Source organism: Albibacillus kandeliae, from assembly GCF_003116585.1.
Classification (GTDB): domain Bacteria; phylum Pseudomonadota; class Alphaproteobacteria; order Rhodobacterales; family Rhodobacteraceae; genus Albibacillus; species Albibacillus kandeliae.
This window is the reverse complement of the sequence record NZ_QEHM01000007.1, coordinates 111,535-166,964: the sequence shown is the minus strand read 5'-3', so window position 1 is coordinate 166,964 and position 55,430 is coordinate 111,535. Positions and strand designations below refer to the sequence as shown.

Sequence of the window (55,430 nt, the reverse complement as noted above, 5' to 3'; positions counted from 1 at the left end):
CCCGTCGGCATCGCGCACGTCGAGAACATGGGTGCCCGCCACCCCGCCAATGCGGCGGCTGGTCTCGGCAAGGCTGTCGGCGTTCAGATCGACAAGGTGAACCACCGCCCCTTCCGCCGCCAGCCGCTCGGCCACGGCACGGCCGATCCCGCTGCCCGCGCCCGTCACGATGGCGATCTTCTGGCTGACCGTTCCGCTTGTCATCTTCTTCGCATCTCCGGCAACTTCGACTTCTGTCAGTGTTGTTTCGTTCTTCATTTCGCTGAATACCCCCGGCGGGTTAGGCCGCCGGGACCTTACAGATCGAGCGTCAGCTCGGGCGTTTTCGAACGTGAGACGCAGGGCATCATCACGTCGCCCCGTGCCCGCTCTTCCTCGGTCAGCAGGTCGTCGCGGTGATCGGGCTCTCCCGCCAGAACACGGGTTTCGCAGGTGCCGCAGAAACCCTGCTCGCACGAACAGGGGGTATCCACGCCCGCCGCGCGCAGGGCTTCGAGGATCGACTGGCCGGGCGGCACATCGACATGGCCACCACTCCTGGCGAGGTTCACCCGAAAGGTCCCGTCGCCCGGCAGGGGCTTTGCTGCGGCCGAGAAACGTTCGAGGTGCAGATCGTCCGACCGGCCTGCCGCGCCGAACGCCGCTTCAAGCGCATCCAGCAGCCCCAGCGGTCCGCAGGCAAAAACCTTCGCCCCGTCTGATTGCTGAACCAGCCGCGCGACGTCGATCGGCCCGACGCCATCGTCGGTGCGGAGGTCGACCTGCTCGCCGCCATAGCCCGCCAGTTCGGCAGTGAAGGCCATGCTGGCGTGCCGCCGACCGCCATAAACCAGCCGCCAGTCCGCACCGGCCCGCTCGGCTGCGGCGATCATCGGCAGGATCGGCGTGATCCCGATACCCCCGGCGACGAAGACATATCGCGCGGAGGGCACCAGTTCGAAGGCGTTGCGCGGCGGGCTGATGGTCAGAACCTGACCGATCCGCAGGCCGTCGTGCACCTCGCGCGAGCCGCCCCGCCCCTGATCCTGTCGCAGCACGGCGACGCGATAGACCCCGTCCTGCGGGCCGTTGCACAGCGAATACTGGCGCACCGTACCCGAGGGCAGCACGAGGTCGATATGCGCGCCCGGCGTCCAGGGCACCAGCGCATGATCCACCGGCGCAAGGTCGATGGAAACCACGCCTTCCGCCTCGAGGCGCATTTGGAGGATGCGGGCAGTACACTGCCCGCTCTCCGTTCCCGCCCGGCGCGTATGATCGAACGCCACCGTCATCTCACGACCCGGCGGGCGCGAGGGTTCGCGTCACGAACTCGTTGAAGGCCCGGCGATAGTTCAGGGTGAACAGGTCGGCCGGCACCGAATGCTCTTCGTAACCGCCATCCCAGTCGACCTCGCGCGGCTCGAGCGCCCCGGCGATCGGCAAGTCCTCGCGATAGACGATCTCCTCCAGCCGCAGGCATTCCTCGAGGCTTTCGCCCTTGAAGCCCACCTCGTTGGCGACCCCCCAGAAGATCATCACGTGATCGTAGGCCATCGGCGAGGGGAACCCGACCACCACGCGCTTGCCCTTGTCAGGATAGTCGTAGGTGATCGTGGCGATTCCGGGCGCGGCACAGAAGTAATGCATGTCGCAATTCCCGTCGGTCGCCCAGTCGCCTGCACCAGCCAGAAGCGGGCGATCCATGGTGATCGTCAGCCCTTCACGCTTGACCTGCAGGGGCTCCACCACATGCGGCGTCGGCCCCATGCTGACCTCATGCACGAAGGGAAAATGCGCGACATCGCGGAAGTTCTCGATGGCGACCGCAACGCCGGTCACGGAATCAAGCGGCGTTCCCGCCATCCATTCAAATGTGACCCCGTCCCAGGCCGGCACCTCGTAGAAGTCGGGGCCCTCCCCTTCGAGAGCGGTCCAGACGTGGCCCCATTGCTCGATCACCGGATAGGTCTTCAGCTGCGCCTTCATCGGGCGCTTGGACTGATCCGGCATCGAGGGCACGTGCGATACGACGCCATCCTCCGCCGAGAATTGCCAGCCGTGATAGGGGCAGCCGATGGCCTCGCCGTGCACCTTGCCCTGGCACATGTCGCCGCCCCGATGCGGGCACCGGCGCGACTGCACCACGGCGCGTCCGCTCTCGGTCCGGTAGACGACCAGCCGCTCGCCCAGCAGGATCGCGGGCTGCGGTGTGGCAAGGTCGACCGACCGCGCGACCGGCCACCATGCGCGCCGCATCGCCGCCTCGGCGGCCTCTCGCTTGGGGCCACCGAACGCGGGCAGCGGGCTGGATGGTATCTGGCTCTGATCAAGCATCTTGGTCTCCGAATTGAACGTGCGGACCGGTGGCGACACCCGGGCCTTGGCTCAATCATGCGACCAAGTTTTACGAAGTCAATAGATCTGTTGCGTCATATATTACGCATTGCGTATTTTTGAGGCTAATAATCAGAGGAAACGCTGGTTCAGATTTCTTGCGTGAACCGTATCTTGTGAACACGCACCTCGGGCAGCATCTGGATGCGGCTCACCCCCTCCAGCGACGCGATCTTCTGGCGGATGGCCCACAGCTCTTCCTGATCCCGGCAGACAAGCTGCGCGCAGATGCCGGTTTCGGACAGGGTTTCAGAGAGATAGCTGATCTCGGACCAGCCCAGCAGTTCCTCGATCACCGCGTCGTGCCGCTGGGGCGAAACCTCAAGGAAGGCGAGACTCATCGCCCCGTGACCCAGCTTGGCCGGATCCGCAAAGGCGATGATCCGCAGAACCCCCTCGTCCTGAAGCCGCTTGAGCCGCGCGCGGATGGTGCCCTCGACGACGCCCAATTTGCGGGCAATCTCCCTCAGAGAGGCCCGTCCGTCAGCCTGAAGCTCCCGGATGATCTCCTGATCCACCTCATCGATTCGCACCATGATCCCGTTCTCCTTACGCATTGCGTATCAGGGGTAGTGCGAAAATGCCGGGAAGTCTCGTGCAAAGATGACGGACAACTGGATACCCGGCGGCGGCTCCGTGCACCCGCAGCCCCTCTGCACCTGCCCCCAAAAAACGACGCGCTGCCGGACCGGATCCGGCAGCGCGCTATTCTATTCTACCAGTCCGGCAGCTTACTCGCCCTTGGCGTCCTGAATGACCTTCAGATCAGCTTCGGAGCCGGGAATGCTCGACATCAGCGCAGGCCATGCCGCACGGGCCTTCTCGGCGAAGGGCGCGGCGTCCACTTCCTTCACGGTCACGCCAAAGCCCGCCATCGCATCGATCGATTTCTTGTAGCTGTCGTTGTAGGTGGCAAAGGCAGCCTCGGCAGCCTTGTCCGATGCGGCAGCCACGATCTCCTTCTGCGCGTCGGTCAGCGAGTTGTACTTCGCGCCCGACATCAACATCAGCGCCGGCATGTATTGCGCCTTGGTCAGGGTATAGTACTTCGACACCTCGACGAACTTGTCGGCAATCATCGTGTCGGGCGAGGCTTCGGCCGCGTCGACCACGCCGCTCTGCATGGCGAGGTAAAGCTCCGAGTAGGCCATCGGCGTCGGCTGGGCGCCGAGCGCCTTGTAGGTCTCGATGAAGGCGGGGCCCTGGATCACGCGGATCTTGAGGCCGTCCATGTCGTCCGGCGTCACGATCTCTTTCTGCGAGGTCAGCACGTTCCGCTCCAGCGCCGAGATGAAGGTCAGGCCCTTCAGCTTCTTTTCCGAGAGGTAGTCGAGGAAGTGGACGCCCGCCGGACCGCGCAGCACGTCTTCGGCCTGCGCAAGGTCGTCGAACAGGTAGGGCATCGCCAGCAGGCCCATCTGCGGCACCGTGTTTTCCACCGGCGCCGAGCCGGTCACCACCACGTCGAGCGCGCCGACCGTGGCCAGCTGGATCATCTTGACCTCGCCGCCCAGTTGCCCGCGCGGGAAAATCTGGACCTCGAACTCGCCGCTCTTTTCCAGTTCCTCGGCAAAGGTGGCGGCGGCCACGTGGTAGCTGCTGCCCTCGGTCAGCACGTGACCGATCTTGAGCTGGACCGGATCGGCCCAGAGGGCGCCGGCGGTCAGGGTCACCGACAGCGCGGCGAGAGAGAATGTCTTCAGCATGGGGATCCTTTCTTCAGTGGAATATCTGCGAAAGCGCAGGGACGTAGGTGATGAGGAAGACGTCGAAGATGAGCGTCGCGAGGAACAGCAGGAGCGGCCGGATGATCTGGTCGACCCGCAGCCCGGCGGTCTCGCAGGCCACGAACAGGTTCACGCCAACGGGCGGCGTCACCATGCCGGTGGCAAGGTTCGCGATCATGATCAGCCCGAAGTGAACCGGGTCGATGCCGTAGTTCTGCGCGACCGGCGCGAGGATCGGACCGATCACGATGATCGCCGCCAGCGTCTCCATGAACATGCCGGTCGCGAACAGCACGAGGTTCACGATCAGAAGGAACATCACCGGGTTGTCCGAGATGCTGGTGATCCAGTTGCCCACGGTCTGCGGCACCATGTTGATCGTCAGGAAGAACCCGAAGGCCGAGGCCGAGGCGACGATCAGCAGCAACCCCGCCGAGGTCAGCGCGCTGCGCCGGAAGGTCTCGATGATCTCGGCCATGCCCATCTGGCGGAACACGAGCGTGGAGATCAGGAACCCCGCCACGGTCGCGACCACGGCAGCCTCCGTCGGGGTGAAGCTGCCGGAGTAGATCCCGCCAAGAATGATGATCGGGATGACCATGGCGGGGACCGCGCGCTTGCTCGCGTACCAGAGGTTGCCGCGCCATTCGCCAAAGGTCAGGGTCTGGATCTCGTCGAACTTCTTGACCCGGGCGGTGACGATCACCACCGCCATCAGCGACAGGCCGATCAGGATGCCCGGTACGATCCCGGCGATGAACAGGTCCGAGGCCGAGATGCCCATCACCAGCGCGTAGACGATCATCGGCAGCGAGGGCGGGATGATCGCGCCCAGTTCGCCCGCCGCGGCCACCGTCGCTGCCGAGAAGTTCTTGGGGTAACGCTTCTTCACCATCGCGGGCACGGTGATCCCGCCGACCGCCGCCGTGGTGGCCGAGGAGGAGCCGGAGATCGTCGCGAAGAACATGCAGGTCAGGACCACCGCCGCCCCCAGCCCGCCCCGGAACCAGCCGACGATGGCATTGGCGAAATCGACCAGACGGTCCGAGATGCCCCCGGCCCGCATGATGTTCCCGGCCAGCACGTAGAAGGGCACCGCCATCAGGGAAAAGCTGTCGAGGCTCTCGAGCGAGGATTGCAGCGCTGCAATCGGCGGGATGCCCATCATCCACAGGCCGACGATGGAGAACAGCCCGAGGATCACGGCAATCGGCACCGCGCTCGCGAGCATGACGATAAGCGCCAGGATCGATGAGGTCATGGTCGGCTCCTATTCCATCACTTCCGAGGGGTGGGGCCGCTCGGGAAAACTCAGCCGGTCGACCATGAAGGCGAGGCCGTTCGCCACGGCCAGCACGGCACCAAGCGGCACGGCGGCGTAGACATAGGCCATCGGGATCCGCATCACCGGCGAGGTCTCGTTGAACCCGTCGTGGAACAGCTGCCAGCCGAGCCAGCCGGTCAGCCCGAAGAAGACCAGCGTCATCGCGATCGAGAAGGTTTCGAGCACCATCGATGGCTTGACCGGCAGGACATGCACGAGGAAGTCGACCGCGATCAGCCGCCCGTCCCGACAGAGCACCCCCGCCCCGAGGAACACCGACCAGGTAATGCAGTACCGGCACAGTTCCTCGGTCCAGGGGGCCGAGATGTTGAGCCCGAACCGGGTGAGCAGGAAGCGGATCGCGATCTGGATCGTGATCGACAGCGTCGCCACGAGCAGCAGTGCTCCGACAACAAACGTGATGCCCCCGTTGATCCGGGCCAGCAGTTTCATGATCGTCGTCTCCCTGTTCTTGGCGAATGGCTGGGGTCGGTCGAGGGCGCGCTCAGAGCAGCTGAAAGCCCTCCCAGAGCGGGTCGCGCTCGTCGACGATGATGGTGTTGTGCCCGGTCACCCGCGCCCAGCCGGCAACGCTCGGCCGGATGGCCGGCTGCCCGGCGACGGTCGCCGTGCCCTCGATACGGCCGTGGAACAGCGTGCCGATATAGCTCTCGTGGACAAAATCCTTGCCCACCTCCAGCTTGCCCCGCGCATGCAGCTGCGCCATCCGCGACGAGGTACCGGTGCCGCAGGGCGACCTGTCGATCCCACGCTCGCCAAAGAATACCGCATTGCGCGCAGTGGCTTCGGGATGCTTCGGCGCATCCGTCCACATCACGTGGCTGACCCCGTGAATGGCCGGGTCCTCCGGGTGCACCGGCTTGACCTTCTCCTGCACCAGCGCGCGGATCACCGGGCTCAGCGTGACGATCTGCGCCACGTCCATCCCATCGAGGCCCGCCCAGTTCTTCTGCGGCTCGATGATCACGTAGTAGTTGCCCCCGTAGGAGAGATCGACGGTCAGCTCGCCAAGGCCCGGCACGTCGATGGTGACGTCCTTGGCGTGGAGATAGGCGGGCACGTTGAACAGGCGCACGCTGTCGACGAAGCGACCATCACCGGACATGGTGTACTCGATCTCGATCCGGCCCGCCGGCACTTCGGCGGCAAGCCGCCCCGGCACCTTCGGGGTCACGAGACCATGTTCGATCGCTGCGGTGATGGTGCCGATGGTGCCATGCCCGCACATCGGCAGGCAGCCCGAAACCTCGATGAAGATCCAGCCGAGGTCGCAGTCCTCGCGCTGGGTCGGATAGAGGATCGCGCCCGACATGGCATCATGCCCGCGCGGCTCGAACATCAGCGATTTGCGGACCCAGTCATGCTCGGCCAGAAACTCGGCCCGTTTGTCGGCCATGGTCTTGCCACGCAGCTGCGGGGCACCGCCGACGACAAGCCGGACCGGGTTTCCGCAGGTGTGGGCGTCGATGCAGAAGAAGGAGTGCGAGGTCATGGGGGTACCTTGAATTTCCGAAGGGATCATCGTGAGAAGCGCGAAATCGCGTAGGGGGTCAGGTCGACATCCGGCGCGCGTCCTGTCACCAGGTCGGCCAGCAGGGTTGCCGTGGTCGCCGCAAGCGTCAGCCCCACATGGCCGTGGCCGAAGGCATAATAGACATCGCCGCGCCGGGCCGAGGCGCCCATGACGGGCAGGGAATCCGGCGTGGCCGGGCGGTGCCCCATCCAGTCGGTGCCATCCGTGGTCTCGAGACCGGGGAAGTAGCGCCGGGCCAGTTCGGCCAGCGCCGCGCTGCGCCGGTAGTCGGGCTTGCCCGTCAGGCCTCTGAACTCCGCCGCGCCGCCGATCCGCAGGCCAACCGACATCGGCGTCGCCACGAAATGGCGCTCGGCAAAGATGATCTCGCGGGTCAGGCCGATATCCGCGCCGGGAATAGTGCGGTTGTATCCCCGCTCGCTGTCGAGCACGACGCGGTCCCCGACCGACCGGGCAAGCTGCCCCGACCATGCCCCGGCAGCCACGATCACCTCGGACCCGAACGGAACCTTCCGCCCGTCGGCCAGCAGGACAGCCTTGCCGCTGATCGCGGTCGCTTCGCCGGTCACGACATCGACACCCTGCTCCACCACCTGGGCGCGCAGGCGGCGGACCACCTCGGCCGGATCGTCCATGTGCATCCATTGCGGGGTCATCACCCCCGCGACAACCCGTGGCCCCAGCGCGGGCTCCAGCGCGCGGGCTTCCTCAGCGCTCAGTTCCTGCATCTCGATGCCAAGCGCGCGCCGCTCGTTGCGCGAGGTCTCGTCCGCCCGAAACGCCTGAAGGGTTTCGTAGACCCAGAGCGCGCCGCGCTCGTGCAGTTGCGACCGCAGGCCGAGGCTCTCGATCAGCGGCAGCGAGTCCGCCCGCGCCCGTGACAGCAGCGCCGACAGCGCACGGCTGATGCGCGCCCGTTCGCCCGGGCGCATCGTCTTTGCCATGCCCGCCATGAACGGAACCATCGAGGGCAGGTGCCCCACCCCGACCCGGACCGGGCCCAGCGGGTCGAGCAGCCAGCGCGGCAGGTTCCGCAGCAGGTTGGTCATTTCCAGCGGCAGCACCTCGGTGACCCCGAAGCCGCCCGCGTTCCCGCAGGAGGCATTGAACCCCTCGGGGTCGCGCTCGATCATCGTCACCGACTTGCCCCTGAGGCGCAGATCGCGCGCCAGTGCCAGCCCGATCGCGCCCCCGCCGATGACCACCGTCTCTGCTGTCATTGCATTCCCAGTTCAAATGCGGTTCTCACCGCCGTATCGCCCGACCTCGCCAACACAGAATCCCTGGACAGGACAGCGGTTGGCAGGCCGACTCGATGATTAACGTTTACAGAAAACACTGCAAGCGTTGAAAATCACCTCCCTACCTACTTCCTCCGAGCCTTCACCGGAAACTCAGCCAGGACGGCGAGCGACATCTCGATCAAAATGCTGAAATTAAATGATAAAGTGAAATTCTTCGCTATAATTCGGCACAAAACCGTCGCTCCGCTATCCAGACCCGGATGCCTAAAATTTATGCATATCCGCCTGAAATCCTCAAAATCAGCCTCGGATCAGAATACATCTTGCGCAAGAAAACGTTTTCTGTTCCGAGTAGAGGCATACCGAAATCGAGGACGGAGGCCCCCATGCGGCTATCTCGGATGATCAACGTGGTCAGCGCGCACGCCGAAGGCGAAGCCAATGACGTCATCACCGGCGGCGTGCTGGATGTGCCCGGAACCTCGATGTTCGAAAAGATGACCTGGCTACAGACCAAGGGCGATGACCTGCGCCAGCTTCTGCTGAACGAACCGCGCGGAAAGTCCAACCTCTGCATGAACCTGATCCTGCCCTCGTCGCGGCCCGAGGCGGACTTCGGTTACGTGATCATGGAGTCGGACTTCTACGTCCCGATGTCGGGCACCAATACCATCTGCACGGTCACCGCCGCGCTCGAAACCGGCATGGTGGCGATGCAGGAGCCGGTGACCCGCCTCACTCTGGAAGCCCCCGCCGGGCTGATCTCGGTCGAGGCGCGTTGCAACAACGGCAGCTGCGAGAGCGTCACCTTCGACAACGTCCCCTCCTTCGTCTTCGCGCTCGACGCCAAGGTCGATGTGCCCGGCTTGGGCGAAATCACCGTGGATGTGGCCTACGGCGGCATGATCTACGTGCTGGTCGACGCCGCCGCGCTCGGCTTCGACATCGTCCCGGACGAGGCCCGCGCCCTTGTCGAGCTTGGCGAACGCATCAAGGCCGCCGCTGCCGAACAGATCCCGGCGATCCACCCGGTCAATCCCGAGATCCACACCATCAACCAGACCCTCTTTGCCGGCCCGATCGAGCGGATCGAGGGCGGCCTGACCTCCCGCAATGCGGTCATCGTCTCGCCCGGCCGGATAGACCGCTCGCCCTGCGGCACGGGAACCTCGGCCCGCATGGCCGTGCTCCACGCCCGGGGCGAACTGGCCGAAGGCGAGCGCCTGCTGCACCGCTCGATCATCGACACCGAGTTCACCGGCCACGTCGCAGGCATCACCACCGAGGGCGGCACCCCCGCCATTCTCCCCCGCATCACCGGCCGCGCCTGGGTCACCGGTTATCACCAGCACGTCCTCGACCCGACGGACCCTTTCCCGCGTGGCTTCCGCCTCGGGGACATGTGGTGACCGGCGCGCAACCCGATACGACCGAACGGAGCAGATCCATGCTGAAGAACAGCCTCCCGGGCCACGCGCCCGCCCCCGCAGAAAACCTGGGCCAGGTCATGGTGCTCGGCCCGAACGAGGGCAAGACATTCTGGCAACCGACCCCCGCGAACGGCCAGATCTCGGTCAAGATCGCACCGGCCTTCGTCGACCTGCAGACGCCCTTCAGCCTCGGCACCCAGACCGTCGCGCCCAACAGCTACGTGCGTGAACACTCGCACCCCGAACATGACGAGGTGATTCACGTCATCTCGGGGCATGGCCGCGCCGTGGTCGAAGGGCAGGAATACGAGATGCTGCCCGACACCACGATCTTTGTCGGTCGCAACCGCCGCCACATGTTCATCAACACCCAGCAGGACACGGATCTGCACTGGGTCTGGTTCATCCAGCCCAACGGGCTCGAGGACTTCTTCGAACAGGTGGGCCGCCCCGTCGAGATCGGCCAACCCGACCCGACCCCCTTCCCGCGCCCCGATGACGTTCTGGAGATCGAGCGCCGCACCGCATTTGCGCCGCAACCCGCAGACCAGCGCAGCCCGGACTGAGACCATGCCTCACGTTACCGCGACCGACGGCTGCCGCATCTACTATGAAGTAATCAGCGAGGGCCTGCCCTGCGTCCTCATCCCCGGCCTTGGCGGCGAGAGCGGGTTCTGGCGCCCCCTCCTGCCCTATCTGGCGGATACGCACAGCGTCATCCTGATCGACCATCGCGGCGCAGGTCAGAGCGACCGCCCCGAGAGCGGTTATTCGATCCCCCGGATTGCCGATGACACCTTTGCCGTGATCGACGCGCTCGGCCTCGACACCGTCCACCTCGTCGGCCATTCGACCGGCGGCATCGTCACCCAGACGATGGCGTTGAACGCACCGGAGCGGATTGCCAGCACCGTCCTCTCGGGCACATGGGCCCGCATCGACCTGCGCTTCCGCCGCATGTTCGAATCCCGCATCGCGCTCCTCCAGCATGCGGGCGGCGCGGCCTACCAGAAGCTGACACAGGCCCTTGGTTACGACGCCGAATGGATGGAATCGCGCGCTGAGGCACTCGATGCCGAGGTCTTGGCGGCAGAGGCCAAGCTGGCCGATCCGGCGATCCAGCTGGCCCGCCTCAACATGTTGCTCGAGCATGACGTCTACGACCGGCTGCCGGATTTCGCCTGCCCTGCACTGGTGCTCGGCGCGATGGACGATGCGCTGATCCCCTTCCACGGCTCCGAACAGCTCGCCGAACGGATCCCCAACGCGCGCCTCGCGCAGCTGAGCGGCGGGCACTTCTTTCCCAAAAGCTATCCGGCCCCCTATGCCGAGGCCGTTCTGGCATTTCACCGGGAGATCGCCGGGTGAACCTGCCGACCATCGCATCCATCGGCTTCGGAGCAATGGCCCGCGCCCTGCAGGACGGGCTGGCGCGGAATTCCGACTCGCTCCGCCTGTCCGGCGCTCTGGTCCGGTCGGCAACCAATCAGGAGGCGACAACAAACTTCACCCTCTGGCAGAGCGCGCAGGAGCTGATCGCGGCAAAGCCTGACCTCGTCGTGGAATGCGCCGGTCACTCCGCCGTCCGCGAGGTGGTGCCCAAACTGCTGGAGGCCGGGATCGACGTGATCATCGCCTCTGTTGGCGCACTGGCCGACAGCCAGACGCGCGACCGCATCGACAGGGCCGCGCAGACCGGAAAGGCCCGCGCCACCGTGGTCTCGGGCGCCATCGGTGGCCTCGACGTGCTGCGCGCCGCCGCCCTCGCCGGCCTCGATGAGGTCACCTACGTCGGCCGCAAGCCACCTCCCGCGTGGAAAGGCACCCCGGCCGAGCACCTGCTGGACCTCGATGCGTTGCGGGAGCCCACCGAGTTCTTCAATGGCGACGCCGCAAGCGCCGCGGCCGAGTACCCGAAGAATGCCAACGTGACCGCCGCCGTCGCACTGGCCGGGCTGGGGTTCGACCGCACCCGCGTTCGCCTTGTCGCCGACCCGCACCAGCAGACCAATTCCCATGAACTGGAGGCCATTGGCGCCTTTGGCCGGTTCAGGATCATTCTCGACAACAACCCCTTGCCGGAAAACCCCAAGACCTCCTGGCTTGCCGCTCTCAGCGCCGAGCAGGCCGTCTTCCGGCACTTTACAAACCTGGAGCTCTGATATGGACATGCAACTCAACGACAAGGTCGTGATCGTCACCGGCGCCGCCGCCGGGATCGGCGAAGCGACTGCCCGGCTTTTCGCCGAAGAAGGGGCCAAGGTCGTCGTTGCCGACAACAACGGCGAGGCCGCGCGCGCCGTGGCCGAGTCGATTGGCTCCAACGCCGTGTCGATCGAAATCGACGTGGCCAAGGCCGAAGACTGCAAGCGCCTGATCGACTTCACCGTCGCCGAGTTTGGCGGCGTCGACGTGCTGGTGAACAACGCCGGTCGCGGCATGCTCGGCACTGTCGAGACCACGGCCGAAGACGACTGGAACGGCATCATGGACGTCAACGTGAACGGCGTCTTCCTCTGCACCAAGTACGCCGTACCGGAAATCCGCAAGCGCGGTGGCGGCGCGATCGTCAACACTGCGTCGAATATCGCAATGGCCGTCGCGATCAGAGACCGCGCCGCCTATGTCGCCTCCAAGGGCGCCGTGGCCGCCATGACCCGCTCGATGGCACTCGACTTCTCAGTCGACAATATCCGCGTGAACTCGGTCGCGCCCGGCGTGATCTGGTCGAACTACTACGACAAGATCCTGACCGAGGTGCCCGACCCGGAGGCTTTCAAGGAAGGGCTGCGCGCACGCTCCCCCTCGCACACCTGGGGCGAACCCGAGGACATCGCCTTTGCAATCGTCTGGCTCGCTTCGCCCCGCGCCCGTTACGCCAACGGCACCATGCTGACCGTCGACGGCGGCTCCTCGATCTGGTGACCCCGATGATTCTCGAAGAACGCGACTATCGTCTCCGTCCCGGCAAGCTCGGCGCCTTTACCGAGGCTTATGAGCGGCTCGGCCTTCCCGTGCAGCGGCGTCATCTCGGCGAACCGGTCGGCTTTTTCAGCACCGATATCGGCGAGTTGAACCACGTCGTCGCGATGTGGCGCTATGCCGATTACGCCGAGCGCAGCGAACGCCGGGCGAACATGCTGAACGATCCCGAGTGGGCGGATTACCTTGCCGCCATCGACGGCCTGATCGATGTCCAGAACATCCGGATCCTGACCCCGACCTCTTACTCCCCGTTGCGCTGATCCCCCCTGATCACCGCACGAGCACCTGCCGCGCCGGACACCCGGCGCGGCTTTTTCTTTGTTATCATGAGTATCGTTTTCTAGCCCAGATGCCAGATACAGCATCCTGGAGTTCCGAATCCGTTCGGACCGCATGAACAGGTTATTTCAACGGAAAATCGCATAACTTGGCACTTTATGATTAAAAAATAGGCGAAAATCGCTCTCTTTCTCCGATCAGATCGCGCGATCAACGCAAATCCACGACTTTCCCGCCACGAACGTTGACACGTCATTCTGATCAACGTTTACATAAAGTGCTGCTCAGTCCCCCCGCCACGAATGGCCAGGGCAACCATCGGCAGACCCACCGTTCACCAACAGGGAAATGACAATGAACAACCTTCTCTCTTCGTCCGCGGCCCGGCTGCGCGACGCGGCACTGGTGGCCGCCCTCGTCGCCTCCGGAGTGCTGGCCGGCGCCGGTCAGGCCAAGGCAGACAAGCTTGACGACATTCTCTCCAGCGGCACCCTCCGCTGCGGCGTGATGCTGGACTACCCGCCGCTGGGCTACCGCGATTCCAATGGCGACCCGCAGGGCTTCGACGTCGAGACCTGCAAGGACATCGCCACCGCGATGGGTGTCGAGCTCGAGATCATCGAAACCCCCGCACCCCAGCGGATCCCGTCGCTGATCGCGGGCACCACCGACATTGCCGTCGCGGGCACCACCGCCACGCTGGAACGCGCCAAGACCGTCACCTTCACCCGCCCCTACAACATGGGCCGGATGTTCGTCGCCTATAAGCAGGACTCGGGTGAGATGACCCAGTTCGAGGATCTGAAGGGCAAGACCGTCGCCGTGGTCCGTGGCACCATCAACGAAACCGCCTACCTTGCCGAATGCGCCAAGTGGGACGAAGGCTGCGACAACCTTTCGCTCGCGACCAACGCCGACGCGGTCACCGCGCTGCGCCAGGGCCGCGCAGATGCCTACATCGAAACCGACGCCTACATGTCCGCCTTCATCGGCTCGCCGGTCGCCGAGGGCATCGCCCTGTGCTGCGCCGTTCCCGGCAACACCGACTGGAACGCGATGGCCGTGGTGCGCGGCGAGTACGGCCTGCGCGACTGGCTGAACTACTTCATCTTCTGGCAGATCGACAGCGGCCGCTACGCGGAACTCTACACCAAGTTCTTCAACGCCCCCGCGCCGACCCTGGCCCAGTAAGACCCGGGGCAGAGCGGAATGGGATACACCTTTCAATTCGGCGTCGTCCTGGACGCTCTGCCCGACCTGCTCTCGGGTGCGGCGGTCAGCCTCTCGCTCGCCGTCGCCTCGATGGTCGTCGGGATGCTGCTCGCCGCGCCTCTGGCAGTTGCCGCGGCGGGCCGGAACCTCGCGGCCAAGACCCCTGCGCGCGCCTGGATCGAACTGGCGCGCAACACCCCCTGCCTCGCGCAGATCTACGCCATGTACTACGGGCTCGGCGCGGTCGGCATCTTCATGCCCGCCTGGGCCGCCGTTTTCCTCGCCATCAGTTTCAACAACGCGGGCTACCTCGCCGAGATCTTCCGCGGCGGTCTGAACGGCATCAACGCCAACCAGTTCAAGGCCAGCCGCTCGCTGGGCCTGACCCCCGCGATGGCGTACCGCTACGTGGTCTTCCCGCAGGTGTTCCGCAACACCTACAACTCGGTGTCCAACCAGTTCATCTGGTCGATGCTGAACACCTCCCTCGGGGCACTCATCGGTCTCTATGACCTCAGTGGCGTCGCGATGGACTACCAGATGCGCACCTTCAAGACCTTCGAGTTCTTCCTCGCCATCGCCGTCGCCTACATCGTGCTGGCCAAGCTGATCATGTTCGGCATGCGGTTCCTCAAGCCCGGAGGCGCAAACGCATGAACGATATGTTCTCAACCGGCATCACGCCGCGCGACTACTGGATGATGGCCTACGGCGCGTGGAAGACGATCCAGATGACCCTCGCCGCGGGGCTGCTGGCAACGCTCCTCGGCATCGTCCTCGGTCTGCTCAAGATGTCGCGCTTTGCCGTCGTGCGTCTCGCCGTCGATACTCTGGTTGACGTGCTGCGCTGCATCCCCCTGCTGGTACAGGTCACGCTGATCTTCTCGGGCTTCGCGGTCCTCGGGGCCCCGATCTCGGCCTTCACCGCGGGAACCATCGCCCTGACCCTCTTCGCGGGCAGCTACACCGCCGAGGTGGTTCGCGATGCCATCCTCGCAGTGCCCGCCCCGCTGCGCCGCGCCGCCCGCAGCCTCGGCATGACCGCGCGCCAGGAATACGCCTACGTCGTCCTGCCCCTGGGCGTGCGTCAGGCCTTCCCCTCCTGGCTCGGCCTCATGCTCGGCATCGTCAAGGACACTTCGGTCGTCGCCGTGATCGGTTACGCCGAACTGCTCAAGGCGACGCAGACCATCATCACCCGCACGCAGGATCCCCTGCCCCTCCTGACGCTGGCCGCGTGCTTCTACTTCGTCATCTGTTTCCCGCTGTCGATGGTGGGGGGCTATTTCGAACGCTCCCTCAAGAAAAGGTCCTGAGCGATGATCAGCATCCAGAACGTTCACAAGAGCTTCGGCCAGCTCGAGGTCCTCAAGGGGATCGACCTGACGATCGAGCGCGGCGAGGTGGTCACGATGATCGGCCCGTCCGGCTCGGGCAAGTCGACCCTACTGCAATGCATCAACGGCCTCGAAACCATCAACTCGGGCGAAATCCACGTCGACGGCACCAGCGTCTTCGCGCCCGACACCGACCTCAACAAGCTGCGCCAGAAGCTCGGGATCGTGTTCCAGAGCTACAACGCCTTCCCGCACATGACGGTCCAGCGCAACGTGACCCTCGCCCTGCGCAAGGTGCTGCGCCTGCCCCGTGCCGAGGCGGACGAGATCGCCCGGCGGCAGCTTGACCGGGTCGGCCTGCTGGCCAAGGCCGACGTCTATCCCGGCGCCCTGTCCGGGGGTCAGCAACAGCGCCTCGGCATCGCCCGCGCGCTCGCGATGTCGCCGAATTACATGCTGTTCGACGAGGTCACCTCGGCGCTCGACCCGCAGCTGGTCGGCGAGGTGCTGGCCACCATGCGCGATCTGTCGTCCGAAGGGATGACAATGATCGCCGTGACCCACGAGATGAAGTTCGCCCGTGAGGTCGCCGATCGCGTCGTCTTCTTCGACAAGGGCGTGATCGCTGAATCCGGCAACCCCGAAGAGGTTTTCCTGTCACCAAAGAGCCCCCGCCTGAAGGAGTTTCTGAGCCACAGCCAGTTTTGAGGCCCGGTCAGGAGACTTCCGTGGAGAAAACGTTGATCAAGGCCATGCGATGGCACATAAGCGTATGGTGCGTCAGGGGGGACCGGCATGGACAAGCCTAGGAAGACACAGAAGAAAGAGACCGTGCCGAACGGTCGCCCGACGATCCTTGACCTGGCCCGGCATGCCGGTGTCTCGATCGCGACCGTGTCACGTGCCCTGAACACGCCCGACGTGGTCAGCGATGACATGCGCCGCAAGGTCGAGGCCAGCGTGGCCGAACTCGGCTACGTGACCAGCTCGGTCGGCAAGGCGCTGCGCAAACAACGGACCCGGGTGATCGGCACGCTGCTGCCGCAGCTCGACAACCCGCTGTTCTCGGTCTTCGCCGCTGGCGTGCACAGCGCGCTGAGCGAGGCAGGTTACGTCGGCTTCATCCAGCCCGTCGGCTGGGACAACCGTCAACTCAGCAAGCACGCCCGCACCATGATCGCCAACGGTGCAGAGGGGATCATCGTCTTTGGCCGGATCGACGACCCGGACCTGTTCAGGCTGCAGAAGGCGCAGAAGTTCCCGCTGATTAGCGCCTATTCCTACCACGAGGGCAGCGATGTGCCCTGTGTCGGGATCGACAACTACTCGGCCACCAAGCTCCTCGTGAACTTGCTGCTGCAGCTGGGTCACAAGCGCATCGCCATGCTCTCGGCCAACATGATCGCCAACGACCGGCAGCAGTCACGGATCGACGCCTACCGCGACGTGATGGCCGAACATGGCCTGCCCGTGTTCCTCGAAGACATCGACCTGTCCTCGCCCGAGGCCGATCCCTCTCCGCGACTGGAAAAGTTGCTGAAGGGCGAGAACCGGGTCTCGGCGATCCTCTGTAACCGCGACGTGCTGGCCTACCGCACCCTTTCTGTCTGCATGAAACTCGGGATCCGCGTGCCGGAAGACGTGTCGCTGACCGGGTTCGACGAACTGGAATACGCCAGCCTGCTCTACCCGCCGCTAACGACGGTCGCCGTTCCGGCGGCCGAGATCGGGCGGAACGCGGCGCGACAGGTAATCAGCTATCTCGAGGAGGGCCGCCCGCTGTCATCCTACCGCTATGACACCCACGTCATTCTCAGGCAGTCCGTCGGGGCCCCGCCCGCCACCTGACACCCTGCACATCCGGCCCCGCTGACGGCGGGACCCACAGTTTCAAGACACAGGCAGGGCCGCCGCCCCGCCTGAACAGAGGGGTCGTGCCGGCCCGCCTTCCGAACCACCGCTTAGCAGACAGGAGAAGTCTAAATGCTTGCCATCGATCACAACACGCCCGAACGGGAACTCTGGCGCGAAGGCGTCGAGACCCAGATGCGGATCGCCGCCGTCGGCGGATCGCACCAGCTTTGCATCTTCGAACAATGGTGCCAGCCCGGGCTGGGTGCGCCGATCCACCACCACGCGGTGGAAGAAGTGCTCGAGGTCATGAGCGGCCGCGCCGAGATCACCGTGGGCAGCGAGAAGGTCATCGCCGAGAAGAACCAGTCGGTCCTGATCCCCGCAGGGGTGCGCCACGGGTTCCGCAACATCTCGGAAGACATCCTGCACGTCCGCGCGACAATCGCCTCGCCGGTCTTCGAAGGCAGCTACGACGATGCCAGCGAGCAGGCCCGCCGCTGGCTCCCCGAGGCCTGATCGGCATCGCCTAAAGCCGGGGAGGCATGGCTCTACCATGCCTCCCCTTCAACGCCAGTCAGCGCGCCTCAGCTTGCGTAGACCGAGGCGAAGTCACGGAACCCCTTGATCTCGATGGGGTTTCCGGACGGGTCAAAGAAGAACATGGTGCGCTGTTCGCCCGGTTCCCCCTCGAACCGGACCACTGGCGGAATGTCAAAGGCAACGCCCTTCTCCTCCAGCCGGTCGGCCAGCGCCAGCCAATCCTCCAGCGGCAGGACCGCGCCCATGTGGGGCATCATCACCATATGATCGCCCACCTTGCCGCTGCGGGTCGTCTTGAAGGGTTCGCCGAGGTGCAGCGACAGCTGGTGACCGAAGAAATCGAAATCGACCCAGGTCTCGGTGCTGCGGCCCTCCTTGCACCCAAGCACGCCGCCGTAAAAGGCCCGCGCCTCGTCGAGGTCGGTAATGTGGATGGCCAGGTGAAACAGGGACTTCATCAGTCTACTCCGGTGAGAACATCAGCGTAGCCTATCGCCCGGGGTCGTCCCGGCAATCGGCAGTCCAGCCCCTTGTCGGGCATCTCCGGGTCGCGGGCAAGGGCTCCGAACAGGTCGCCCCGCACCGGGCCGGATGCGCCTGTACCTTCCCCTTAGGCAACCTCTGTGCGGTCCGGCACAGGGAACAGCGCAAAAAAGCACCCGAACCGGGTTCGATTTTCCGGTCAACCGCGCCCTCGGCGCCTTGTTCACCCGTGAACCATGGTCTATCGGCTGTCACCGTAAGCCGCTGGCCAGCGGCCGACCCAGCCCAATCACTGGACATCGACTAGAACAACAGAGACCCCCCGCAGCTTTCCTGGTGTCCCACCCGGCAGCCGACCCCCGTGTCGTGCCGAGGCACGGACATTTCCGGACTCCTCCGCAGGCGCTGCCGAACGGTTCTCTATCGCATAGGAGACCCAATTCCCGTGGAAGCGATTACCAATTTTTCCGTGCGCATCGTGCAGCGCTACCTGCCAAGCGCCTTCGTGCTGGCCCTGATCCTGACCTTCATCGTGTTCCTGCTCGGCATGGGCATGGCGGGCCAGTCGCCCGTTGCCATGGCCGGCTTCTGGGGCGACGGCTTTGCCAAGCTCTTTACCTTTGCCATGCAGATGGTCCTCGTGCTGGTCACCGGCTACGTGCTGGCCATGACCCCGCCGGTTCAGGCCATGCTCTCGGCGCTGACCCGCAAGGCGGGCAACATGCGCCAGGCGCTTGCCATCACCATCATCACCAGCTTCGTCTGCTACTACCTCAACTGGGGTTTCGGCATGGTCGCGGGTGCGATCCTCGCCCGTGAAATGGGCCGCCGGGTTCACGTCCACTTCCCGCTGATCGTCGCCGCCGCATATGGCGGTGAACTGGTGCGCGGCCCCTCCTCCTCGATCCCGCTGGTCATCGCCACGCCCGGTCACTTCATGGAGCAGGCCATCGGCATCGTGCCCGTGTCCGAAACGCTCTACGCCTGGTGGAACATCCTGCTGACCCTGCTCCTGCTGGTCCTGCTGGTCATCTTCTTCATGTTCCAGAAACAGCCCGAGAAGATCGTCAAGTTCGAGGGCGAGGCCGACGACGAGCTCGCGCCGCGTCCGGCCCCTGCCGACATGACCCCTTCGGACCGGCTGGAACACAGCCGCCTGCCCACGCTGATCCTCGGCCTTCTGGCCGCCGCCTACGTGATCATCCAGATGGTGAACGGCTCCTTCTCGGTCACCCTGAACAGCTGGATCCTGATCTTCCTCGCCCTCGGTCTCGTGCTGCACCGCAGCCCCGCGGCCTATGTCGCGGTGACCAATCAGGCCGTGCGCGCGGCCTCAGGCATCATCATCCAGTTCCCGCTTTACGCCGGGATCGCCGGGATGATGACCGGCTCGGGCCTCGTGACCCAGTTCTCCGACGCGATCATCTCGATCGCGACGCCGGAAACCTTCCCGGTCCTGACCTTCCTCTGCGCAGGTGTGGTGAACTTCTTCATCCCCTCGGGCGGCGGCCAGTGGGCGATCCAGGGTCCGGTGATGATGGAAGCCGCGGCGGCGCTCGGCGCCAACCCGGCGCACACGATCATGGCCTTCGCATGGGGTGACGGCTGGACCAACCAGATCCAGCCGTTCTGGGCGCTGCCGCTCCTCGGCGTTGCCGGTCTCTCCGCCCGCGACATCATGGGCTACCTGCTGATCTGGCTCGCCATCTCCGGCATCGCCATCGCTGCGGTCTTCACCCTGATCGCCTAGGTATTGCGGCGCCCGGTCCGGTTCCCCGGTCCGGGCGTTCCCGCTCTCAGCTCTCGTGGCTGGCGTGGGCGCGACCGCGCCGCGCCAGCCGCTCCTCCACCTGCCGGACCACCACGAACATCGCGGGCACCACGAAAAGGCCCAGCACCGTCGAAACCAGCATCCCGCTGATCACCGATATCCCGATGGATTTCGACGCGTTCGCCCCGGCACCGCTCGACAGCACAAGCGGCAGCATCCCGAGAATGAAGGCAAGCGAGGTCATCACGATGGGCCGCAGCCGCCGCTCGCCCGCCGCCAGCGCCGCGTCGATCAGCGACTTGCCGTGATGGATGCGCATGTCGCGGGCATACTCCACGATCAGGATGGCATTCTTGGCCGCCAGCGCAATCAGCAGGACGATCCCGATCTGCGTGTAGAGCGTATTCTGCAAGCCGAGCGCCAGCAGGACCCCGACGGTCCCGGTCAGCGCGATAGGCACCGAGAGGATCACCGGCAGCGGCCCGAGCCAGCTTTCGTACTGCCCGGCCAGCAGCAGGTAGACCAGCACCAGCGCCAGCGCGAAGGCGAAATAGACCTGGTTTCCCGCAATCTCCTCCTGAAAGGATAGACCGGTCCATTCGGTCCCGAAGCCCGCCGGCAGGTCGGCCGCGGCCGCCTCCATGATCTCCATCACCGTGCCCGTGCTGACCCCACGCTGGGGCTGCACCAGCAGCTGCACCGCCGGACGCAGATTGTAGAGCGTGGCGAGCGCCGGACCCGAGCCCTCGCTCAGATGAACAAGGCTCGCAAGCGGGACCATCTCGCCCGAGGCATTCGCGACGCTCAGCCGCCCGATCCCCTCCGCCATCGCGCGGGTGTCGCCCTCCGCCTGAATGTAGACCTGAAACGTCTGGCCGAAGCGAGTGAACTGGTTGACGAAACTGGACCCGAGATAGCCGGACAGCGCCGAGAACACGTCCGAGACGTTCACCCCCATCAGCGCCGACTTGTCGCGGTCCACGTCCAGTATGATCTGGGGTGCATCGGTGGCCGAGGCGACGTTGATGTTGCCGATGCGCGGGTCTTGCCGCAGCCGCGTGGTGAAATCGTCGACGGTCTCCGACAAGCGGGCGAAATCGGTGCTCCCGCCCTGCAGCGTCAGCATCATCTGCGCGCCCGCCGCGCTGCCCACACCCTGCATCGGGGGCGGCGGCACCACCAGTGCCGACCCGTCGGGCAGATCCGAGAGCACCTCGTTCAGATGCAGGTACATCGGCAGCAGGCCGTGGTCCTTGCCGCGCTCCTCCCACGGGGTCAGGACGATGTAAACGGCCCCGGCATTGGACAGCGAGGCATTGCCGTTCAGCAGCGAAACCCCGGCAACCGTGATGACATTGGCGATGCCTTCGGTCCCGTCCAGCCGCCGCACCACCTCCAGCAGCGCCGCATCGGTCCGCTCCAGCGAGGCACCGGGCGGCAGCGAGACGGAAGCGACAAAGTAGCCCTGATCCTCGATCGGGAGAAACCCGCCCGGCACCTTCTGCAGCCCCGTAAACCCCAGCCCCATCAGCCCCACCGCCAGCACGCAGACCGCGATGCGCCAGCGCAGCACGCGCGGCAGGATCCGCATGTAGACCCGCTCCATCCACGCCTCGAACCGCGCGAACCCCCGGAACACGGCGTTGCGCTTTTCCGGCGGGGCCAGCGGCTTCATCCACTGCGCCGCCTGCACCGGCTTGAGCGTGATCGCGTTGACCGCACTGATCAGCGCGGTCGCGGCGATCACCAGCGCGAACTGCTTGTAGAGCTCGCCGGTCAGCCCCGGGAGGAAGGCCGCGGGAAGGAACACCGCCAGCAGCACCAGCGTGATGCCGATGATCGGGCCGAACAGTTCGTGCATCGCCGCCTCTGCCGCATCCGGGCCCGAAACGCCCGGGCGCAACTTCTCTGCGGCACCCTCGACCACCACGATGGCGTCGTCCACCACGATCCCGATGGCAAGCACCAGCGCAAACAGCGTGGACATGTTCACCGTGAACCCCATGACGGCCATCACCGCGAAGGCGCCCACCAGTGTTACCGGCACCGTCGTCGCCGGCACCAGCGTCGCGCGCCAGTCCTGCAGGAAGAGCAGGATCACCACCAGCACGATCACGAAGGCCTCGACCAGCGTGTGCCAGACCTGCTCGACCGCCGCATCGACGAACAGCGTGGTATTGAAGGGAACGTCGTAGCCAAGCCCCGGCGGGAAGTCCTTTGCGAGGTCCTCCATCCGCGCATCGACCGCCCGCGCCACGTCCAGCGCGTTGGCCTCCGGCAACTGGCTGATCGCCAGTGCCGCCGAGGCACGTCCGTTCACCCGGAACACCTGCCCATAGCTCTTGGACCCCAGCTCGATCCGGGCGATGTCCCGCAGCCGGGTCACCGTGCCGCTCGCCAGGTCGCTCTTCACCACGACGTTCTCGAACCCCTGCACGTCGTTCAGCCGCCCGTCGATCACGATCGGTCTCTGAAACCCCTGCCCCGTCGCCACCGGTGGCATGCCGACCTGCCCCGCCGAAACCGTCTGGCTCTGCGCCTTGATCGCGTTCGACACGTCCGAGGGCGAGAGGTTGAGCACCCGCATCCGCTCGGCGTCGAGCCAGATACGCATGGCGTAGTCCCCCGCCCCGAGGATCGAAACCCCGCCGACCCCCGGCACTCGCGCCAGTTCGTCCGCGAGGTTGATGCGTGCGTAGTTGGCAAGGAACAGGCTGTCGTACTTGGGATCCGCCCCCGACAGCGTGACGAACTCGAGGATCGCGGTCGACCGCTTGCCAACGGTCACGCCCTGCGTCTGCACCGAGGAGGGAAGCAGCGCGGTCGCCGCGTCGACCCTGTTCTGCACAAGGATCTGGGCCTGGTCCGCATCGGTCCCGATGGCGAAGGTCACGGTCAGGCTGTAGACCCCGTCGCCGGTGCTGGTGGACTGCATGTAGATCATGCCCGCCACGCCATTCACCTGCTGCTCGATGGGCAGCCCGACCGTCTCCATCACCATCGCCGCGCTCGCGCCGGGAAAGCGCACCGAGACCTGGATCGTCGGCGGGGTGATGTCGGGGTACTGCGCAATCGGCAGGCGAAAGAAGGACACCGCGCCGATCAGCATGGTCAGCAGCGCGATGACATTGGCCAGAACCGGACGCCGGATGAAGAAACGTGCGAACAAAGGCCCTACTCCACCGCGTTGATGATGTCGCCGGGCCTGGCCCCCGACATGACGTTGGCGACTACCCGAGCCGTATTACCAAGCGAACCCTTCACCTCCTGCCCGGCCTCGCCCCTCACGCCGAGCGTGACATCGACCCGCTGCACGAGGCCATCCGATCCGACCGCCAGCACATAGCTGCCGCCCTGGTCCGAGCCGATGGCCGCGTCTGGCAGGTAGAGCGCGTCGGCCACGGTCTCGTAAGGAATGCGGAGCCGCACGAAGAGGCCCGGCAACAGCACCCGGTCAGGATTGGGAAAGACCGCCCGCACCGAGAGTGTGCCGGTCGCGGCATTGGTCAGCGGCGCCACATAGTCGATGCTGCCGATCAAGGGATCCTCCCCCTCGCGCGTCCGCGCCTCGACCACGATGTCGGACAGGTCCTTTCGGGTGAGGCCCCGCGCCTTGCCCACGTCGCGCAGGCGCAGCATGTCGGTATCGGGAATGGCAAAGGTCACCTTGGCAGGGTCGAGCTGGACGATGGTTGCCAGCGTCGTCACGCCGCCCTGCCCCACCAGCGCGCCCACATCCGCAAGATGGGCGCTGACGTATCCGTCAAAGGGCGCCCTGATCTCGGTGTAGCCAAGGTTGATCTCGGCCGCGTCCCGCTGCGCCTCGGCCGAAGCAAGCTGCGCGCGCGCCTCGTCCCGCTGGGTGCGCACCGCGTCGATCTGCGCCTTGGCGATGCTGTTCGAATTCAGCTTGAGATCGCGCTCGAGGCTGGCCTGCGCGTTGTCCAGCGTCGCCTGCGCCTTGGTCACAGCCGCCTCGGCCTGCTTCAGCGCCGCACGGTAGGGCGCAGGCTCGATGACGAACAGCAGCGCGCCCTGCTCCACCGGCTCCCCGTCGCGGTAGGCGATCTGTTCCAGCGTTCCGCTGACCCGCGCGACGAGGTCGACGCTGCTGGCCGCCTTGACCAGTCCCACCTCGCTCAGCGCGCGCGACGCAGGCGCAACCGTCGGCACGACGGTCCGCACCTCCTCGGCGGCGGCAACGGGCCGGGCAAGGAGAACAAGCGCGCACAGCGCGGCGAACAGGGCCCATCGGGGCCGAAAGCGAACCTGCGTCATCGGGTCTGGACTCTGGCCTGCTCCGCGCCTCAGCCCTTGGCCTGCGGCAGCAGTTCGTCCACCGTCTTGGCGCAGGCCGGGCTGACTGCCTCGCGCTTGTCGCGGATGCACTGGGCCAACCGCCCCTCGCCCGCCTTGACGCCGGTACACAGCCGCTTGATGTCGGCGCCGCAGTTCTGTTTCAGCTCGAGTCTCTGGCTCTTGGTCAGGGTCTGGGCGGTGGCGGTGGTGGCGCAGATGGCAAGCGCAACGATCAGAATGGCGGAGCGGAGCATGGCGGGGTCCTCTGGATGGTTCTGGTCCTGCATGTCTGGAACCCTCTCGTGAACCCGCGTTGAACCGCCCGTGTCGAAACATGTCGTTTTGTAAACGGCGGCGGATTTGATTGCGCCGCCCCGACCGATTGCCGAGACTGCGGACATGGAACCCCGCCCCGCCCCGGCCCCGGCCGACACCCTGCTGGTCGTCGAGGACGACCCCGAGATCAGCGCACTGGTCGCCGCCCTGCTCGAGACCGAGGGGTTCCGAGTCACGACCGCCGCCGACACCGCGCAGGCAGAGGCACAGCTTGCCCAAGGCGATCCCGACCTCCTGATCCTCGACGTCATGCTGCCCGGCGAGAGCGGGCTCTCGCTCTGCCGCAGGATCCGGGCGCATTCCGCTGTCCCGATCCTGATGCTCACCGCGCGCGGGGACGAGATCGACCGCGTTCTGGGGCTGGAACTCGGTGCCGACGATTATCTCGTCAAACCCTTCGCTCCCCGCGAGCTGGTCGCCCGCATCCGGGCCCTGCTGCGTCGTTCGCGGATGGGTGCTTCGCCCGAATCCGAGGCGCGCAAGACCTTTGCCTTCGACCGCTTCGTGATCGACCTCGACGGCCGCGATCTGCGCGATACCGCCGGCCTGCCCGTCACCCTGACGAGCGCCGAGTTCGACCTGCTGGCAACTTTCGTGCGGCGCCCCCGCAGGCTGTTGTCGCGCGACCAGCTCATCGACGCGGTCAGCGGCCGCAGCGCCGATCCCTTCGACCGCACCATCGACGTGCTGATCTCGCGCCTGCGCCGCAAGCTCGCGGCGGCAAGCCCCGACGTGGTGCTGATCTCGACCGTGCGTGGCGGTGGCTACCTGTTCACACAGGTGGTCCGGACCCTGCCCTGAGATGGCCACACGCTCGCCCACCCGGATCCGCAGGCTCGGCGCCTTCCTCGTCGCCGCCCTGCTGGCCATGTGGCTCGCCCTCCTCATCGCGGGCTACACCGGCGGCTCTGGGGCGATCTTCGGTTACGAGCCCGCGCCCGAGCGCATCGCCGCCATCGTGACGCTGGTCGAGGACACGCCGCCGGATCAACGCGAGACATTGCTTGCAGCCTTGGAGACACCTGCCTTCTCGCTCACCCTCCTGCCCGAGGGCACCCTGCAGGCAGGCGCCCCGGCCCGGACCGACGAGACACTGATGCGCCGCTACACCGGGGCGCTCGCGGGCCATCCCTTCACCGCGACACGCCAGCCCGGCGCGGCCCGGCCCGACGACCCGATCCACCTGAACTGGCAGCGCCGCAAGCTACTGACGCTCCAGATCGGCCTCACCTCGGGCGAACGGCTGGTGATCGAAGCGGCCAGCCCCACCATCGTCACCGGGCTCGGCACCCCGGTCGGGTTGATGGCCGGTGCAGTCGGCACGCTGATCTCGCTGGTTGCGCTCTGGACCCTCTGGCGCGAAACCCGGCCACTCGCGGAACTGGCGCGGGCGACCGAGCGGATCGACCTCTCCGGCGCGCCGGTGCCTTTGCCCGAAACCCGCCGCCAGAGCCACGAGATCCGCGCCCTCGCCCGCGCCCTGTCGCAGCTCCAGACCCGGCTCGCCGCCGTTCTGCAGGCCCGCATGGCGCTGATCGGAGGCATCTCGCACGATGTCCGAACCTTCACCACGCGCCTGCGCCTGCGGGTCGAGTCCATCCCAGACCCCGATCAGCGCGACCGCGCCATCGCCGACATCGAGAGCATGACCCGCCTGCTCGACGATGCCCTGCTCGCCGCGCGCGGCAGCAGCGGCGAGGATCTGCGCGAACTGGTCGACATGGCTGAACTGGTCCGGTCCGAGGCGGCTGAACTGGCCGGGCGCGGCATGGCGGTCTCCCTGTTGCCCGGCACGCCCGAACAGGGGCTCTACGTTCTGGGCGACCCGCTCGCGCTGCGCAGGATCCTGCTGAACCTCACCGAGAACGCGGTGCGCTACGGCGCTGCCGCCCGCATCGGGCTGGAGGGCACCACCGACAGCGTCCTTGTCCGGATCGAGGACGACGGCCCCGGCATCCCGCCCGAAGCGCGCGAGGCATTGCAGGAGCCCTTCACCCGTGGCGAGGGGTCGCGCAACCGGGCGACCGGGGGCGCAGGGCTTGGTCTCGCCGTCGCGCGCAGCCTGATCGAGGCCCACGGCGGCCTCCTCAGCCTCGATCCGCAGGCCAACCGGGGGGCCACCGTCGCTCTGACCCTGCCCCGGTTCACCGAGGTCTGAGCCCCCGCGCCCCGCGTGGCCGCATCACGATATTCCCTGTCCGTTTCGCGAAACCACGCCTCGGGCCGCTGGCATAAGTCTGGAGCGTCACTGCGGACAAACAGCGCAACCGGCCCGCACCGGAAACAACCCGACAGGAAGAGTCCCATGAAAAGACGCGATTTTCACAAACTGCTGCTCGGAACCGCCTCGACGGCCCTCGCCGCCGGTACCGGCGTGATGGGCGACGGCCTGGCCTATGCCGCTACCCCCACCGGCGGGCTGACCTCGATCGTCCAGCCCGAGCCGCCGATCCTTGTCCTCGCCCTCAACCAGCAGCTTCCGACCATGCAGGTTGCCGGCAAGATCTACGAAAGCCTGCTGGACTTCGATCTCGACCTGAACCCCAAGCCGCAGCTGGCCGAGGAATGGTCGATCTCCGAGGACGGGCTGACCTACACCTTCAAGCTGGTAAAGAACGCCAAGTGGCACGACGGCGAGCCGTTCACCGCCGCCGACGTCGTCTTTACCTGCACCGAACTTCTGCCCGCCGTACACCCGCTGGCGCGGGACTACTTCAGCCATTGCGAGAGCATCACCGCGCTTGACGACCACACGGTCGAGTTCCGGCTGGACGCGCCCTTTGCGCCGTTCCTGCTGTGCTTTGAATCCTCCTCCTCACCGATGATGCCAAAGCACCTCTACGAGGGCACCGACTTCCGCAACGCCCCGGCCAACGACACGCCCGTCGGCACCGGCCCGTTCAAGTTCTCGGAATGGCAGCGCGGCCAGCACATCCACCTTGTCGCCTTCGAGGACTACTACCGCGAGGGGCAGCCCGGCCTGACCGAGATCTGGTACCAGATCATCCCCGATGCGGCCTCCCGTTCGGTCGCGATCGAGACCGGCAGCGTGCAGCTTGCTCAATGGGGCGATATCGAGACCTTCGACGTCGCACGGCTCGCCGCCATGCCGGGCCTCGAGATGACCACCAAGGGCTACGAATTCTACTCGCCGGTGCTCTGGTACGAGGTCAACCTGCGCAAAGCGCCCTTCAACGACCTGCGCTTCCGCAAGGCGATGATGCACCTACTCGACAAGGACTTCATCGTCGAACGCATCATGTTCGGCCTCGCCGCGCCCGCCACCGGCCCGGTCGCCTCGACGACCAAGTACTACGATCCGCAGATCCCGCAGTACGACTTCGACGTGGACGCCGCCAACGCGATCCTGGACGAGATGGGCATGACCCGGGGCGAGAACGGCATCCGCACGACCATCCGCTTCCTCGTCGCACCCTACGGCGAGATCTGGACCCGCCTCGCCGAGTACTTCCGGCAGGCGATGAGCGCGGGCGGGATCGAGGTGATCCTCGACTCGACCGATGTGGCCGGCTGGGGCACCAGCGTCGCCAACTGGGATTACGAGGTCTCCACCAACATGATCTTCCAGTACGGCGACCCGGCGCTTGGCGTATCGCGCAGCTATGTCAGCACGAACATCCGCAAGGGCGTGCTCTTCACCAACACCCAGGGCTACGAGAACCCCGAGGTAGATCGCCTCTTCACCGAAGCCTCGCAGGAAACCAACGACGCCCGGCGGCAGGAGCTCTACACCCAGCTCCAGACCATCCTGGCAGAGGAACTGCCGGTGCTCTGGATGACCGAGCAGCGCTACGCGACAATCTACAGCGACCAGCTGAAGGACCTTATCGTTTCCGCCAACGGCGTGAACGCGAACTTCGCCCGGGCCCACTTCGCCTGAGCGACTCCCCGGCGCGGGCAGCTTTCGGGCGGCCCGCGCCTTCCTCCTCTCCACTCAGATCGGGGCAACAGGTGTCGGAACCGTTCAACCTGACGGCGGAGGCGCTCGCGCGGGCCATCCGCGAGGGCCACATCAGCGCGGTCGAGGCCATCGAGTCGGCCCTGCGCCGGATCGAAGCGGTGAACCCCGCGATCAACGCTGTCGTCGATCCCCTCCCCGAAGAGGCTCTTGCGGTCGCCCGCGCCGCCGACGCGGCACAGCGCGCGGGCCTGCCGCTCGGCCCGCTCCACGGGGTGCCCGTAACCGTCAAGATCAACGTCGATTACGGCGGGCGCGCCACCACCAACGGCGTCGTCGCCCTGCGCGACAACATCGCCCCCGAGGACGGATCGGTGGTGCGCAACCTGAAAGCCGCAGGGGCAATCATCATCGGCCGCACCAATACCCCCTGCTTCTCCATGCGGATCTGCACCGCCAACGACCTGCACGGCCACACCCGCAACCCGCACGACCCGGGGCTCACCCCGGGCGGCTCCTCCGGCGGCGCGGGCGCGGCGACCGCCACCGGCATCGGCGCCATCGGCCACGGCAACGACATCGGCGGCTCGATCCGCTATCCCGCCTATTGCAACGGGCTCTACGGCCTGCGCCCCTCCGTGGGGCTGTCTGCCTGCTACAATCCGACCGAGACCAATGGCCGGTTCATCGTGACCGAGCTCGCCAACGTGGACGGCCCGCAGGCCCGCTCGGTCGAAGACCTGCGCCTTGCCATGCTGGCCCTCTCGGCCCCCGACCCGCGCGACGCGATCCAGACCCCGGCTGCGGGTCTCTTCGCACCGCTCGGTCACACCCCCTGCCGCGTCGCCATGCTGGCCGAAACCGAGGAAAGCGAAGTGGCCCCCGAAGTTTCCGCCGCGATCCGGCAGGCCGGTGCCATCCTCGCCGACACGGGCTACGACGTGGTCGAGACCCCACCACCCTCCATGCTCGACCTGCTCGGCTACTGGCGGCTGATGCTCGGCAACGAGATGCGGGCCGGGCTCGGCCCCCGGATCGTCGCGCAGGGCGATGCAGGCATGCGCCGCGCATGGGAGATCCTCGCGCACGACCTGCCGGACCTCTCAGGGCGCGACGACTTTCTGCGCGCACTGGCGCAACGCGCGACGCTGCTGCGCCAATGGCAGGACTTCTTCACCGACTGCCCGCTCCTCCTGACCGCGACCAGCTGGGCCCGACCCATGCCCGACGGCTACGACATCGCCGAGGACGCCGACGGCGAATGGATCGCCCGCGCCAGCGCCCCCGCCGCCGGTCCGCCGATCATCGGGCTTCCCGGTCTCGCTGTTCCGGTCGGCACCCGCCCCGGAGCGCCGATCGGCGTGCAGCTCATGTCGCACCGCTACGGCGACCGGCGACTGCTGGAAGCCGGGGCGGTGATCGAAAGAGCCATCGGCCCGCTACTGCCCGTGAATCCGGCAGCGGCGCTCTGAACCTGCGCCCGCGCCGGCGATTTCCAATGCACCCCACCCCGGTCTCGTGGCATCGTCGACGCCAGACGAACCCGAGGACGACCCAATGCGGAAAGACGCGCCCGACACCCGATCCAAGCTGCATGCGAACATGCTTACGGCCTTCGGCACCCATCGCTACTACAGCAGTGATATCGCCGAGACCTGCACCATGGTCGACCGGCTGGCTGAAGACAGCGACCCTTTCTTCGCCATCGAGGCGATCTATCCCGCCGGGTTCGAGACCACCCGCCATTCCCACGACCGGGGGCAGGTGACCTTTGTGCGCGACGGGATGATGTCGCTGGTGACCGACGACCAGACCCTGATAGTCCCCGCGCGCCACGCGGTCTGGGTGCCCGCCCACATGTCGCATCAACCGCTGGCACAGGGCCATGTCTGCGTGATGTCGGCCTATGCCGCGCGCGAATGCTGGGGCGATCTGCCCGGCACCTGCCAGGTGTTCCAGGCCTCCGACATGCTGGAGCCGCTGATCAAGCGGGTCATCGCCTGCCAGCTCACCCGCGACGACGGGCCGATCCACGATGCGCTGCTGCTGCTCCTGCATCAGGAGGCGATCCGCAGCCCCAAGCTCGCCACCGGAACCCCGATGCCCTCGGACCCGCGTCTGCGCCGGGTGTGCGAGCGGGTGCTGCGCTGCCCGACGATGGCCCAGAACAAGGAAGAGATGGCTCGCTATGGCAACATGAGCAGCCGCACCATGACCCGGCTGTTCCGCTCCGAATTCAACGTGACCTACTCGGAGTGGGTCCAGCAGGCGCTGATCCTCTCGGCCATCGGCCTGCTGGTGCGAGGCTTCCCGGTGTCCCACGTGGCCTACGAGCTGGGTTACACCAGCCCCAGCGCCTTCACTGCCATGTTCAAGCGGCGCATCGGGCAGAGCCCGTCGAACTTCGCGCGGCCGCACTGATCCGGCAGCCGCGCAAACATGTGTTCAGGACTCGCCGCGAAGGTCCTTCAGTACCTGCGCGGCCGAACGCATCAGCAGCCCGAGATCCACGGCCCCCGCGACAAAGCTGAAACCCCAGCCGCGATAGCGCAGCGCGTCGGCAGAGTTGGTCGCGAGGATCCCCGCCGGGGTGCCCACGGCCTTCAGCCGCTGCGCCGCCAGTTCGATCGCCTCCTGCACACCCGCGTCACCCGGGCTGCCCAGCTTGCCAAAGCTCGCGGCAAGGTCCGACGGCCCGATGAAGACGCCATCGACACCCTCAACCGCCGCGATTTCCTCCAGCCGGTCGAGCGCCTCGACCGTCTCGACCTGCACCAGAACGCCGATCTCGCTGTTGGCCCGCGCGAAGTAGTCGGTGGCAAGACCGAACCGGCTGGCCCGCGTCGCCCCGGCCACCCCACGGATGCCCTCGGGAGGATAGCGCGTTGCCGCAACCGCTGCGGCCGCCTCCTCCGCGGTCTGCACGAAGGGGATCAGCAGGGTCTGCGCCCCGATGTCCAGCGCCCGTTTGATCAGAACCTTGTCGTTCCACGCCGGGCGCATCACCAGGCTCGACTCGCCCGCCGACGCCGCCTGAAGCAGCGGCTGGACCTGCGCGAGGTCCAGCGCCGAATGCTCGGTATCGAACAGCAGCCAATCAAAGCCCAGCAGCCCCAGCGCCTCGGCCGCGACCGGGCTGCCCAGCGACATCCAGAGCCCGTCGAGGTCTTCGCCCGCGAGCAGCCGCTTCTTGAACTGATTTACCGGCGTCTTCATACGAACTGCACCGCAACCGAGCCCAGCGGACCGAAGTCCGCGTGGAGCGTGTCACCTTTAGCAGCCCAGACCGGCCGGGTGAAGCTGCCCGAAAGCATCATGTGCCCCGGCTCCAGCACCGTCCCGAAGGGCGCCAGCTTGTTCGCCAGCCACGCAATCGCCATCGCCGGATGTCCCAGAACGCCACAGGCGAGCCCGGTCTCCTCGATCTGGCTGTTGCGGTAGAAGGCGGCACCGACCCAGCGCAGGTCGACATCCTCGGGGCGCACCGGGCGGCCGCCCAGCACGATCCCCGCCGCCGCGCCGTTGTCGGCCACGGTGTCGTAGATCTTGCGCGGCTCGGTCACCCGGGCGTCGATGATCTCGATCGAAGGCACGACCCATTCGGTCGCCCGCATGACGTCGATCAGCCCCACGTTCGGCCCCTTCAGCGGCTCCTTGAGGATGAAGGTCAGTTCCGGCTCGACACGTGGAACGCAGAAGTCCTCGAACTTCACCTGCGCCCCGTCGCTCAGCACGAGGTCATCGAACAGGTAACCGTAGTCGGGCTCGTCGATCTTGGACGAGGCCTGCATCGCCTTCGAGGTCAGCCCGATCTTGTGGCCCACGATCTTAGCCCCGGCCTTGACCTTGGCCTCGGCCACGGCGCTCGAGATGGCATAGCTGTCCGCGATCTCGATATCGGGAAACATTTCCGAGGGGCGGCGGCCCTGCACCTTGGTGCGGTGGCTTTCGAGCAGTCCTTCGACGCAGGCCTGGCGGTCCTTATCACTCAGCATGTCTTGTCCTTCAGAGCTTGATGCACACGTTGCGCAGTTCGGAATAGAATTCAAGCGAGTGCAGCCCGCCCTCGCGGCCGATGCCGCTGGACTTGGACCCGCCGAAGGGGGTGCGCAGATCGCGCAGGAACCAGCAGTTCACCCAGGTGATGCCCACCTCAATCTGGCTTGCCACGCGATGCGCGGTGCCCAGGTTGGTGGTCCAGATCGTCGTCGCCAGCCCATAGGGCGAGTTGTTGGCCAGCGCGACGCCCTCCTCCTCGGTGTCGAAGGGCCGGATATGGGTGCAGGGGCCAAAGATCTCGTCGGTGACCACCGGGTGATCTTCCTCCAGCCCGGTCCACACCGTCGGCTCGACCCAGTAACCACCCTCGTAGCCCTGCATCTCGGGCGCCCCGCCCCCGGCGAGAATTTCGGCGCCACCGGCACGCGCCTTGTCGTAGTAGCCCAGCACCTTCGCGCGGTGTTCAGCCGAAATCACCGTGCCCATGGTCACCGCGTCATCGAACGGGTCGCCCATGCGATAGCTGCGTGCCTTCTCGGCCAGCCCCTCGCAGATCCGCTCGTAGATGCCACGCTGCACATACAGCCGCTCGGTGCCAAGGCAGACCTGCCCGGTATTGGCGAAACAGGCGCGCCCGATCCCTTCCAGCGTCTTGTCGAGATCCGCGTCGTCAAAGATGATCCCCGCGTTCTTGCCGCCGAGTTCGAGGCTGACCGGGCGCACCCCGTTGGCGGCGGCCTTCATGATCGCCTCGCCGGTCCGGGTCTCACCGGTAAAGGTGATCCCGTCGACACCGGGATGGCTTGTCAGGAACTCGCCCGCCGCGCCGGGGCCGAAGCCGTGAACAACGTTGTAGACCCCGCGCGGGATGCCGACGGCGTTCATCACCTCGCCCAGCAGCGTTGCGGTGGCCGGGGTTTCTTCCGACGGTTTCACCACCACCGTGTTGCCGCAGGCCAGCGCCGGGGCCACCTTCCACGTCATCAGCAGCAGCGGCAGGTTCCACGGGCAGACCACGCCGATCACCCCGCGCGGCCCGCGCAGCGCATAGTTCAGCGCGCCGCCACCATCGGGCGTCGCCATCTCGAAGGTCTCGGTCGAGGCGGTCAGGATCTGGTCGGCAAAGACGTTGAAGTTGGCCGCGCCGCGCGGAATGTCGATGTGGCTCGCGATGCTGCGTGGCTTGCCGGTGTCGCGGATCTCGGCCGCGAGGAATTCGTCGAACCGCGCGTTGATCCCGTCCGCCAGCTTGCGCAGCAACCCGACCCGTTCCGCCACGCTCATCCGGCCCCACGGACCCTTCAGCGCCGCACGGGCCGCGCCCACGGCGGCGTCCACGTCATCCTTTCCCGCCGCCGACACCTCGGCAAAGACCTCGCCCGTTGTCGGGAAGTGGTTGGCGAAGGTGCCGCCGGATCCGGCAGTGAACTGGCCGTCGATGAAGTTGAGTATCTTGGTCACTTTGTCGTCCCTTGGTTCGGCTGGGGCAACTCAGGGTCGCCATAGCTCAGGTAATCCCACATGCGTTCGAAAATGCGCCCCTGCCGGGTCGCGCGCGCCTCTGCTTCGGCGGGCAGAACCACCGGCAGATCCGTCAGTCCCGAGGACAGCGCGGCCAGTTCGACCCGGCACATGTCTTCGAGGTACCAGGCAAGGCCCACGGCCTCCTGAAGCGTCTCGCCCGCCACCACCGCGCCGTTGCCGCGCATGATGACCCCGGCGCTCTCGCCCATCGCGTCGATCACGCCAACGGCGCGCGCGTCGTCGCGCACCAGCTGAATGTCGTCCCAGTAACCGACACGCGGCGCGAAATAGGTTCCGAACCCGTGCCGCATCTCGGGGACCCGGCCCAGGGCGGCGAGTGCCATCATGGCTGGCCCCATGAAGCGCACCACGCCGCCCACGCCGGAACGGCGTCGGTAAATCTGCTGGTGCAGGCGCACCTCGCCCAGCACCCCTTCGGGCAGCGGGCCGTGCACCGGCACCTCGTCACAGTCCTGGCCGACCTGCACATGCGCCATCGGCACCGGCGGGCAGACGAGGAAACGCGCGGCATCGACCCGGGCAGAACAATGGCCATAGGCATGGACCAGCCCGGCCCGACCCAGCGCGCGGGCGGCGACCCGCGTCGTGCGTGCAAACTCTTCCATCGTCATCAATCCTTGAACGCGGCAATGTTCGGGGCCGCGCCCCACTGGCAGAAGCCCTTGGGCGCAAAGTGGAACTGGCGGTCGCGCCACAGCGGCTCGTCGTGGATCTCGGCCACGCCGCTGGAGTATTCAAAGGTCATCCCCTCCGGCCCGGTGAAATACAGGAACTCCGCCGAGGAGGTCGGATGCCGGCCCGGCCCGAAGGTCACGGTCAGCTGCTTCTCGCGCACGAAGTTGAAGCTGCGCTGGATGTCGTCCGTCCCGGCAACCTGGTGGTTGATGTGCTGGATCCCCGGCTTGTGGAACGGGAACAGCGCGATGGAATGGTGGATCGTTCCCAGCCGCATCAGCGGAGCATCCCCGATCCGGTCCGACACCCGCGCGTTGCAGACCTGCGTCCAGAACGCCTCGTCCCGTTCGAGGTCGTTCGAACACAGACCCACATGGCTGAACCCGGTGATCCCCGCATCGCGGGTGCCGTGATAGGCCCGCGCCGAGGTATCGGGGCGCAGGACGAACTCGATCTGGTTGCCCATCGGGTCCTTGAAGGCGATGAACGCCGCCACGTGGCGCAACTCGCATTCCTCGCGGGTGCCGTAGTGCACCGCGTGGCCAAGGCTGTCGAGCGTTGCCCCCGCACGGTTCAGATCGTCCGCCGAGCCGATTTCGAACGCGGTGGTCTGATCCTCCGGGTTGCCCTCGAAGTAGCAGAGCGTGTGCTGGCGGTCGTCGGACTTGAAGTAGACCGCGCCGGGGCGGCGCCCGGAAATCTCCAGCCCGAGGATGTTCACCGCGTACCATTCCGCCCCCGCGAGGTCGGTGGTGCCGAGGCGGCAATAGACGACGTCCTTCAACTCAATCATTTGTCGGCTCCTCCGTTGAACTCGGGCATGGTGCTGGGCGAGCCCCATGCGCAATGGCTCAGCGCCTCGTCCGGGAACTGGCGCGGACCGTTCGCCTCCGGCGCACCCATCGGCGTGGCATAGGTGTAGACGATGTCGCCCACGCCTCGGGTGCTCACGAACTTGGCGCCCGAGGTCGGCTGCCGCCCCGGCCCGTGCACGACCGGAAGCTGCCGCCCCTGCATGAAGTACCAGTTGCGCATCACGTGATCGGTGGTCTCGACACCAAAGGAGATACCGAGCACCCCGTCGCGCGCGGAGGGGTAGAGCGCGACCCGGTGGTGCGCCCCGTCGATATTGATAAAGGCCGCCTGCCCGGCCCAGTCCGACACCGTGCCGCCGATGCCCTCGGTCCAGAACCGTTCATTGGCGGCGACGTCGGTGCAGGCCATCTGCACCGCCTGCAACCCGACGATGCCGGTGGGACGCGGCCCGTGGAACGGCCAGCCCGAGGTCATCGGGCGCCACACGATGTCGACCATCACGCCATTCGGCGCAGGCGCCGTGACACCCGCCTTGATCTGTCGCGCCGCGCAGCTTTCGGCATCCAGCCAGTCGGCTGCGAACCCTGCCGCCTCCAGCCGCTCTTTGGCCGCGTCCAGCTCGGGGCGGGTGGCAACCGTCACGGCAACCGAGGCCACGGGCTCGCCCGCGCCGTCCACGTAACAGAGCGCGTGATTGCGGGCGTCCGAGCGGAAGTAGAGCGCGGCGTCGGTCCGGTCCTCCAGCTTCAGTCCCAGAACGTCGCTGCCGTATTCGGCCGCGGCGTCCAGGCTCGGCACCGGCAGGCGCAGGTAACGAAGGTCGCGGAATGGTGCAGTCATGGTCTCTCTCTCCCTCAATCGCCTGCGGGCCCGGGCCGACACATGCCGGCCCGGCGCCGTTCCTCCTAGTGGCCGGCCTCGGCCTCGATCTCGCTCAGCATCGGGGCCTTGGTCCGCCACTCCTCATACCATGCATCGATGGCCGGGCCGAACCAGTCGCGGCCCACCGTGGTCACCGGAACATTCGTGGTCTCCAGATCGGCTTTGTACTTGGCGTCGATCTCGCCGTACTTGCCCACCATCTCGTCCAGCTTGGCCGCGAAGACTTCGCTGATCACCGCCCGGTCAGCCTCGGAGATACCCTGCCACTTGCGCCCGGAGCCGATGGCCGCCATCGGGAACATCATGTGGTTCGAGATGATGATCGACTTGGCGTGCTCGTAGTACTTGGTGTTCCAGGTTCCCTCGACGTCGATCTGCATCCCGTCCACCTGACCGTTGGCAAAGGCATCATACAGTGCGGGCAGCGGCATCGGGGTCGGAGCGGCACCAAGGCTGGTCCAGAACGCCAGCTCGGGCGCAAACGGGATGGTCCGGATCTTCAGACCCTTCAGGTCCTCCACCGTCTTGACCTCGGGCCCGGTCACGATCATCCGCATCCCGGCCATGCCCCAACCAAACCCGACGAGACCGAAGTCGGCCATGCCGTCCAGCAGCTTCTGTGCGGTCGGCCCCTTCAGCAGTTCGCGCGCACCGGCCACGTCATCGACGAGGTAAGGCGCGAGGAAGATGCCATAGTTCGGGTTCCGGTTGGCAAACTCGCCCAGCGTGAAGAAGGCAAAGTCCAGCGCGCCGGTCTGCAGCTGCTGCAGCATCTGCGCCTCGTTGCCCAGCTGCCCCGACGGGAAGATCAGGATATCGACACGGCCCTCGGTCTTCTCCTTGATCTCCGCCGCGGCCTCGATCGCCGAGACCGTCCACTGGTGCGGCGGCGGCGTGATCAGGCCCAGCCGGTATTCATCGGCCTGGCTCACCTGCGGCAAGGCCAGCGCGGCCAGGCTCAGGATTGGGCCCAGGGCCCTCTTGTAGAAACGTTTCATTGTCTTCCTCCCTCTCCATGAGAATTCGATCTGATCTCGGCCACCGCCCGCATCACCTCGGGCAGGGCCTGGTCGCGCGCCGCGGCAATCTCGGCCACGGGCCGCGGGTCGGCGGCGCTCATCTGCTGTTCCAGCGCGCGGCCCGTCGCCTCGTCCAGGGCCGGAGCCCCGAGATCCCGCCACATCGCTTCGGTCGCGGGACCGAGGGCCGCGAGGTATCCCGCCATGCCGGATGCGCCGCCCGACAGGTGGAACACGCCGCCCGGCCCCATCAGGCACCAGCGCGGCGCCAGCCCCTCGCTGACCGCACGCTCCACGTCCGCCAGTGTCGCGGCGCCGGATGCGACGAGGTGAACGGCCTCGCGCCACAGGGCGAACTGCAACCGGTTCACGAGATGCCCCTGCATCGGCTTGGCCATGCGCAGCACGGTCTTGCCCATGCCCGCGTAGAGCGCCTCTGCATCCGCCAGCATCTGGTCCGGTGTTGTCTCCTGCCCCACCAGTTCGACCGTCGGCATCAGGTAGGGCGGATTGCAGGGATGCGCGATGAACAGCCGCTCGGGATGGGCCATGCCCTCCGCAATCGCACCGGGGGTGAACCCGGACGAGGAGGAGGCCACCGGCACCGACGCCCCGATCCGGCGTTCAAGATCGGCCAGCACCCGGTGCTTCAGCCCGAGATCCTCGGGCAGCGCCTCCTGAACCAGCTCCGGCGCAGGCGCATCTTCGGCGCGCAGCGCATGGCGCGGCGCCTCGCTCCCCTCACGCAGGGACCCCAGCGCCGCCATCACCGGCCGCGCCGCCTCCCACACCCCGGCCAGCCGCTCTGCCGTGGCCGGATCGGGGTCGACCACCCAGGTGTCGTGCCCCGCCCCGGCAAAGGCCGCGGCCCAGCCGCATCCGATCAGCCCGCCGCCCAGAACCATGACCCGCGCCATCAGACGGCATCCTTCAGCGCTGTGGAGAGCCACGGGAACACCGCCAGCAGAACCAGCACCAGCGCGATCGAGAACAGGAACGGCAGGATCAGCCGCGCGATCCGTTCGGCGCGGATACCGCTCATCAGCGCCGCCGCGAAGAGCCCGGTGCCGACCGGCGGGGTCAGCAACCCCAGCGTCAGGTTAAGGCAGAGGATCACCCCGAACTGGAACGGGTCGATCCCGTAGACCCCCATCGCCACCGGCAGGAACACCGGCACCACGAGGATGATCGCGGGGATCGGGTCAACCACCATGCCGAGCAACAGAAGCATGACGTTCAGCATCAGCAGGAAGGCGACCGGGTTGGTGGTCAGCGACTGCATCCACGCGGCCACCATCGCCGGCAGGTTCTCGAAGGTGATCACCCAGCTGAACACCTGCGCCCCGGCGATCAGGAACAGCACCACCGCCGATCCGCGCCCGGCGCTGACAAAGGCCGGCAGGATCTGTTTCCACGTCATTTCGCGGTAGACGAAGAGCCCGATGAAGGCCGCCGCCGCCGAAGCGATTGCCGCAGCCTCGGTCGGGGTGGCGATACCACCCAGGATCGTGCCCACGATGGTCACCGGAATCAGCGCGGCGGGCAATGCGTTGCGCACGGCCAAGATGCGTTCGCGCAGCGGCATCGGCGGCGTGGTCGGGAAGCCGTGCTTGCGCCCCAGCCACGCGACGACCAGCAGGAAGCCGACGAACATCATGACGCCCGGCACGATCCCGGCGATGAACAGGTCACCGATCGGCAACTGCGCGATCACCCCGAAGATGATGAACATCATCGACGGCGGAATGATCGGCGCCAGCAGGCCACCAGCGGCGGTGATCGCAACGCTCACGTCCTTGGGATAGCCCGCGCGCTCCATCTCGGGGACCGCGATCCGCGACATGATGGTGATCTGCGCCACGGTCGAACCGAGGATCGAGGCCATCATCATGTTGGCCACGAGGTTCACATAGGCCAGACCGCCGCGCAGCTGCCCGAGGATGGCCAGCGCCAGCGCCATCAAGCGCCTCCCGATGCCGCCCGCATTCATGAACTCGCCCAGCAGGATGAACAGCGGCAGCGCCAGCAAACCGTAGTTCTCCATGCCTCCGAAGAACTGCTGCGGGAACGACTGCAACAGGATCCAGTTGCCGGTAACCGCGATATAGACCAGCGCCAGCAGGATCAGCGCAAAGGAGATCGGCACACCCGCCGCAAGAAACCCGATGAAACTGCCCGCCGCGATCATGCGATGTCCTCCCGGGGACCGGTCAGGTGCGCGAGGCTGTGGATCAGACCGTTGAAGCAGAAGACCGGCAGTATCAGCCAGAACCACAGCTTGCGCAGGCCGAGCGTCACGGTCGGCTCCTGGTAGAGAAAGTTGAAGGTCTCGCGCGAGAAGTCCGCGACCGAGCCGGCGCGCCACAGGGTCACCGGATCGAACCAGCGCCAGAGGATTGCAGCGAGGAGGATGAAGAAGACGAAGAGCAGGATATCGACCGCGAGCGCCAGTCCGGCACGCGCCCGTTCGCTCAGCAGGTCGGGCAGCAGCGTCACGGCAAGGTGTTCGCGCCGCGCCAGCGCCAGCGAGGCCCCCAGCAGGGCAGCCCAGATCATCAGGTAGACCGCGGCCTCGTCCACCCAGATCACCGGCGAGCCGATGCTGCGCGACACCACGTTGAGCATGAGGAGCGCAAAGATCCCGACCATAAGCGCACCGATGCCGAAGGATTCTGCCCGCGCGAGCGCCCGGCTGATCCGCGTCAGCCCGCCCCTCACCGAATCTGATCGAAGTGTTTCGTCCATCTCGTCCTCCCGAGGCGGAAGAAATATCGATATTCTGTCATCGTCAATACAAATATTGATATTTTTGCATTATTCACCAAAACATGAAAATTCTGGAGCAAGACCGGAGAACCGGCTATCATCCGGCACAGGAGGGACCGAATGAACAGCTTGAACGGCGCGGAGACGGCAATGACCGAGAAGACAACGGCGGAACGGGCCTATCGCCTGCTGCGCGAAGACATCGTCTCGGGCGCGCTCGAACCGGGGCAGAAGCTCAAGATCGAGATGCTGCGCAACCGCTATGACATCGGGTCGGGCCCCCTGCGCGAGGCCTTGTCACGCCTTGCAGGCGACCACCTCGTCGAGATCCTCGGGCAGCGCGGTTTCATCGTCGCCCCCTTCACCGCGCAGGATGCGCGCGAAATCGGCGACCTTCGCAAGCTGGTCGAGGCCGAGGCGCTGAGCCTGTCGATCCCCAAGGGGGACAGCACGTGGGAAGAAAGGGTGATCACCACCTTCCACCGGCTCGAACGGCTGGAAACGGGACCGGCGCAGGGTGTCCAGGCCCTTGCTGAATGGGAACGGCTGAACCACGCCTTCCACGAGGCTCTGGTCGCCGCCTGCCCCTCCACATGGCTGCTTCGTACCCGGGCCAGCATGTTCAAGCATCATGAACGCTATCGCCGCCTCAGCCGTGTGCGCACGGTCCTGACCCGCGACATCCATGCCGAGCACCGTGCCCTGATGGAAGCGGCCCTCGACAAGGACGTGGTCACCGCGCAATCGGTGATCCGCAGCCATATCGAAAACACCACGCAGGCCGTGGTGCAGGCCATCGAAGTGCTGAAAAAGGCGGGCTAGATCAGCCCTCCTCGTCCTCGTCGTCCACCGCTGTCTTGAGGTTGTCCTCGTCGCCCGCGCGGGGCCCCAGCGCACTCTCACGGATCGACTCCGGCACCGGCACCGGATCGCCCGGAACAGGCGTCAGCGCCATCGGCTCGAAACTGGCGTCGCCGACCGACCCGATGGGCAACGTCACCCGGTAGGGCAGCCCGGTGTGGGTATCGCGCGCAAAGTAGACCAGCGTCTGCCCTTCCAGACGGGGCCGTTCGATGGCCGAGAAATCCGGCAGGCCAAAGTCCCGGATCCGCATGACAGTCGGCTGCCACGGCATGGCCGGGTCCTCCTTCTCGAAGCGCGCCATCGTCAGGGCCTCGTACTTGGCCGGATCGAGGATCACGTCGTATCCCGGTTCGCCAAGAGCCGAGGCGACCCTTGCAAGGTCCTCGGCCGGCGCATCCGGCGCGCGTTGCTGCAGGGCCGCGAGATCCTCCAGCACCTCCTCGTCGTTCACCAGCCCGACGATCCCGTCGTCTCCCAGCGTGAGTTCCAGTGTGTCCATCATGCGTCCCCTGTCAATTCAGCAGGCCCCAGCTCGCCTGCAGCCAATCCCCGCCCAGCTGACTCATGCTGCCCGGCGGGTCAGACTTCTGCCAGAGCATCGGTTCCCCCGAGATCGGGTCGGGGGCCACCACGAAAAAGGTATGCGACTCCGCATCGCCCCAGTTGGTATCCGCCAGCACGATCTGCGGCTCCGAATACTCCTGCACAAGTTTCCGTTGAAGCTTGTTCTCGAAATACTCGGCTCTATAGACCCCCTTAACCGCAGAGCCGATAGCCGCTTTCAAATCCTTCGGCGTCACTGGCGCAGTCGGGCGATGCGTGGCGATATTTGCCTTCAGCTGCTTGAGCTTCGTCTCCGCCTTCTTGCGCTCTGTCGTCGACTTGCCCGAATTCACCGAGTCCGCCTCCAGTTCCGCGATCTCCGGGTTCAGGATATCGTCGAACGTCTTCTGCGCCTCCTCGACCGTCAGCGCCTTCTTCGCAAGGTCGCTACCGGGCTTGACCAGCTTGTCCTGAATCTTCTGCGCCGTCGAACCCGGGCCGGAGAGGAACTCCTGCATGCTTGGGCTGTCGGCGGTCAGGCTGAAATCGTGCATGCCCGCGGTGTCGACCGCAACGGTGGCGGAGGGATTCGGCCCGAGCTTGTCGAGCAGCCCCGTCAGAATGCTCTTGGTGCGTGCGCCGACCTCCGCCGGGGTGCTCGGTTCTTTCGCCGCTTCGCCGATACACTCGGTCCGCAGACCCGTGGCGCCCGGCGTCAGGGCAACCATGGTTTCCTCCGAGAAACCGCCCGAGGCGAGGTTCCAGGGCGGCGCCTTCTTCTTGTCCAGCTCCGCCATGAAGTCGTTCTCGACGGCGGCCACAACGGCCTTGCCCTCTTCCGAATCCTTGTCGTAGCCCGTGGAACTAAGGGCGACTTGCACCGCACGCGCCTTGTACTGGTCGCGGGTCGTGATCTGGTTTCCCCCGGAGTCGATCAGCAAGTATCGGCCACGGTCGGACGAACCGTCCTTTGCCACCTTCGCGCTCTTGACCATTGGATCGTAGACTGTCGAGAACTCGTTCCGGATGGCAACGAGGAAACTCGCCGTTTTGGGGCCTGCGTCCTTGCCAAGCTTTGCCTTCGTCGCCGCTTTCATCTTTTGCGCGGCAGCTTTCGTATCTTGCTTGAGACCCTGCTGAACCACCATGCCTGCCTCGCGGCCGACGGCAGTGGCCAGCGAGTATTCCAGACTGCGGATCAGCGGATCCTCGCCCGGCGGCAGGTTCGTCACGGCGGGCACCTTGGTGCCGCCAGCGGTGGTAAAGGTGCCGTCGACGGCCAGCTCCTTGTACTTCTCCATCGCCGTCAGCGGATCGTTCATGCGCAGGCGCCGGGTCGGCGCGGTGGCAAAACACGAGCCCACCGGCCCCTGGTCCACCGATTGCAGCATCGCGGCCAGCACCGCCTGACGGGCGTCGTTGTCTGTCGGGTCGCCGGTCTTGCCAAGCGCCGAGTTCACCAGCTTCGATCCGCTCTTGCCCGGCGGCGGCGGTGTCACCCCGGCCAGGATGGTCTCTGCTTTGCTCTTGCCGGGCTCCGTGCTCAGCAGCTTGACGGTTTCCAGCACGTGCTTGTTCAGCGCGGGCGTCGCGTTCTCGATCGCGTCGGGATGGAACAGCATGTGGCCGATCGCGGTCTTGGCCTCGTCCGAGCCAAGCGCCAGCTTGCCCTTGTCGTCCAGCATCCCGGCCGCCGCCGCCACGCTGCGCTTCTGGCCCCGCGCCGACAGTTCGTCGGTCTTGCTGTCGGGCAGCGGCGAGGCCTCGACCAGCCCGCCCATCCGGACGTAATCGTCCAGGCGGTCGAAGTAGTCACCGCCGCAGGTGCCGCCCATCTCCATGATCTGCTTGGCATAGGCCTGCGCATCGAAGTCCTTGGGCGCGTCGCCCTTGGCGGACTTGAAGCCTGAATCGAGCTGCGCGCCAACCGTCGCAAGGCCCTTTGCCACGGCCACCGGGTCCATCGCGGCATTCGCAATACCCACCGCATCGGCAGCCAGACGCGGGTGGTTCTCGAACCCGGCGATCAGCTCCTTCAGCGCCTCATCCGGCATCTTGCGCGCCCCGCCCTTGCCCGAGAGCGGGCCGGACTCCAGCTGTTCGGTCAGCATCTGGGTCCCGATCAGCGCATTGGCGAGGTCCTTGGCTTCCTTCTCTTTCTTCTCGGCCTTCTCCTTGGCCTCCCGCGCATCGACGATCTGGCTCATCCGCTCGATGGCTTCGTCGATGCTGTTGACCGGAAGGGCCTCGGCCTCCTTCAGCTTCTTGTCCGCTTCCTCCACCTCGGCATGCGCCGCCGCGGCTGCCTTCTCGGCCTCTTCAATCCGCTCGGGCGTGATCTCCCCGCCGCCGGTCTTGGCGCGCATCGAGTCGAACGCGAGGTGCGCCGCAGCCGCCGCCGCCGGATTGCGGTCGTGCAAATCCTTGAGCTTGCCGGTCCGGGCAACCAGCAGGGCGGCCTTCTCCAGCTCCTTCCGCGCCGCGGCGAAATCGTCCGGTGTCGGCAGTTCCGCCTTCAGGTGATCCGTGATCGCCTTGCGCGCCGTGTCCAGAAAGTCCTGTTCGGCCTTGGTCGCCCCTGCCGCCAGTGTCAGACCGGCGCTGCGCTTCAGCAGATCCGCGCGGGTCTGCTTGACCTGCTGCTCCACCGCCAGGATCGCGGTATAGACCTGCTTGATCGCCGCATTGGCCTGCTTGAACTTGCCGTCGTCCCGATAGGCAAGGGCCGCAAGGTGATCCTCGATCACCGCAGCCTTGCCGACAGACCCAAGCGGAACGCGATTGTTGACCTCGAGAAACTTCGCTTCCGTTTCAAGGAATGCTTCGTATTCCGAGATCTTCTTGGCGTCCGACTTCTTGGTGAAAAAACTGTTGCCAAGGTACTTCTTGATAAACTTGCGCTGCGCCTCGTTCAACGGCATGGCAGTCTACTCCCTGGCCAATTCGGCGCCGATCATGGTGCCTCTGTAACTACCTGTCAAACCTGCATTTGTGCCCGATATCGCCCGACGAACAGGCCCGGAACAGTGCAGGGGCGGGGTATAAATCACTCGTCGCAAAAATCGATTCCCGCATGAACACCTTAACCGAATAGGTCCGAAATGCGGCAGGGAAATGACGGGCTGCCCCGGCCCTGTGCAAGGCCGAAGCAGCGAGGGTTTCAGCCCAACCGGGACAGCGCCGCTTCCATGCGGCGATAGACCTCGCCCGGATCCGTACAGCCGTTCAGCCAGAGGCAATTGTCCGGCTTCCCGGTCTGGCGCAGCCAGTCCACCACGGTCATGCCCGTGGTCAGTTCCCCCGCGCACTCCACGTCGACCGTGCACTGCCGCCCGGTGAACAGCTCGGGCCACAGCAGGGCCGCCACCGCGACCGCGTCATGCAGCGGGCGCGAGGCGGTGCCGTACTTGGCGTTCCCGTAGCGCTCGAAGAACTCCATCATCCCGGCACAGGCGCGCATGACCTCGCTGCCGTGCGCCGCCAGCGTCGCCGACCAGTTCACCGGCGCCGGGGTGGCATGGGTGCAGTCCAGCGGCACCGCCGTCACCGGGATCCCGGCGTTCAGCACGATCCGTGCCGCCTCGGGATCGACGAGGATGTTGTACTCCGCAGCGGGGCTCATGTTGCCGCCCTCGAAGAACCCACCGCCCATGAACACGATCCGCTCGATCCGCTCCGCGATCTCCGGCGCGCGGCGCAGGGCGAGCGCGATGTTGGTCTGCGGCCCCAGAACGATCAGCGTCACCTTCTCGGGATGCGCGTTCAGCGTCGTGACGAGGTAGTCCACCGCGTGCATCGGCTCTGCGCCGCGCTCTGCGGGCGCCCAGTCCCAGCCGTCGATCCCCATCTTGCCGTGGATCTCCGGCACCGGCCTCGGCGCGCGCAGGAGGGGACGCGCCGACCCCGCGTGCACCGGCACCGCACCCCGCCCCGCCAGTTCGACGATACGGCGCGCGTTGTCGGTGGTCTGCGCCAGACCCATGTTGCCCGCCACCGTGGTCAGACCCAGCACTTCGAGTTCGGGAGAGGCAAGCGCCAGGAGAATCGCAAAAGCGTCGTCCTGGCCGGGATCGGTGTCGATGATGACGGGGCGCGCGGCCATTTGGGGTCCTTTCAGCGGAGGGAAGAAGAGCGAAACATACATCTGCGCTTCATTTTTGAGCAGGCCCACCGAAAAAACGGCCCGGCGACGCCGATGCGTGAAATTCTTGCTTTCCTCGGCGTCAATGCTGCATTCTGTATACAATATGCAAAAGGGAGACGCATGATGAAAGGCGATTTCGACAACATTCCCATCGTCAGCCTCGCCGGGCTGGCGGACGGCGCGGACCCGGCCGACCGGGCCAAGACCGTTGCCGCGCTGAAAGAGGCGCTGGAGACTTCGGGCTTTGCCTACCTCGCCGATCACGGCGTCTCCGAAGAGCTGGTCGAGCAGATGCGCCAGATGAACATGGCGTTCCACGACCTGCCGATGGACGACAAGCTGGCGCTCAAGATCAACGCGTTCCACCGCGGCTACATGCCGATGTCCACCTCGACCATCGTCACCTCCTCGGTCGCCAAGGTAACCAAGCCCAACCGCTCCGAGAGCCTGATGGTGATGCACGAGGTGCCCGAGGACGCGCCCTATGCGGGCGAGCCGCTGCAGGGTCCCAACCAGTTCCCCGCATCGCTCCCCGAGGTGGCCGAGACCGCGCGCGCCTACATGACCGAGATGACCGGACTGGGCGAGCGCATCGCCGGCGGTCTGGCCGAGGCCCTCGGACTTCCGCGTGACTGGTTCGCACAGTACTTCGACAACCCGACCCTGTTCCTGCGGCTGCTGCACTACCCCGAGCAGCCCGACGAGGAAGAACTGTTCGGCTCGGCTCCGCATACCGACTACGGTTTCGTGACGCTGCTCAAGCAGGACAATGTCGGCGGCCTCGAAGTGCGCAACAAGCGCAACGAGTGGATCCCCGCGCCCCCGATCGAAGGCACCTTCGTGATGAACGTGGGCGACATCCTGGCCAAGTGGTCGAACGGCCGCTTCGTCTCCACCCCGCACCGCGTGCGCAACCTCAGCCGCCGCGACCGCTACTCGCAACCCTTCTTCTACGACCCGTCGATGAGTGCCCTGGTAGAATGCCCCCCCGCGATGCTCGACGCGGGCGAGACACCTCAGATGGAGCCGGTCCTCTACGGGGATTATCTGCTGGAAAGGCTCAACAAGAACTACGACTACCGCAAGAAAGCGTCCTGACGGCCTTCCCCTCCGAAGGCACCCGTCCGGCACCGACAACAGGGAAAACAAAAATGACCGATATCAACAGACGTTACATGCTCAAGGCGCTGGTCGCGCTCGGCGGGGCCTCCGTTCTCGGGGTTCCCGGCGTGCGCGCCGAAGCGGAAAAGCTGGTGATCACGACCTATGGCGGCTCGTGGGAAAAGTTCTGGCGTGACATCCTCGTCCCCGCCTTCACCGAGGAAACCGGGGTCGACCCGCAGCTCGATATCGGCCTCGGCCGGACCTACACCACCAACCTGCGCGCCGCCGGGGCGGAGAACCCGCCCTACGGCTGCCTGATGACCAACGAGATCTATGCCACCGTCCTGCGCGACGAGGGCTTCTTCGAGAAACTCGATCTCGACCTCGTGCCCAACTACGCCGACCTTTACCCGGTCGCCACCGAGGCATCCGACGGCTGGGCCGCCGTCGGCCTGATCTCTCCCATCGGCATCGGCTATCGCACCGACATGGTGTCCGAGGCTCCGAAGTCGTGGAAGGATCTCTGGGACAACCCCGAACTGATGGGCCGCCTCGGCCTATACAACATCAAGAACTCGGCCGGTAAGATGTTCCTGATGCTGACCTCGATGATCTACGGCTCGGGCATCGACGACCTCGAAACCGGCTTTGCCAAGCTCAAGGAACTGGGGCCGGTCTATCAGACCGACTTCAACATGAGCACCGCGATGGCCACCGGCGAGATCGCGGTCGCGCCCTTCGACTTCGGCGAGATCGCACGCCTGCGCAATCAGGGCCTGCCGGTCGAATGCATCATCCCCGAAGAGGGCTTGATGATGTGGGACCAGACCTTCAACATCTGTGCCAACACCCCGGCCCGCGAACAGGCCTACGAGTACCTCAACTTCGTCCTCGGCCCCAAGGGGCAGGACCTGCTGATGCGCGAATTCTTCGTATCGCCGGTCAACAAGACGCTCGAGGTTCCCGAAGACCTGCAAAGGGACGTGCCGGTCTTCGGCGACGGAATGGAGCAGTTCATCAAGTGGGACTGGAAACTCATGAACAGCAATGCCGAGGAAATCGCGCGCCGCTGGAACGAGATTTTCGGCGCCTGACGTCCACCACCCGAATTCCCTCCCCTGAAACTTCCCGCATCGTGTCCCCACGGTGCGGGCTTTTGAACCAAGGACCGGCGCGACCCACATGACGGAAGTTTCGCTTCTCTCCCTCGTGAAATCCTACGGCAAGTCCATCGCGCTCAAGGGCATCTCGCTCAGCGTTGGCCACGGCGAATTCGTCTCGCTGCTCGGCCCCTCGGGCTGCGGCAAGTCGACGACGCTCAAATGCATCGCCGGTTTCGAAGATATTTCCGACGGCAAGATCCTCTTCGACAACACCGACATCTCGCGCCGCCTGCCCGAACAGCGCGATATCGGCATGGTGTTCCAGTCCTACGCCCTGTTTCCCCACATGACGGTCGCCCAGAACCTCGCCTTCGGGCTCGAGATGCGCCGGGTGCCCAAGTCCGAGATCGCCACCCGCGTCGCCCGCGCGATGGAGATGGTCCAGCTCACCCCCTATGCCGAGCGCTTTCCCAAGGCGCTCTCCGGCGGCCAGCAGCAACGCGTCGCACTGGCCCGCGCGCTGGTGATCGAACCGGCGATCCTGCTGCTCGACGAGCCGCTCGCCAACCTCGACGCCAAGCTGCGTGACGAGATGCGCGGCTTCATCCGCGACCTGCAGAAACGGGTCGGCATCACCACGATCTACGTCACCCACGATCAGGGCGAGGCCATGACCATGTCCGACCGCGTGGTGGTGATGTTCGACGGCGAAATCGCCCAGGCCGCCCCGCCCGAGGAAGTCTACAACCACCCCGCCTCCGAGCGCGTGGCGCGCTTTGTCGGCAATGCCAACATCCTCGACCTCGCGGTCACCGGCAAGGATGCTGCCGGCAGCGACCTCGCCCTGCCGGGCGGCGGCGCGCTGCGGGTCGACAGCCCGGCGCCCTGGGCCAACGGCCGCCTCCGCGTGATGGCGCGCCCGGAACAGATCGCCCTGACGGACCCCGGCGCAGGCCATCTCGGCGGCGAGATCTCCAAGCGCTATTTCAGCGGCGGCCACGTCGAGTACCACGTCGACACCCAATGCGGCCCCCTCGTCGTCCTCGGCCCCACCACCCAGACCGTCGCCGAAGGCCAGACCGTGGCCCTCGCCTTCGACCCGGCCCGGCTCTGGCCGATCCCCGATCCGAAGGGCCCGGCACAATGAAGCGTCTGCGCGCCAGCCTGCTGATCGCGCCCTCGGCGGCGCTGATCTTCCTGTTCATCGTGCTGCCCTACATCACCGTTCTGGTGATGAGCTTCCGCGCCCCGGCCGAGGGTCAGCCCTATGGCGAGGGTTTCAGCCTCGAGGGCTACACCCACTTCTTCAACGAGAGCTACTATGCGATGTCGCTGCCGCAGACCATGTTCCTGGGTCTGCTCACGACACTGGTCTGCCTCGTCCTCGCCTACCCCGTCGCGCTCCACATCGCCTTTGCGTCCAAGCGCTGGCGCGGGTTTCTCTACGGCATCGTCCTGTCACCGCTGCTGGTCGGCATCGTGGTTCGCAGCTACGGCTGGACCATACTCCTCGGCAACTCCGGCGTGATCAACTCGACGCTGCGCAACATGGGACTGATCCAGAAACCCCTGCCGCTGATGTATAACGACTTCGGCGTGGTCCTCGCCCTCGCCCATGTCTTCCTGCCGTTCATGGTCCTGCCCCTGCTCTCGGCGCTGCAGGCGATGGACCCGGCGATCACCCAGGCCGCGCGCTCGCTCGGCGCGAGCCGCTTCACCATCTTCCGGCGCGTGACCTTCCCGGTCTCCATGCCCGGGGTCCAGTCCGGCTGCATTCTCGTCTTCGTGCTCGCGATCTCGTCCTACGTGACGCCCGCGCTGGTCGGCGGGATGCGGGTCAAGACCACCACCCTGCTGGTCGTCGACGCCCTGATAGATCAGTTCCAGTGGCCCTTCGGTTCAGCGATGGCGCTGATCCTCGCTGTCAGCGCCGGGATCGTGGTGCTGATCTTCGCCCGCCTCACCCGCATGAAGTGGACCTGACCGATGCGCCTCGCCACGCCGCTGCTGACCTTCATCCGGGTCTCCGTCTACGTCTTCCTGCTCGCGCCCATTGTCATCGTGGTGCTGGCCTCGCTCAACGCCGGCAACTTCCTGACCTTCCCGCCGCAAGGCCTCAGCCTGCGCTGGTTCTGGACCTTCCTGCAGAACGACGTCTTCATCGACGCGATCATCTATTCCGCCGTCCTCGCCCTCTGCGCAACCGCCGTGTCGCTGGTGATCGGCACCATGGCCGCGCTCTACTTCGTCCGCCACGCCACCCGCGAGGCCGAGGTGGTGCGCGTCGGCATGCTGCTCCCGCTGATCCTGCCCGAGATCCTGACCGCCATCGCCCTGCTGTTCTTCTTCTACGAGATCGGCATCGGCACCGAGCATCAGATCGCGCTGTTCACCGGCCACGTCCTGATGACCCTGCCCTTCGTCTTCCTGAACGTGACCACCTCGCTGCAGGGGCGTGACGAGTCCGTCGAGCTGGCGGCGCGGACCCTCGGCGCCTCGCGCTACACGGCCTTCCGTCGCGTCACCCTGCCGCTGATCGCGCCGGGGCTGGCCACCGGCGGCATTTTTGCCTTTATCATCAGCTTCGATACCTTCGGGATATCCTTCATCCTCAAGGGGGCCGGGTCGGCGCCGCTGCCGATCCAGCTCTACGACTACCTGCGATTCAACTTCACGCCCGAGGCCGCCGCCGTGTCCACCGTTTCGATCCTGCTCACCCTCGTCCTCGTCACGGTCTCCGACCTCGTCTTCGGACGCGAGTGAGCGCCGTCATGGCGGATCTCGACGAACCCCTCAGCCTGCGGCCCATCGGGCTCGAGGTCGCCGACCGGCTCGAAGCCGCGATCGTGCGCGAGGTCTTCGCGCCGGGCGAAAAGCTGCGCGAACTCGAGGTCTGCGCCCGCTTCGGCATCTCCCGCTCGCCCCTGCGCGAGGCGTTCCAGGTGCTCGAGGGGCGCGGCCTCGTCGAACGCCGCCCCCGCCTCGGCACCCGCGTGACCGAGATGTCGGTCGCGAACCTCGACGAGATCACCGTCTGCCGGATTCCGTTGGAAGCGACCTGCAGCCGCCTGCTGGCGGAACGACCCGATCACGTGGCCGTCGCCGATGACCTCACGGTTCCTCTGGAGGCCATGCGCCGCGCACGAACAGGCGGCGATTTCGTTGCCGGGTTCGAGGCCAACGTCCAGATGACAGCCCTCATGCATGCCCGCTGCGCCAACTCCGTGCTGCAACGCCTGATGGATCAGCTCGACAAGTCCGCGCTGCGCTACCGCTTCCGCGCTTACCGCAGCGCCACCACGGTTCTGGACGACATGATCGACGGCAACGACCGGATGATCTCGGCGATCCGCTCCGGCGACGGCAACCGCGCCGCCAAGGTCACCGCCGACCTTGTCGAACGGGCCTGGCGCACCACACGCCAGCTCTTTCTCGCGGACAAGAGCTGAGGCCGTGCACGGCTTGCGTCGGACAGGTTAGCGCCTACATCGGACAGAGACCCAAGGGATCAGACTCCACGATGCCCCGCAACCGCTACTACTCCGGCCCCGTCACCGACCATTTCGACGGGACCCGCTTCCACTCTCCCGGCCAGCCCGTCACCGACCGTTCGTTCCGGGACCTCTGGCGCTGGCAACGCAGCGGTGCGCGGGCGAAATGGCCCAGCACCGTTCCGGTCACCCAAAGCATCCCGCCCGAACGCAGCGCCAGACCGCGCCTGACGATGGTCGGCCACGCAACGCTGCTGATCCAGGTCGCGGGGCTGAACCTTCTGACCGATCCGGTGTGGTCGGACCGCGCCAGCCCCCTTCGCTTTGCCGGGCCTCGCCGGGTGACCGCGCCCGGGATCGACTTCGAACACCTGCCGCCCATCGACGCGGTCCTGCTCAGCCACAACCACTACGATCACCTCGACATCGACACGCTGAAGCGCCTGCACAGGGAACACGGCCCCCGGATGATCATGCCCCTCGGCACCGACGCGACGGTGCGCAAGGGCGTACGTGGCGCCCGTGTCGAAACCGGGGACTGGCACGACAGCCATGCCCTCGCACCGGGCGTCACCGCCACCCTGACCCCGGCGAACCACTGGTCCTCGCGCGGGGTGCGCGACCGCCGGCACGCGCTCTGGAGCGGGTTCTGGATCGACACGCCCGAGGCGCAGATCTGGTTCGCGGGCGACACCGGCTATGGCAACGGCGCCGTCTTCCACGACATCCGCGCGCGCCACGGCGCGCCCGACATCGCCATCCTGCCCATCGGCGCCTACGAGCCAAGGTGGTTCATGTCGGCCCAGCACGTCGCACCCGAAGAGTCGGTCCAGATGTTCCTCGACATCGGCGCGCAAAGGGCGGTCGGGATGCACTGGGGCACCTTCCAGCTGACCGACGAGGCGCGCGAAGAACCCCTCGAGTTGCTGCAGAAATCCCTCGCCGCCGCCGGTATCGCGCCCGAACGGTTCCGGGCGCTGGTCCCCGGCGAGGTGCTTGCCGACTGACGCGGCGCTCAGTGCGTCTCGGCCGCGACCTGCCGCAGGCAGGCGGCGAAATGGCTGCGCTCGGCACTGATCGGGGCGCTGCGCGAAACGCTGATCCCGACCGGCCCGGACAGCAAGGGCGAGGCCAGCCCCACCGCCACCAGCACGCCCTGCGCCAGTTCGTCCGCCACCACCCCGCGCGAGATGAACCACAGCGCGTCCGAGACCTGCACGATCTTGCGCCCGACCGGCAGCGCCACGGTCTCGATGGGCCCCCGCATCTCGGGCAGCCCGATGCTCGACAGGTAGCGATCCACCGTGCTGGCGATCACCGCACCCGGCGGCGGCATCACCAGCGTCTGCTCGGCAATGTGCCGCTCCGGCCGGGCCTCCGACAGGATCGGGTGCCCCGGTCGCGCCACCAGCACCACGTCCTCGAAGTAGAGTTGCTCGAAGGTCACGCCCACCGCGACCGAGGGCTCGGGCATCCGCCCCACCACAAGGTCCAGCCGCCCCTCGCGCAGCTGGTTGAACAGCAGCCAGTTCGGCCCGGTCAGCACATGCACCCGCGCGTGCGGCACCTCCTGATGAAACTTCAACGCGGCGCGCGGCGCGATATCCGCCGCCGCTGTCGGCAGCATCCCGATGGACAGCCGCACGGTCACCTCTGCCCCGGCAAGGCGGTCGCGTCCCCGCAGCAGTTCCACCATCGAGGAGGCCGCATGGGCCTGGAACACTCGCCCGGCCTCGTTCAGCCGCACGCCCCGCCCGACCCGGTCGAACAGCCGCGCACCCAGCATCTCCTCCAGCTCCTTCAGACTGCGCGACACGGCGGGCTGGGTGATGTGCAGCCGTTCTGCGGCAACCGAAACGCTCTCGGCGCGCGCCACTTCCAGAAAGCAGCGGATATGGCGAAGGCGGAGCGCGGCATCAAAATTCATACCGAAATTGATATGCATATTTCCAGAACCGTCAATATTCACTCCCCTGACTGATAGGTTATCCCTCTCCGAAAGAGAGAGGATCACATGACAACGCGATACGATACCGGCATGGCAACCCGCCGTGCGGTCCTGGGTGACGCCCATGTTGACCGGGCCGAAGCCGCCAAGACCGCCTTCGACCTCCCCTTCCAGACCCTGATCACCGAGGGCGCCTGGGGCACGGTCTGGGCCGATGACACCATCAGCCGCCGCGAGCGCTCGATGCTGACCCTCGCGCTGCTCGCCGCGACCGGCAACTTCGACGAAATCCCGATGCACGTCCGCGCCACCGCCAACACCGGCGCATCACGCGACGACATCATGCAGGCCTTCCTGCACGTGGCGATCTACGCCGGCGTGCCCAAGGCCAACCACGCCATCAAGCTGGCCAAAGCCACCTTTGCCGAAATGGAGGGAGAGGAATGACGACCCCCGGAGAATTCTACCAGCGCGACCGCACCCTGCACCCGCCCGCCCACACGCCGGGCTACAAGACCAGCGTCGCGCGCAGCCCCCGGTACTCGATGATCTCGCTGCAGAACTCTGTCGGCGAGATCACCGGCCCGGTGTTCGGCCACAACGACATCGACGCTGGCGACAACGACCTGATCTTCAACTACGCCAAGCCCGGCGAGAGCGCCATCGGCGAGCGGATCATCCTGCACGGACGGGTGCTCGACGAGAACGGACGCCCCGTTCCCAACACGCTGGTCGAGATCTGGCAGGCCAACGCGGGCGGGCGCTACCGCCACAAGAAGGACACCTACCTCGCGCCGATCGACCCCAACTTCGGGGGCTGCGGCCGGACCCTGACCGACGAAAACGGCTACTACTTCTTCCGCACCATCAAGCCCGGCGCCTATCCCTGGCGCAACTACGTCAACAGCTGGCGCCCGGCGCACATCCACCTCTCGGTCTTCGGCTCGGGCTTTGTCCAGCGCCTGATCACGCAGCTCTACTTCGAAGGCGATCCCTTCCTGCCGATCTGCCCGATCATCCAGACCATCCCCGACCCCGAGGCGGTGGACCAGCTGATCGCCCGGCTCGACCTGAACGCCACCATCCCGCTCGACAGCGTGGCCTATAAGTTCGACGTCGTGCTGCGCGGCCGCCGCTCGACGCTCTTCGAAAATCGACTGGAAGGGAACTGATCCGATGGCACAGAACCTCAACTACCTGCGCGAGACCGCCTCCCAGACGGCGGGCCCCTACGTCCACATCGGTCTCGCCCCCGGCGCGGCGGGCTTCGACATCTACAAGCAGGAACTCGGCTGGGACATCGCCGGCCCGAACGCCGCCGGAGAACGCATCCGGGTCGAGGGCCGGGTGATCGACGGCATGGGCGCCCCGATCAAGGACGTCCTGCTCGAAGTCTGGCAGGCCAATGCCGCGGGCAACTACGCCCACCCCGAGGGCGGCAGTCCCGTCGAGGACGGATTCCGCGGCTGGGGCCGGGTGATCACCGACTTCGACACCGGCGAATGGGGTTTCGACACCGTCAAGCCGGGCAAGACCCGGGGCCGCAACGTCGGCACGCAGGCGCCGCACCTCAACCTCTGGATCGTCGCGCGCGGCATCAACATCGGCCTGAACACCCGCATGTACTTCTCCGACGAGGCAGAGGCCAACGCCACGGATCCGGTGCTGAACCTCATCGAGTGGGAGAACCGCCGCGCCACCCTGATCGCCGCGCGGTCCGAGCGCGACGGGACCCCGGTCTACCGCTTCGACATCCGCTTGCAAGGCGAAGACGAAACCGTATTCTTCGACGTCTGACCGAAGGAGAGCCGTCATGACCAGCCCCTGCATCATCTGCTGCGCAATCACCGGATCGCTGCC

At 66.2% G+C, this 55,430-nt stretch carries 57 protein-coding genes (2 of these 57 only partly in view); 30 read left to right on the top strand and 27 right to left on the bottom strand.

Going from position 1 to position 55,430, the window contains the following annotated elements; translation table 11 throughout:
- The 9 genes from DDT93_RS16660 to DDT93_RS16620 form a co-directional block, all read right to left on the bottom strand.
- A protein-coding gene (locus DDT93_RS16660) for an SDR family NAD(P)-dependent oxidoreductase (protein ID WP_157960204.1) crosses the window boundary here: on the bottom strand, positions 1-204 show its 5' portion. Its footprint begins 579 nt before the window's first position; only the first 204 of its 783 coding nucleotides appear in the window; the start codon lies at positions 202-204; its stop codon lies beyond the left edge, outside the window.
- 92 nt (positions 205-296) lie between these two features.
- Positions 297-1,202, bottom strand: coding sequence for a PDR/VanB family oxidoreductase (locus DDT93_RS16655; RefSeq protein ID WP_109466999.1), 906 nt, complete (start codon positions 1,200-1,202; stop codon positions 297-299).
- A gap of 73 nt (positions 1,203-1,275) precedes the next feature.
- Entirely contained in the window at positions 1,276-2,316 is a 1,041-nt protein-coding gene (locus tag DDT93_RS16650) for a Rieske 2Fe-2S domain-containing protein (RefSeq protein ID WP_198654879.1), read from the bottom strand.
- A 149-nt stretch (positions 2,317-2,465) separates the two neighbouring features.
- Positions 2,466-2,912, bottom strand: coding sequence for an Lrp/AsnC family transcriptional regulator (locus DDT93_RS16645; RefSeq protein ID WP_109466998.1), 447 nt, complete (start codon positions 2,910-2,912; stop codon positions 2,466-2,468).
- A 195-nt stretch (positions 2,913-3,107) separates the two neighbouring features.
- A complete protein-coding gene (locus DDT93_RS16640) occupies positions 3,108-4,082 on the bottom strand; it encodes a TRAP transporter substrate-binding protein (RefSeq protein WP_109466997.1) in 975 nt (324 codons plus the stop codon).
- 13 nt (positions 4,083-4,095) lie between these two features.
- Complete coding sequence (locus DDT93_RS16635; protein WP_109466996.1) at positions 4,096-5,364, bottom strand: TRAP transporter large permease; 1,269 nt, start codon at positions 5,362-5,364, stop codon at positions 4,096-4,098.
- Positions 5,365-5,373: 9 nt separating this feature from the next.
- Positions 5,374-5,880, bottom strand: a complete 507-nt coding sequence (locus tag DDT93_RS16630) for a TRAP transporter small permease (protein ID WP_109466995.1) — start codon at positions 5,878-5,880, stop codon at positions 5,374-5,376.
- Between the two features lie 52 nt (positions 5,881-5,932).
- Entirely contained in the window at positions 5,933-6,940 is a 1,008-nt protein-coding gene (locus DDT93_RS16625; protein WP_109466994.1) for a 4-hydroxyproline epimerase, read from the bottom strand.
- Positions 6,941-6,966: 26 nt separating this feature from the next.
- Positions 6,967-8,202 carry an NAD(P)/FAD-dependent oxidoreductase gene (locus DDT93_RS16620; protein WP_109466993.1) on the bottom strand — a complete coding sequence of 412 codons (1,236 nt, stop codon included), beginning with the start codon at positions 8,200-8,202 and terminating at the stop codon, positions 6,967-6,969.
- 410 nt (positions 8,203-8,612) lie between these two features.
- Between DDT93_RS16620 and DDT93_RS16615 the strand changes: the two genes are divergently transcribed.
- The 12 genes from DDT93_RS16615 to DDT93_RS16560 all read left to right on the top strand — a co-directional run bounded on the left by DDT93_RS16615 (position 8,613) and on the right by DDT93_RS16560 (position 17,839).
- Entirely contained in the window at positions 8,613-9,635 is a 1,023-nt protein-coding gene (locus tag DDT93_RS16615; protein ID WP_109466992.1) for a proline racemase family protein, read from the top strand.
- 38 nt (positions 9,636-9,673) lie between these two features.
- Positions 9,674-10,222, top strand: a complete 549-nt coding sequence (locus DDT93_RS16610) for a cupin domain-containing protein (RefSeq protein WP_109466991.1) — start codon at positions 9,674-9,676, stop codon at positions 10,220-10,222.
- A gap of 4 nt (positions 10,223-10,226) precedes the next feature.
- Positions 10,227-11,024 carry an alpha/beta fold hydrolase gene (locus DDT93_RS16605; RefSeq protein WP_109466990.1) on the top strand — a complete coding sequence of 266 codons (798 nt, stop codon included), beginning with the start codon at positions 10,227-10,229 and terminating at the stop codon, positions 11,022-11,024.
- Positions 11,021-11,818 carry an aspartate dehydrogenase gene (locus tag DDT93_RS16600; RefSeq protein WP_109466989.1) on the top strand — a complete coding sequence of 266 codons (798 nt, stop codon included), beginning with the start codon at positions 11,021-11,023 and terminating at the stop codon, positions 11,816-11,818. Before DDT93_RS16605 ends, DDT93_RS16600 begins: the two co-directional genes overlap by 4 nt.
- Before the next feature lies 1 nt (position 11,819).
- Complete coding sequence (locus DDT93_RS16595) at positions 11,820-12,581, top strand: SDR family oxidoreductase (protein ID WP_198654878.1); 762 nt, start codon at positions 11,820-11,822, stop codon at positions 12,579-12,581.
- A 5-nt stretch (positions 12,582-12,586) separates the two neighbouring features.
- On the top strand, positions 12,587-12,901 hold the full coding sequence (locus DDT93_RS16590) for an NIPSNAP family protein (RefSeq protein WP_109466988.1): 315 nt from the start codon (positions 12,587-12,589) through the stop codon (positions 12,899-12,901).
- Positions 12,902-13,274: 373 nt separating this feature from the next.
- Positions 13,275-14,111: a transporter substrate-binding domain-containing protein gene (locus DDT93_RS16585; protein WP_157960203.1), complete on the top strand. Its 837-nt coding sequence runs from the start codon at positions 13,275-13,277 to the stop codon at positions 14,109-14,111.
- 18 nt (positions 14,112-14,129) lie between these two features.
- Entirely contained in the window at positions 14,130-14,789 is a 660-nt protein-coding gene (locus DDT93_RS16580; protein WP_109466986.1) for an amino acid ABC transporter permease, read from the top strand.
- A complete protein-coding gene (locus DDT93_RS16575) occupies positions 14,786-15,448 on the top strand; it encodes an amino acid ABC transporter permease (protein ID WP_109466985.1) in 663 nt (220 codons plus the stop codon). The genes DDT93_RS16580 and DDT93_RS16575 overlap by 4 nt, the downstream gene beginning before the upstream one ends.
- Before the next feature lie 3 nt (positions 15,449-15,451).
- Positions 15,452-16,177, top strand: coding sequence for an amino acid ABC transporter ATP-binding protein (locus DDT93_RS16570; RefSeq protein WP_109466984.1), 726 nt, complete (start codon positions 15,452-15,454; stop codon positions 16,175-16,177).
- Positions 16,178-16,264: 87 nt separating this feature from the next.
- Positions 16,265-17,317 (top strand): LacI family DNA-binding transcriptional regulator, encoded by a 1,053-nt coding sequence (locus DDT93_RS16565; RefSeq protein ID WP_109466983.1) that lies wholly within the window; start codon positions 16,265-16,267, stop codon positions 17,315-17,317.
- A gap of 135 nt (positions 17,318-17,452) precedes the next feature.
- Positions 17,453-17,839, top strand: a complete 387-nt coding sequence (locus tag DDT93_RS16560) for a cupin domain-containing protein (RefSeq protein ID WP_109466982.1) — start codon at positions 17,453-17,455, stop codon at positions 17,837-17,839.
- A 68-nt stretch (positions 17,840-17,907) separates the two neighbouring features.
- Here the strand turns inward: DDT93_RS16560 and DDT93_RS16555 are convergent, their stop codons facing one another.
- On the bottom strand, positions 17,908-18,321 hold the full coding sequence (locus DDT93_RS16555; RefSeq protein WP_109466981.1) for a VOC family protein: 414 nt from the start codon (positions 18,319-18,321) through the stop codon (positions 17,908-17,910).
- 470 nt (positions 18,322-18,791) lie between these two features.
- Here DDT93_RS16555 and DDT93_RS16550 point away from each other — a divergent pair, with 470 nt between their 5' ends.
- Complete coding sequence (locus DDT93_RS16550; protein WP_109466980.1) at positions 18,792-20,096, top strand: short-chain fatty acid transporter; 1,305 nt, start codon at positions 18,792-18,794, stop codon at positions 20,094-20,096.
- A gap of 46 nt (positions 20,097-20,142) precedes the next feature.
- On the opposite strand, the gene DDT93_RS16545 is transcribed toward DDT93_RS16550, so the two are convergent.
- From DDT93_RS16545 to DDT93_RS26540, 3 genes are read right to left on the bottom strand one after another with little or no spacing between them, the layout of a single operon-like run.
- A complete protein-coding gene (locus DDT93_RS16545) occupies positions 20,143-23,286 on the bottom strand; it encodes an efflux RND transporter permease subunit (protein ID WP_109466979.1) in 3,144 nt (1,047 codons plus the stop codon).
- Positions 23,287-23,291: 5 nt separating this feature from the next.
- Positions 23,292-24,395, bottom strand: a complete 1,104-nt coding sequence (locus DDT93_RS16540) for an efflux RND transporter periplasmic adaptor subunit (RefSeq protein ID WP_157960202.1) — start codon at positions 24,393-24,395, stop codon at positions 23,292-23,294.
- 29 nt (positions 24,396-24,424) lie between these two features.
- Positions 24,425-24,703, bottom strand: a complete 279-nt coding sequence (locus tag DDT93_RS26540; RefSeq protein ID WP_157960201.1) for a hypothetical protein — start codon at positions 24,701-24,703, stop codon at positions 24,425-24,427.
- A 112-nt stretch (positions 24,704-24,815) separates the two neighbouring features.
- Here DDT93_RS26540 and DDT93_RS16535 point away from each other — a divergent pair, with 112 nt between their 5' ends.
- From DDT93_RS16535 to DDT93_RS16515, 5 genes are all read left to right on the top strand, one after another.
- A complete protein-coding gene (locus DDT93_RS16535; RefSeq protein WP_109466977.1) occupies positions 24,816-25,553 on the top strand; it encodes a response regulator transcription factor in 738 nt (245 codons plus the stop codon).
- A gap of 1 nt (position 25,554) precedes the next feature.
- A complete protein-coding gene (locus tag DDT93_RS16530; protein ID WP_109466976.1) occupies positions 25,555-26,910 on the top strand; it encodes a sensor histidine kinase in 1,356 nt (451 codons plus the stop codon).
- A 147-nt stretch (positions 26,911-27,057) separates the two neighbouring features.
- Entirely contained in the window at positions 27,058-28,653 is a 1,596-nt protein-coding gene (locus DDT93_RS16525) for an ABC transporter substrate-binding protein (RefSeq protein ID WP_109466975.1), read from the top strand.
- Positions 28,654-28,724: 71 nt separating this feature from the next.
- The gene (locus tag DDT93_RS16520; protein WP_109466974.1) at positions 28,725-30,143 is read left to right on the top strand and encodes an amidase; all 1,419 of its coding nucleotides are present in this window, start codon (positions 28,725-28,727) and stop codon (positions 30,141-30,143) included.
- Between the two features lie 85 nt (positions 30,144-30,228).
- Positions 30,229-31,092: an AraC family transcriptional regulator gene (locus DDT93_RS16515; protein WP_109466973.1), complete on the top strand. Its 864-nt coding sequence runs from the start codon at positions 30,229-30,231 to the stop codon at positions 31,090-31,092.
- A gap of 24 nt (positions 31,093-31,116) precedes the next feature.
- Here DDT93_RS16515 and DDT93_RS16510 read toward each other — a convergent pair whose 3' ends face one another.
- From DDT93_RS16510 to DDT93_RS16465, 10 genes are all read right to left on the bottom strand, one after another.
- Complete coding sequence (locus DDT93_RS16510; protein WP_109466972.1) at positions 31,117-31,887, bottom strand: HpcH/HpaI aldolase family protein; 771 nt, start codon at positions 31,885-31,887, stop codon at positions 31,117-31,119.
- The gene (locus tag DDT93_RS16505; RefSeq protein ID WP_109466971.1) at positions 31,884-32,666 is read right to left on the bottom strand and encodes an FAA hydrolase family protein; all 783 of its coding nucleotides are present in this window, start codon (positions 32,664-32,666) and stop codon (positions 31,884-31,886) included. Before DDT93_RS16505 ends, DDT93_RS16510 begins: the two co-directional genes overlap by 4 nt.
- 10 nt (positions 32,667-32,676) lie before the next feature.
- Complete coding sequence (locus DDT93_RS16500; RefSeq protein WP_109466970.1) at positions 32,677-34,131, bottom strand: 2-hydroxymuconic semialdehyde dehydrogenase; 1,455 nt, start codon at positions 34,129-34,131, stop codon at positions 32,677-32,679.
- Positions 34,128-34,820 carry a class II aldolase/adducin family protein gene (locus DDT93_RS16495; RefSeq protein ID WP_232825482.1) on the bottom strand — a complete coding sequence of 231 codons (693 nt, stop codon included), beginning with the start codon at positions 34,818-34,820 and terminating at the stop codon, positions 34,128-34,130. The genes DDT93_RS16500 and DDT93_RS16495 overlap by 4 nt, the downstream gene beginning before the upstream one ends.
- A 5-nt stretch (positions 34,821-34,825) precedes the next feature.
- Complete coding sequence (locus tag DDT93_RS16490; RefSeq protein WP_109466968.1) at positions 34,826-35,683, bottom strand: VOC family protein; 858 nt, start codon at positions 35,681-35,683, stop codon at positions 34,826-34,828.
- Positions 35,680-36,546: a VOC family protein gene (locus DDT93_RS16485; RefSeq protein ID WP_109466967.1), complete on the bottom strand. Its 867-nt coding sequence runs from the start codon at positions 36,544-36,546 to the stop codon at positions 35,680-35,682. Before DDT93_RS16485 ends, DDT93_RS16490 begins: the two co-directional genes overlap by 4 nt.
- A 65-nt stretch (positions 36,547-36,611) precedes the next feature.
- Positions 36,612-37,586 (bottom strand): TRAP transporter substrate-binding protein, encoded by a 975-nt coding sequence (locus DDT93_RS16480; protein ID WP_109466966.1) that lies wholly within the window; start codon positions 37,584-37,586, stop codon positions 36,612-36,614.
- Positions 37,583-38,524, bottom strand: a complete 942-nt coding sequence (locus tag DDT93_RS16475) for a 3-hydroxyacyl-CoA dehydrogenase NAD-binding domain-containing protein (protein ID WP_109466965.1) — start codon at positions 38,522-38,524, stop codon at positions 37,583-37,585. Before DDT93_RS16475 ends, DDT93_RS16480 begins: the two co-directional genes overlap by 4 nt.
- Complete coding sequence (locus tag DDT93_RS16470) at positions 38,524-39,795, bottom strand: TRAP transporter large permease (protein ID WP_109466964.1); 1,272 nt, start codon at positions 39,793-39,795, stop codon at positions 38,524-38,526. Before DDT93_RS16470 ends, DDT93_RS16475 begins: the two co-directional genes overlap by 1 nt.
- On the bottom strand, positions 39,792-40,352 hold the full coding sequence (locus DDT93_RS16465) for a TRAP transporter small permease (RefSeq protein ID WP_109466963.1): 561 nt from the start codon (positions 40,350-40,352) through the stop codon (positions 39,792-39,794). The genes DDT93_RS16470 and DDT93_RS16465 overlap by 4 nt, the downstream gene beginning before the upstream one ends.
- Before the next feature lie 171 nt (positions 40,353-40,523).
- On the opposite strand from DDT93_RS16465, the gene DDT93_RS16460 reads away from it, so the two are divergent.
- Entirely contained in the window at positions 40,524-41,195 is a 672-nt protein-coding gene (locus DDT93_RS16460; protein WP_109467211.1) for a GntR family transcriptional regulator, read from the top strand.
- A gap of 1 nt (position 41,196) precedes the next feature.
- Here DDT93_RS16460 and DDT93_RS16455 read toward each other — a convergent pair whose 3' ends face one another.
- The 3 genes from DDT93_RS16455 to DDT93_RS16445 all read right to left on the bottom strand — a co-directional run bounded on the left by DDT93_RS16455 (position 41,197) and on the right by DDT93_RS16445 (position 45,882).
- On the bottom strand, positions 41,197-41,736 hold the full coding sequence (locus DDT93_RS16455) for a hypothetical protein (RefSeq protein ID WP_157960200.1): 540 nt from the start codon (positions 41,734-41,736) through the stop codon (positions 41,197-41,199).
- A 13-nt stretch (positions 41,737-41,749) separates the two neighbouring features.
- Positions 41,750-44,701 (bottom strand): hypothetical protein, encoded by a 2,952-nt coding sequence (locus tag DDT93_RS16450; protein WP_109466961.1) that lies wholly within the window; start codon positions 44,699-44,701, stop codon positions 41,750-41,752.
- Positions 44,702-44,940: 239 nt separating this feature from the next.
- The gene (locus DDT93_RS16445; protein ID WP_109466960.1) at positions 44,941-45,882 is read right to left on the bottom strand and encodes a nucleoside hydrolase; all 942 of its coding nucleotides are present in this window, start codon (positions 45,880-45,882) and stop codon (positions 44,941-44,943) included.
- A 165-nt stretch (positions 45,883-46,047) separates the two neighbouring features.
- On the opposite strand from DDT93_RS16445, the gene DDT93_RS16440 reads away from it, so the two are divergent.
- The 7 genes from DDT93_RS16440 (at position 46,048) to DDT93_RS16410 (ending at position 52,629) form a co-directional block, all read left to right on the top strand.
- Positions 46,048-47,022 carry an isopenicillin N synthase family dioxygenase gene (locus tag DDT93_RS16440; protein WP_232825481.1) on the top strand — a complete coding sequence of 325 codons (975 nt, stop codon included), beginning with the start codon at positions 46,048-46,050 and terminating at the stop codon, positions 47,020-47,022.
- Between the two features lie 53 nt (positions 47,023-47,075).
- Entirely contained in the window at positions 47,076-48,122 is a 1,047-nt protein-coding gene (locus tag DDT93_RS16435) for an ABC transporter substrate-binding protein (RefSeq protein ID WP_109466958.1), read from the top strand.
- Between the two features lie 88 nt (positions 48,123-48,210).
- On the top strand, positions 48,211-49,278 hold the full coding sequence (locus tag DDT93_RS16430) for an ABC transporter ATP-binding protein (protein WP_109466957.1): 1,068 nt from the start codon (positions 48,211-48,213) through the stop codon (positions 49,276-49,278).
- Complete coding sequence (locus DDT93_RS16425) at positions 49,275-50,114, top strand: ABC transporter permease (RefSeq protein ID WP_109466956.1); 840 nt, start codon at positions 49,275-49,277, stop codon at positions 50,112-50,114. Before DDT93_RS16430 ends, DDT93_RS16425 begins: the two co-directional genes overlap by 4 nt.
- Positions 50,115-50,117: 3 nt before the next feature.
- Positions 50,118-50,894: an ABC transporter permease gene (locus DDT93_RS16420; protein WP_109466955.1), complete on the top strand. Its 777-nt coding sequence runs from the start codon at positions 50,118-50,120 to the stop codon at positions 50,892-50,894.
- Between the two features lie 8 nt (positions 50,895-50,902).
- Positions 50,903-51,580, top strand: a complete 678-nt coding sequence (locus DDT93_RS16415) for a GntR family transcriptional regulator (RefSeq protein WP_109466954.1) — start codon at positions 50,903-50,905, stop codon at positions 51,578-51,580.
- 71 nt (positions 51,581-51,651) lie between these two features.
- The gene (locus DDT93_RS16410) at positions 51,652-52,629 is read left to right on the top strand and encodes an MBL fold metallo-hydrolase (RefSeq protein WP_109466953.1); all 978 of its coding nucleotides are present in this window, start codon (positions 51,652-51,654) and stop codon (positions 52,627-52,629) included.
- 8 nt (positions 52,630-52,637) lie between these two features.
- On the opposite strand, the gene pcaQ is transcribed toward DDT93_RS16410, so the two are convergent.
- Complete coding sequence (gene pcaQ / locus DDT93_RS16405) at positions 52,638-53,549, bottom strand: pca operon transcription factor PcaQ (RefSeq protein WP_157960199.1); 912 nt, start codon at positions 53,547-53,549, stop codon at positions 52,638-52,640.
- An 87-nt stretch (positions 53,550-53,636) separates the two neighbouring features.
- On the opposite strand from pcaQ, the gene pcaC reads away from it, so the two are divergent.
- The 4 genes in view from pcaC to DDT93_RS16385 are tightly spaced (at most 16 nt apart) and all read left to right on the top strand, a layout consistent with a single transcriptional unit that may run on beyond the window.
- On the top strand, positions 53,637-54,017 hold the full coding sequence (gene pcaC, locus DDT93_RS16400) for a 4-carboxymuconolactone decarboxylase (RefSeq protein WP_109466951.1): 381 nt from the start codon (positions 53,637-53,639) through the stop codon (positions 54,015-54,017).
- Positions 54,014-54,742 (top strand): protocatechuate 3,4-dioxygenase subunit beta, encoded by a 729-nt coding sequence (gene pcaH, locus DDT93_RS16395; protein WP_109466950.1) that lies wholly within the window; start codon positions 54,014-54,016, stop codon positions 54,740-54,742. The genes pcaC and pcaH overlap by 4 nt, the downstream gene beginning before the upstream one ends.
- 4 nt (positions 54,743-54,746) lie before the next feature.
- Positions 54,747-55,367: a protocatechuate 3,4-dioxygenase subunit alpha gene (pcaG, locus tag DDT93_RS16390; RefSeq protein WP_109466949.1), complete on the top strand. Its 621-nt coding sequence runs from the start codon at positions 54,747-54,749 to the stop codon at positions 55,365-55,367.
- A 16-nt stretch (positions 55,368-55,383) separates the two neighbouring features.
- Positions 55,384-55,430 carry the 5' end (the start) of a BKACE family enzyme gene (locus DDT93_RS16385; RefSeq protein ID WP_109466948.1) on the top strand. It continues 793 nt past the right edge of the window, so 47 of the gene's 840 nt are visible here — the first part of the coding sequence; the start codon lies at positions 55,384-55,386; the stop codon falls past the right edge of the window.

What these genes read in the sequence shown, in the direction of transcription:
- DDT93_RS16590 (WP_109466988.1), top strand. Translation starts at nt 12,587, where the DNA reads ATGATTCTCGAAGAACGCGACTATCGTCTCCGTCCCGGCAAGCTCGGC.
- DDT93_RS16420 (WP_109466955.1), top strand. Translation starts at nt 50,118, where the DNA reads ATGCGCCTCGCCACGCCGCTGCTGACCTTCATCCGGGTCTCCGTCTAC.
- pcaH (WP_109466950.1), top strand. Translation starts at nt 54,014, where the DNA reads ATGACGACCCCCGGAGAATTCTACCAGCGCGACCGCACCCTGCACCCG.
- pcaC (WP_109466951.1), top strand. Translation starts at nt 53,637, where the DNA reads ATGACAACGCGATACGATACCGGCATGGCAACCCGCCGTGCGGTCCTG.
- DDT93_RS16525 (WP_109466975.1), top strand. Translation starts at nt 27,058, where the DNA reads ATGAAAAGACGCGATTTTCACAAACTGCTGCTCGGAACCGCCTCGACG.
- DDT93_RS16460 (WP_109467211.1), top strand. Translation starts at nt 40,524, where the DNA reads ATGACCGAGAAGACAACGGCGGAACGGGCCTATCGCCTGCTGCGCGAA.
- DDT93_RS16540 (WP_157960202.1), bottom strand. Translation starts at nt 24,395, where the DNA reads ATGACGCAGGTTCGCTTTCGGCCCCGATGGGCCCTGTTCGCCGCGCTG.
- DDT93_RS16635 (WP_109466996.1), bottom strand. Translation starts at nt 5,364, where the DNA reads ATGACCTCATCGATCCTGGCGCTTATCGTCATGCTCGCGAGCGCGGTG.
- DDT93_RS16610 (WP_109466991.1), top strand. Translation starts at nt 9,674, where the DNA reads ATGCTGAAGAACAGCCTCCCGGGCCACGCGCCCGCCCCCGCAGAAAAC.
- DDT93_RS16620 (WP_109466993.1), bottom strand. Translation starts at nt 8,202, where the DNA reads ATGACAGCAGAGACGGTGGTCATCGGCGGGGGCGCGATCGGGCTGGCA.
- DDT93_RS16485 (WP_109466967.1), bottom strand. Translation starts at nt 36,546, where the DNA reads ATGACTGCACCATTCCGCGACCTTCGTTACCTGCGCCTGCCGGTGCCG.
- DDT93_RS16440 (WP_232825481.1), top strand. Translation starts at nt 46,048, where the DNA reads ATGAAAGGCGATTTCGACAACATTCCCATCGTCAGCCTCGCCGGGCTG.
- DDT93_RS16645 (WP_109466998.1), bottom strand. Translation starts at nt 2,912, where the DNA reads ATGGTGCGAATCGATGAGGTGGATCAGGAGATCATCCGGGAGCTTCAG.
- pcaG (WP_109466949.1), top strand. Translation starts at nt 54,747, where the DNA reads ATGGCACAGAACCTCAACTACCTGCGCGAGACCGCCTCCCAGACGGCG.
- DDT93_RS16495 (WP_232825482.1), bottom strand. Translation starts at nt 34,820, where the DNA reads ATGGAAGAGTTTGCACGCACGACGCGGGTCGCCGCCCGCGCGCTGGGT.
- DDT93_RS16595 (WP_198654878.1), top strand. Translation starts at nt 11,820, where the DNA reads ATGGACATGCAACTCAACGACAAGGTCGTGATCGTCACCGGCGCCGCC.
- DDT93_RS16425 (WP_109466956.1), top strand. Translation starts at nt 49,275, where the DNA reads ATGAAGCGTCTGCGCGCCAGCCTGCTGATCGCGCCCTCGGCGGCGCTG.
- DDT93_RS16415 (WP_109466954.1), top strand. Translation starts at nt 50,903, where the DNA reads ATGGCGGATCTCGACGAACCCCTCAGCCTGCGGCCCATCGGGCTCGAG.
- DDT93_RS16585 (WP_157960203.1), top strand. Translation starts at nt 13,275, where the DNA reads ATGAACAACCTTCTCTCTTCGTCCGCGGCCCGGCTGCGCGACGCGGCA.
- DDT93_RS16475 (WP_109466965.1), bottom strand. Translation starts at nt 38,524, where the DNA reads ATGGCGCGGGTCATGGTTCTGGGCGGCGGGCTGATCGGATGCGGCTGG.
- DDT93_RS16480 (WP_109466966.1), bottom strand. Translation starts at nt 37,586, where the DNA reads ATGAAACGTTTCTACAAGAGGGCCCTGGGCCCAATCCTGAGCCTGGCC.
- DDT93_RS16625 (WP_109466994.1), bottom strand. Translation starts at nt 6,940, where the DNA reads ATGACCTCGCACTCCTTCTTCTGCATCGACGCCCACACCTGCGGAAAC.
- DDT93_RS16655 (WP_109466999.1), bottom strand. Translation starts at nt 1,202, where the DNA reads ATGCGCCTCGAGGCGGAAGGCGTGGTTTCCATCGACCTTGCGCCGGTG.
- DDT93_RS16565 (WP_109466983.1), top strand. Translation starts at nt 16,265, where the DNA reads ATGGACAAGCCTAGGAAGACACAGAAGAAAGAGACCGTGCCGAACGGT.
- DDT93_RS16580 (WP_109466986.1), top strand. Translation starts at nt 14,130, where the DNA reads ATGGGATACACCTTTCAATTCGGCGTCGTCCTGGACGCTCTGCCCGAC.
- DDT93_RS16450 (WP_109466961.1), bottom strand. Translation starts at nt 44,701, where the DNA reads ATGCCGTTGAACGAGGCGCAGCGCAAGTTTATCAAGAAGTACCTTGGC.
- DDT93_RS16465 (WP_109466963.1), bottom strand. Translation starts at nt 40,352, where the DNA reads ATGGACGAAACACTTCGATCAGATTCGGTGAGGGGCGGGCTGACGCGG.
- DDT93_RS16575 (WP_109466985.1), top strand. Translation starts at nt 14,786, where the DNA reads ATGAACGATATGTTCTCAACCGGCATCACGCCGCGCGACTACTGGATG.
- DDT93_RS16430 (WP_109466957.1), top strand. Translation starts at nt 48,211, where the DNA reads ATGACGGAAGTTTCGCTTCTCTCCCTCGTGAAATCCTACGGCAAGTCC.
- DDT93_RS16555 (WP_109466981.1), bottom strand. Translation starts at nt 18,321, where the DNA reads ATGAAGTCCCTGTTTCACCTGGCCATCCACATTACCGACCTCGACGAG.
- DDT93_RS26540 (WP_157960201.1), bottom strand. Translation starts at nt 24,703, where the DNA reads ATGCAGGACCAGAACCATCCAGAGGACCCCGCCATGCTCCGCTCCGCC.
- DDT93_RS16435 (WP_109466958.1), top strand. Translation starts at nt 47,076, where the DNA reads ATGACCGATATCAACAGACGTTACATGCTCAAGGCGCTGGTCGCGCTC.
- DDT93_RS16570 (WP_109466984.1), top strand. Translation starts at nt 15,452, where the DNA reads ATGATCAGCATCCAGAACGTTCACAAGAGCTTCGGCCAGCTCGAGGTC.
- DDT93_RS16490 (WP_109466968.1), bottom strand. Translation starts at nt 35,683, where the DNA reads ATGATTGAGTTGAAGGACGTCGTCTATTGCCGCCTCGGCACCACCGAC.
- DDT93_RS16515 (WP_109466973.1), top strand. Translation starts at nt 30,229, where the DNA reads ATGCGGAAAGACGCGCCCGACACCCGATCCAAGCTGCATGCGAACATG.
- DDT93_RS16640 (WP_109466997.1), bottom strand. Translation starts at nt 4,082, where the DNA reads ATGCTGAAGACATTCTCTCTCGCCGCGCTGTCGGTGACCCTGACCGCC.
- DDT93_RS16530 (WP_109466976.1), top strand. Translation starts at nt 25,555, where the DNA reads ATGGCCACACGCTCGCCCACCCGGATCCGCAGGCTCGGCGCCTTCCTC.
- DDT93_RS16510 (WP_109466972.1), bottom strand. Translation starts at nt 31,887, where the DNA reads ATGAAGACGCCGGTAAATCAGTTCAAGAAGCGGCTGCTCGCGGGCGAA.
- DDT93_RS16605 (WP_109466990.1), top strand. Translation starts at nt 10,227, where the DNA reads ATGCCTCACGTTACCGCGACCGACGGCTGCCGCATCTACTATGAAGTA.
- pcaQ (WP_157960199.1), bottom strand. Translation starts at nt 53,549, where the DNA reads ATGAATTTTGATGCCGCGCTCCGCCTTCGCCATATCCGCTGCTTTCTG.
- DDT93_RS16535 (WP_109466977.1), top strand. Translation starts at nt 24,816, where the DNA reads ATGGAACCCCGCCCCGCCCCGGCCCCGGCCGACACCCTGCTGGTCGTC.
- DDT93_RS16470 (WP_109466964.1), bottom strand. Translation starts at nt 39,795, where the DNA reads ATGATCGCGGCGGGCAGTTTCATCGGGTTTCTTGCGGCGGGTGTGCCG.
- DDT93_RS16455 (WP_157960200.1), bottom strand. Translation starts at nt 41,736, where the DNA reads ATGGACACACTGGAACTCACGCTGGGAGACGACGGGATCGTCGGGCTG.
- DDT93_RS16445 (WP_109466960.1), bottom strand. Translation starts at nt 45,882, where the DNA reads ATGGCCGCGCGCCCCGTCATCATCGACACCGATCCCGGCCAGGACGAC.
- DDT93_RS16615 (WP_109466992.1), top strand. Translation starts at nt 8,613, where the DNA reads ATGCGGCTATCTCGGATGATCAACGTGGTCAGCGCGCACGCCGAAGGC.
- DDT93_RS16630 (WP_109466995.1), bottom strand. Translation starts at nt 5,880, where the DNA reads ATGAAACTGCTGGCCCGGATCAACGGGGGCATCACGTTTGTTGTCGGA.
- DDT93_RS16410 (WP_109466953.1), top strand. Translation starts at nt 51,652, where the DNA reads ATGCCCCGCAACCGCTACTACTCCGGCCCCGTCACCGACCATTTCGAC.
- DDT93_RS16650 (WP_198654879.1), bottom strand. Translation starts at nt 2,316, where the DNA reads ATGCTTGATCAGAGCCAGATACCATCCAGCCCGCTGCCCGCGTTCGGT.
- DDT93_RS16505 (WP_109466971.1), bottom strand. Translation starts at nt 32,666, where the DNA reads ATGCTGAGTGATAAGGACCGCCAGGCCTGCGTCGAAGGACTGCTCGAA.
- DDT93_RS16560 (WP_109466982.1), top strand. Translation starts at nt 17,453, where the DNA reads ATGCTTGCCATCGATCACAACACGCCCGAACGGGAACTCTGGCGCGAA.